The sequence below is a fragment of the Methylobacterium sp. E-005 genome (genome assembly GCF_022829725.1).
Taxonomy (GTDB): Bacteria; Pseudomonadota; Alphaproteobacteria; order Rhizobiales; family Beijerinckiaceae; genus Methylobacterium.
In genome coordinates this window covers 1-56,455 of sequence record NZ_JAKSYG010000053.1, presented here as the reverse complement: position 1 = coordinate 56,455, position 56,455 = coordinate 1, and the positions used below count along the sequence as shown (strand labels likewise).

The 56,455-nt window shown below is 68.6% G+C and carries 52 protein-coding genes and 3 pseudogenes (1 of these 55 cut by a window edge); 25 read left to right on the top strand and 30 right to left on the bottom strand.

All coding sequences use genetic code 11. The features are described from left to right. The 3 genes in view from MKK88_RS05250 to MKK88_RS05240 are tightly spaced (at most 34 nt apart) and all read left to right on the top strand, a layout consistent with a single transcriptional unit that may run on beyond the window. On the top strand, positions 1–661 hold the 3' portion of the coding sequence (locus tag MKK88_RS05250; RefSeq protein WP_243997564.1) for an aspartate aminotransferase family protein. It extends 626 nt beyond the left edge of the window; the window shows 661 of its 1,287 coding nt (coding positions 627–1,287); the start codon falls outside the window, past its left edge; its stop codon occupies positions 659–661. A gap of 34 nt (positions 662–695) precedes the next feature. Continuing rightward, entirely contained in the window at positions 696–1,535 is an 840-nt protein-coding gene (locus MKK88_RS05245; RefSeq protein ID WP_243997562.1) for a GntR family transcriptional regulator, read from the top strand. Between the two features lie 4 nt (positions 1,536–1,539). Further along, positions 1,540–2,472, top strand: coding sequence for a 2-hydroxyacid dehydrogenase (locus MKK88_RS05240; protein ID WP_243997560.1), 933 nt, complete (start codon positions 1,540–1,542; stop codon positions 2,470–2,472). A 467-nt stretch (positions 2,473–2,939) separates the two neighbouring features. Here the strand turns inward: MKK88_RS05240 and MKK88_RS05235 are convergent. After that, a pseudogene (locus MKK88_RS05235) lies at positions 2,940–3,182 on the bottom strand (SRPBCC domain-containing protein); the annotation flags it as partial. Between the two features lie 1,751 nt (positions 3,183–4,933). On the opposite strand from MKK88_RS05235, the gene MKK88_RS05230 reads away from it, so the two are divergent. Beyond that, positions 4,934–5,203 carry a hypothetical protein gene (locus MKK88_RS05230; RefSeq protein ID WP_243997558.1) on the top strand — a complete coding sequence of 90 codons (270 nt, stop codon included), beginning with the start codon at positions 4,934–4,936 and terminating at the stop codon, positions 5,201–5,203. A gap of 1,084 nt (positions 5,204–6,287) precedes the next feature. On the opposite strand, the gene MKK88_RS05225 is transcribed toward MKK88_RS05230, so the two are convergent. Continuing rightward, positions 6,288–8,333, bottom strand: a complete 2,046-nt coding sequence (locus MKK88_RS05225; RefSeq protein WP_243997556.1) for a YgiQ family radical SAM protein — start codon at positions 8,331–8,333, stop codon at positions 6,288–6,290. Between the two features lie 154 nt (positions 8,334–8,487). Further along, positions 8,488–9,831, bottom strand: coding sequence for a dicarboxylate/amino acid:cation symporter (locus MKK88_RS05220; RefSeq protein ID WP_243997554.1), 1,344 nt, complete (start codon positions 9,829–9,831; stop codon positions 8,488–8,490). A 295-nt stretch (positions 9,832–10,126) separates the two neighbouring features. Between MKK88_RS05220 and MKK88_RS05215 the strand changes: the two genes are divergently transcribed. Further along, positions 10,127–12,013 carry an ATP-binding protein gene (locus MKK88_RS05215; RefSeq protein WP_243997552.1) on the top strand — a complete coding sequence of 629 codons (1,887 nt, stop codon included), beginning with the start codon at positions 10,127–10,129 and terminating at the stop codon, positions 12,011–12,013. Then, positions 12,010–13,359, top strand: a complete 1,350-nt coding sequence (locus MKK88_RS05210; protein WP_243997550.1) for a sigma-54-dependent transcriptional regulator — start codon at positions 12,010–12,012, stop codon at positions 13,357–13,359. Before MKK88_RS05215 ends, MKK88_RS05210 begins: the two co-directional genes overlap by 4 nt. Before the next feature lie 727 nt (positions 13,360–14,086). On the opposite strand, the gene MKK88_RS05205 is transcribed toward MKK88_RS05210, so the two are convergent. The 12 genes from MKK88_RS05205 to MKK88_RS05150 form a co-directional block, all read right to left on the bottom strand. Further along, positions 14,087–15,454 (bottom strand): glycosyltransferase, encoded by a 1,368-nt coding sequence (locus MKK88_RS05205; RefSeq protein ID WP_243997549.1) that lies wholly within the window; start codon positions 15,452–15,454, stop codon positions 14,087–14,089. Between the two features lie 1,061 nt (positions 15,455–16,515). Beyond that, positions 16,516–16,758: a hypothetical protein gene (locus tag MKK88_RS05200; protein ID WP_243997547.1), complete on the bottom strand. Its 243-nt coding sequence runs from the start codon at positions 16,756–16,758 to the stop codon at positions 16,516–16,518. Further along, positions 16,755–16,997: a 3',5'-cyclic-nucleotide phosphodiesterase gene (locus MKK88_RS05195; RefSeq protein ID WP_409566622.1), complete on the bottom strand. Its 243-nt coding sequence runs from the start codon at positions 16,995–16,997 to the stop codon at positions 16,755–16,757. The genes MKK88_RS05200 and MKK88_RS05195 overlap by 4 nt, the downstream gene beginning before the upstream one ends. Before the next feature lie 319 nt (positions 16,998–17,316). After that, positions 17,317–17,922 (bottom strand): hypothetical protein, encoded by a 606-nt coding sequence (locus MKK88_RS05190; protein ID WP_243997545.1) that lies wholly within the window; start codon positions 17,920–17,922, stop codon positions 17,317–17,319. 272 nt (positions 17,923–18,194) lie between these two features. Beyond that, the gene (locus tag MKK88_RS05185) at positions 18,195–19,988 is read right to left on the bottom strand and encodes a LysM peptidoglycan-binding domain-containing protein (RefSeq protein ID WP_243997543.1); all 1,794 of its coding nucleotides are present in this window, start codon (positions 19,986–19,988) and stop codon (positions 18,195–18,197) included. A gap of 103 nt (positions 19,989–20,091) precedes the next feature. Beyond that, positions 20,092–20,571 carry a YidB family protein gene (locus MKK88_RS05180; protein WP_243997540.1) on the bottom strand — a complete coding sequence of 160 codons (480 nt, stop codon included), beginning with the start codon at positions 20,569–20,571 and terminating at the stop codon, positions 20,092–20,094. A gap of 169 nt (positions 20,572–20,740) precedes the next feature. Continuing rightward, the gene (locus tag MKK88_RS05175; protein ID WP_243997538.1) at positions 20,741–21,127 is read right to left on the bottom strand and encodes a CsbD family protein; all 387 of its coding nucleotides are present in this window, start codon (positions 21,125–21,127) and stop codon (positions 20,741–20,743) included. A gap of 67 nt (positions 21,128–21,194) precedes the next feature. After that, positions 21,195–21,395, bottom strand: a complete 201-nt coding sequence (locus MKK88_RS05170) for a CsbD family protein (protein ID WP_243997536.1) — start codon at positions 21,393–21,395, stop codon at positions 21,195–21,197. Between the two features lie 81 nt (positions 21,396–21,476). Beyond that, entirely contained in the window at positions 21,477–22,400 is a 924-nt protein-coding gene (locus tag MKK88_RS05165) for a PhnA-like protein (RefSeq protein ID WP_243997534.1), read from the bottom strand. A gap of 49 nt (positions 22,401–22,449) precedes the next feature. After that, entirely contained in the window at positions 22,450–22,956 is a 507-nt protein-coding gene (locus MKK88_RS05160) for a CsbD family protein (protein WP_243997532.1), read from the bottom strand. A 64-nt stretch (positions 22,957–23,020) separates the two neighbouring features. Further along, positions 23,021–23,194: a CsbD family protein gene (locus MKK88_RS05155; RefSeq protein WP_243997530.1), complete on the bottom strand. Its 174-nt coding sequence runs from the start codon at positions 23,192–23,194 to the stop codon at positions 23,021–23,023. Positions 23,195–23,287: 93 nt separating this feature from the next. After that, positions 23,288–24,751 (bottom strand): helix-turn-helix transcriptional regulator, encoded by a 1,464-nt coding sequence (locus MKK88_RS05150; protein ID WP_243997656.1) that lies wholly within the window; start codon positions 24,749–24,751, stop codon positions 23,288–23,290. Positions 24,752–25,087: 336 nt separating this feature from the next. On the opposite strand from MKK88_RS05150, the gene MKK88_RS05145 reads away from it, so the two are divergent. The 3 genes from MKK88_RS05145 to MKK88_RS05135 all read left to right on the top strand — a co-directional run bounded on the left by MKK88_RS05145 (position 25,088) and on the right by MKK88_RS05135 (position 27,937). Continuing rightward, positions 25,088–25,630 (top strand): sigma-70 family RNA polymerase sigma factor, encoded by a 543-nt coding sequence (locus tag MKK88_RS05145; protein ID WP_243997528.1) that lies wholly within the window; start codon positions 25,088–25,090, stop codon positions 25,628–25,630. A gap of 24 nt (positions 25,631–25,654) precedes the next feature. Next, positions 25,655–25,885 carry a hypothetical protein gene (locus tag MKK88_RS05140; protein WP_243997526.1) on the top strand — a complete coding sequence of 77 codons (231 nt, stop codon included), beginning with the start codon at positions 25,655–25,657 and terminating at the stop codon, positions 25,883–25,885. A 225-nt stretch (positions 25,886–26,110) separates the two neighbouring features. After that, a complete protein-coding gene (locus MKK88_RS05135; protein ID WP_243997524.1) occupies positions 26,111–27,937 on the top strand; it encodes a cation:proton antiporter in 1,827 nt (608 codons plus the stop codon). Positions 27,938–28,196: 259 nt separating this feature from the next. On the opposite strand, the gene MKK88_RS05130 is transcribed toward MKK88_RS05135, so the two are convergent. After that, on the bottom strand, positions 28,197–29,477 hold the full coding sequence (locus MKK88_RS05130) for a cytochrome P450 (protein ID WP_243997522.1): 1,281 nt from the start codon (positions 29,475–29,477) through the stop codon (positions 28,197–28,199). A gap of 21 nt (positions 29,478–29,498) precedes the next feature. Beyond that, entirely contained in the window at positions 29,499–29,939 is a 441-nt protein-coding gene (locus tag MKK88_RS05125) for an oxidoreductase C-terminal domain-containing protein (RefSeq protein WP_243997520.1), read from the bottom strand. A 579-nt stretch (positions 29,940–30,518) separates the two neighbouring features. On the opposite strand from MKK88_RS05125, the gene MKK88_RS05115 reads away from it, so the two are divergent. Both MKK88_RS05115 and MKK88_RS05110 read left to right on the top strand, forming a co-directional pair. Continuing rightward, a complete protein-coding gene (locus MKK88_RS05115; RefSeq protein WP_243997519.1) occupies positions 30,519–31,013 on the top strand; it encodes a hypothetical protein in 495 nt (164 codons plus the stop codon). A 131-nt stretch (positions 31,014–31,144) separates the two neighbouring features. Further along, the gene (locus MKK88_RS05110) at positions 31,145–32,224 is read left to right on the top strand and encodes a molybdopterin-dependent oxidoreductase (protein WP_243997518.1); all 1,080 of its coding nucleotides are present in this window, start codon (positions 31,145–31,147) and stop codon (positions 32,222–32,224) included. Between the two features lie 24 nt (positions 32,225–32,248). On the opposite strand, the gene MKK88_RS05105 is transcribed toward MKK88_RS05110, so the two are convergent. Beyond that, a complete protein-coding gene (locus tag MKK88_RS05105) occupies positions 32,249–32,458 on the bottom strand; it encodes a hypothetical protein (RefSeq protein ID WP_243997517.1) in 210 nt (69 codons plus the stop codon). 297 nt (positions 32,459–32,755) lie between these two features. Here MKK88_RS05105 and MKK88_RS05100 point away from each other — a divergent pair. Next, positions 32,756–34,204, top strand: a pseudogene (locus tag MKK88_RS05100) (carotenoid oxygenase family protein). 93 nt (positions 34,205–34,297) lie between these two features. Here MKK88_RS05100 and MKK88_RS05095 read toward each other — a convergent pair. Continuing rightward, the gene (locus tag MKK88_RS05095) at positions 34,298–34,936 is read right to left on the bottom strand and encodes a class I SAM-dependent methyltransferase (RefSeq protein ID WP_243997516.1); all 639 of its coding nucleotides are present in this window, start codon (positions 34,934–34,936) and stop codon (positions 34,298–34,300) included. 340 nt (positions 34,937–35,276) lie between these two features. Between MKK88_RS05095 and MKK88_RS05090 the strand changes: the two genes are divergently transcribed. Then, positions 35,277–36,602 carry an APC family permease gene (locus MKK88_RS05090; protein ID WP_243997515.1) on the top strand — a complete coding sequence of 442 codons (1,326 nt, stop codon included), beginning with the start codon at positions 35,277–35,279 and terminating at the stop codon, positions 36,600–36,602. A 32-nt stretch (positions 36,603–36,634) separates the two neighbouring features. Here the strand turns inward: MKK88_RS05090 and MKK88_RS05085 are convergent, their stop codons facing one another. The 3 genes from MKK88_RS05085 to MKK88_RS05075 all read right to left on the bottom strand — a co-directional run bounded on the left by MKK88_RS05085 (position 36,635) and on the right by MKK88_RS05075 (position 41,342). Next, positions 36,635–37,189, bottom strand: a complete 555-nt coding sequence (locus MKK88_RS05085; RefSeq protein ID WP_243997654.1) for an SAM-dependent methyltransferase — start codon at positions 37,187–37,189, stop codon at positions 36,635–36,637. A 593-nt stretch (positions 37,190–37,782) separates the two neighbouring features. Then, positions 37,783–39,831 carry an ATP-binding protein gene (locus MKK88_RS05080; protein WP_243997514.1) on the bottom strand — a complete coding sequence of 683 codons (2,049 nt, stop codon included), beginning with the start codon at positions 39,829–39,831 and terminating at the stop codon, positions 37,783–37,785. After that, positions 39,831–41,342, bottom strand: a complete 1,512-nt coding sequence (locus tag MKK88_RS05075) for an ATPase domain-containing protein (protein ID WP_243997652.1) — start codon at positions 41,340–41,342, stop codon at positions 39,831–39,833. Before MKK88_RS05075 ends, MKK88_RS05080 begins: the two co-directional genes overlap by 1 nt. A gap of 445 nt (positions 41,343–41,787) precedes the next feature. Here MKK88_RS05075 and MKK88_RS05070 point away from each other — a divergent pair, with 445 nt between their 5' ends. From MKK88_RS05070 to MKK88_RS05040, 7 genes are all read left to right on the top strand, one after another. Then, positions 41,788–41,997, top strand: a complete 210-nt coding sequence (locus tag MKK88_RS05070) for a cold-shock protein (RefSeq protein ID WP_243997513.1) — start codon at positions 41,788–41,790, stop codon at positions 41,995–41,997. Positions 41,998–42,103: 106 nt separating this feature from the next. Continuing rightward, positions 42,104–42,466 carry a DUF6481 family protein gene (locus MKK88_RS05065; protein ID WP_243997512.1) on the top strand — a complete coding sequence of 121 codons (363 nt, stop codon included), beginning with the start codon at positions 42,104–42,106 and terminating at the stop codon, positions 42,464–42,466. Positions 42,467–42,508: 42 nt separating this feature from the next. Further along, positions 42,509–42,706, top strand: a complete 198-nt coding sequence (locus MKK88_RS05060; protein ID WP_243997511.1) for a hypothetical protein — start codon at positions 42,509–42,511, stop codon at positions 42,704–42,706. A gap of 133 nt (positions 42,707–42,839) precedes the next feature. Then, positions 42,840–43,103, top strand: coding sequence for a hypothetical protein (locus tag MKK88_RS05055; protein ID WP_243997510.1), 264 nt, complete (start codon positions 42,840–42,842; stop codon positions 43,101–43,103). Positions 43,104–43,617: 514 nt separating this feature from the next. Continuing rightward, positions 43,618–43,770, top strand: coding sequence for a hypothetical protein (locus MKK88_RS05050; RefSeq protein ID WP_243997509.1), 153 nt, complete (start codon positions 43,618–43,620; stop codon positions 43,768–43,770). Positions 43,771–44,211: 441 nt separating this feature from the next. After that, positions 44,212–44,424: a hypothetical protein gene (locus MKK88_RS05045; RefSeq protein WP_243997508.1), complete on the top strand. Its 213-nt coding sequence runs from the start codon at positions 44,212–44,214 to the stop codon at positions 44,422–44,424. Between the two features lie 149 nt (positions 44,425–44,573). After that, complete coding sequence (locus MKK88_RS05040; RefSeq protein WP_243997507.1) at positions 44,574–44,942, top strand: hypothetical protein; 369 nt, start codon at positions 44,574–44,576, stop codon at positions 44,940–44,942. A 402-nt stretch (positions 44,943–45,344) separates the two neighbouring features. Here MKK88_RS05040 and MKK88_RS05035 read toward each other — a convergent pair whose 3' ends face one another. The 3 genes from MKK88_RS05035 to MKK88_RS05030 form a co-directional block, all read right to left on the bottom strand. Continuing rightward, on the bottom strand, positions 45,345–45,554 hold the full coding sequence (locus tag MKK88_RS05035; RefSeq protein ID WP_243997506.1) for a hypothetical protein: 210 nt from the start codon (positions 45,552–45,554) through the stop codon (positions 45,345–45,347). Between the two features lie 66 nt (positions 45,555–45,620). After that, on the bottom strand, positions 45,621–45,752 hold the full coding sequence (locus MKK88_RS33740) for a hypothetical protein (protein ID WP_279602082.1): 132 nt from the start codon (positions 45,750–45,752) through the stop codon (positions 45,621–45,623). A 42-nt stretch (positions 45,753–45,794) separates the two neighbouring features. Beyond that, positions 45,795–46,073, bottom strand: coding sequence for a hypothetical protein (locus tag MKK88_RS05030; RefSeq protein ID WP_243997505.1), 279 nt, complete (start codon positions 46,071–46,073; stop codon positions 45,795–45,797). Between the two features lie 66 nt (positions 46,074–46,139). On the opposite strand from MKK88_RS05030, the gene MKK88_RS34225 reads away from it, so the two are divergent. Beyond that, positions 46,140–46,379, top strand: coding sequence for a DUF3658 domain-containing protein (locus MKK88_RS34225; protein ID WP_409566621.1), 240 nt, complete (start codon positions 46,140–46,142; stop codon positions 46,377–46,379). A 524-nt stretch (positions 46,380–46,903) separates the two neighbouring features. Here the strand turns inward: MKK88_RS34225 and fghA are convergent. The 5 genes and pseudogenes from fghA to MKK88_RS05005 all read right to left on the bottom strand — a co-directional run bounded on the left by fghA (position 46,904) and on the right by MKK88_RS05005 (position 50,794). Continuing rightward, positions 46,904–47,737, bottom strand: coding sequence for an S-formylglutathione hydrolase (gene fghA, locus MKK88_RS05025; protein WP_243997504.1), 834 nt, complete (start codon positions 47,735–47,737; stop codon positions 46,904–46,906). Positions 47,738–47,950: 213 nt separating this feature from the next. Then, positions 47,951–49,087, bottom strand: a complete 1,137-nt coding sequence (locus MKK88_RS05020; protein ID WP_243997503.1) for an S-(hydroxymethyl)glutathione dehydrogenase/class III alcohol dehydrogenase — start codon at positions 49,085–49,087, stop codon at positions 47,951–47,953. 396 nt (positions 49,088–49,483) lie between these two features. Continuing rightward, positions 49,484–49,664: pseudogene (locus MKK88_RS05015) on the bottom strand (IS630 family transposase); the annotation flags it as partial. A 238-nt stretch (positions 49,665–49,902) separates the two neighbouring features. Continuing rightward, positions 49,903–50,118, bottom strand: a complete 216-nt coding sequence (locus tag MKK88_RS05010) for a hypothetical protein (protein WP_243997502.1) — start codon at positions 50,116–50,118, stop codon at positions 49,903–49,905. A 115-nt stretch (positions 50,119–50,233) separates the two neighbouring features. Then, positions 50,234–50,794: a L,D-transpeptidase gene (locus MKK88_RS05005; protein WP_243997501.1), complete on the bottom strand. Its 561-nt coding sequence runs from the start codon at positions 50,792–50,794 to the stop codon at positions 50,234–50,236. 170 nt (positions 50,795–50,964) lie between these two features. Here MKK88_RS05005 and MKK88_RS05000 point away from each other — a divergent pair, with 170 nt between their 5' ends. The 4 genes from MKK88_RS05000 to MKK88_RS04985 all read left to right on the top strand — a co-directional run. Beyond that, the gene (locus MKK88_RS05000; protein ID WP_243997500.1) at positions 50,965–51,417 is read left to right on the top strand and encodes a hypothetical protein; all 453 of its coding nucleotides are present in this window, start codon (positions 50,965–50,967) and stop codon (positions 51,415–51,417) included. Positions 51,418–51,545: 128 nt separating this feature from the next. Further along, a complete protein-coding gene (locus MKK88_RS04995; protein ID WP_409566620.1) occupies positions 51,546–52,847 on the top strand; it encodes an efflux RND transporter periplasmic adaptor subunit in 1,302 nt (433 codons plus the stop codon). A gap of 18 nt (positions 52,848–52,865) precedes the next feature. Beyond that, a complete protein-coding gene (locus tag MKK88_RS04990) occupies positions 52,866–56,024 on the top strand; it encodes an efflux RND transporter permease subunit (protein WP_243997498.1) in 3,159 nt (1,052 codons plus the stop codon). A gap of 220 nt (positions 56,025–56,244) precedes the next feature. Continuing rightward, positions 56,245–56,455: hypothetical protein (locus tag MKK88_RS04985; protein ID WP_243997497.1), on the top strand; the 211-nt coding region annotated here is incomplete at its 3' end.

Sequence of the window (56,455 nt, the reverse complement as noted above, 5' to 3'; positions counted from 1 at the left end):
CTTCTCGACGGACGGGACCCTGGCCGAGCCCGCGGGCTTCCTCCGCCCGGCCCGGGAGGCGGTGCGGGAGGCCGGCGCGCTCTACATCGCCGACGAGGTGCAGCCGGGCTTCGGCCGGACCGGCGCGGGGATGTGGGGCTTCGCTCGCCACGGCATCGTCCCCGACATGGCCGTGATGGGCAAGCCGATGGGCAACGGCCTGCCCATCGCCGGGGTCGCGATGCAGCCCGAGGTGGCGGACCGGTTCGGCCGGGACGTGCGCTACTTCAACACCTTCGGCGCCAACACGGTCTCGATCGCGGCGGCCGGCGCGGTGCTCGACATCCTGGCGGATCAGGACCTCGTGGCCAATGCCGCCGCCACCGGCGCCCTGATGCTGGAGGGGATGCGGGCGCTGATGGCGCGGATCCCGGCGATCGGCGACGTGCGGGGGGCGGGCCTGTTCCTCGGCCTCGACCTCGTCGCCTGCCGGGAGAGCCGCACCCCCGACGCGGCGCTGGCGAAGCGGGTCGTCAACGCCCTGCGGGAGGACGGCATCCTGATCAGCGCGTCCGGCCCCCACGACAACGTGCTGAAGATCCGCCCGCCGCTGACCTTCTCCGCCGAGCACGCCGCGCTGTTCCTTGAGGTCCTGGGCAAAACCCTGGACGATGCGGCCTGACAAGAAGACGACCAGACCTGGCAGGAGACGACCCATGCATCCGGCGGAAGTCCTGGACCCGAGTCCGGCGGCGGGATCGGCCCTGCGCGCCGATCTGCCGAAGGCGGCGCGGGTCTACGCGACCCTGCGCGAGGCCATCATCGCCCTGCAGCTGAAGCCCGGGGCGCGCCTCGTGGAGAAGGATCTCTGCGACGAGCTCGGCGTGTCGCGCACGCCCCTGCGGGACGCGATCCTGCGGCTCGCGCAGCAGCGGCTGGTGACCGTGGTCCCGAGCGACGCCACCTTCGTCAACAAGATCGTCCTGGACGAGGTGATCGAGGGTCAGCTCGTGCGCGAGAGCCTGGAGCTGCGGATGGTCGCCCTGGCGGCCGAGCGCTTCGAACCCGCCCACCGCTCCGCCTTCGAGCTCGTCCTCTTCCGCGAGGCCGACGCGGCGCGGCGCGGCGACAACGCCGAGTCCTTCGCCCTGGACAACGACTTCCACCGGCTCCTGTGCGCCTGCGCCGGCTTTCCCCGGGTCTGGGACACGATCCACCTCGCCACCGGCCAGCTCGACCGCGTCCGGCGCAACGCCTTCCCGCTGCAGAACTTCCACGTGGAGGTGCTCGACGAGCACAGGGCGATCTTCGCGGCTTTGTGCCGGCGGGATGCGGAGACTGCGGTCTCGCTCCTGCGCACGCATCTGGGCGGGACGCTGGACTCGTTGCGGATCCTGCTGACGCGGGAGCCCGATTTCGTCGCGTTCGACCCCGCATCGCCGGCTTTCGCGCTGTTGCGGCGGTCCGAGCAGGTCGGGGACGCCGCGCCACGCGATGCGTCCGAAGGAGCGCCGAGGCGGGGTGCGCGCCGCCGCGCCGCGCCGAGGGCTGGGTAGGGCCATGGCGATCCCCGTCGTTCTCAAGACCGTTCCGGAGCACGCCCGCGTCTGGCACCACGTGTTCGCCGAGGAGGCGCCGGAGCTGCGCCTGATCGACTGGGCGCACGGCACGCGGTTTCCCGGAATCGGCGACTTTGCCGGCTGGAAGCCGCCTGCGGACCTCGCGGTGCAGATGCCGGACCTGCGCCTCGTGTTCTCGGTCGGCGCCGGAATCGATCACCTGCCGCTCGAGGCCCTGCCCGAGCCCGTGCAGATCGTCCGCATGGTCGCCCCCGACGTGACGCGCTCGATGGTCGAGTACGTCACCCTCGGCGTGCTGGCCCTGCACCGGGACCTCATCCCCTACGCGGACGAGACCCGCCGGGGCCTCTGGAACCCGCGCGTGATCCGCACGGCCCGCTCCACCCATGTCGGAATCCTCGGCCTGGGCGTGCTCGGGAGCGCGGCGGCTGCGGCTTTGGCCGGGTTCGGCTTCCAGGTTCGCGGCTGGGCGCGAAGCCCCAGGACGCTGGACGGGGTCACGTGCTTCGCCGGCCGCGCGGCGCTCCCCGATTTCCTGTCCGGCTGCAACATCCTCGTGTGCCTGCTGCCCCTGACGCCGGACACGCGCGGGCTGCTCGACCGGGACCTGTTCCGGCATCTGCCGGCCGGGGCCGCGCTCCTGAATGCGGGGCGGGGCGCCCATGTCGTCGAGGACGACCTGATCGCGGCGTTGGACACGGGCCAGCTCCGGGCGGCCATGCTCGACGTCCTGTCGGAGGAGCCGCCGGCCGCGGATCATCCGCTCCTCGGCCACCCGCGAATCCTCGTGACCCCCCATAGCGCCAGCGCGAGCCAGCCGGATGATGCGGCGCGCCAGATGATCGCCGCGGTTCGGGCCCGTCGAGATGGACAGCCGCTTCTCAACCGGGTCGACCGCAGCCGGGGATTTTGAGCGCCGTCCGACAAGGGCCGGACCCAAACGGCCCGGCCAACCTGCGCAGAGGGCACGGGCGGTCGCCGGCCCTTCACGCTGGCGATCATGACACGGCCAGATTGCACCGCATGCGCCGACTTGCGCTGCGCATTGCGCGCGCGTCCATGCGGACGGCGACGCCACCCTCTTCCCCGGAGCTCTCCCTGGCCAACCTCGGCACAGACGCGGCCGGTCGGGCGGCGCAGAACGCGACCCGATCTGCGGTCTGCCGGAGACCATGGGGCTCGCTGGCGCGCCAGTTTGGCCATGGCAGGAACAGCATATCGCGTTCCACTACGAAGGCCCGGCCGGCCCCGGACCGTCGGTCGCAGACGATCGCGCTCCTGCGAGTCGGCCAGCCGGCACATGCCGAAGCGGCATTGCAGTACCGTCTCCTCGCCCGGCAGCAGATCGAGGGGCCCGTCGTAGATCCGGGTCTCAACGAGGCGACGCCCCGGTTCGAGGTCCCGGTAGCCCCCGCTGATCCGGTGCTGCGCGCCATCGGGCCCCCGCGTCTGCAACCGGAAGTGACCACCAACCCGGAGATCGGTCCCGGCCCGCTCGACCACGTTCGGCCCCGGCGCGAGCCAGCGCTGGACCAGGACCGGGCCGGTCCAGGCCCGATGGAGTTTGTCGTGGGCCGCCTGGACGGTGCGAACGAGGATGACGGCCGGCTCAGTCTCGGTCATCGTCGTCCCCGACATTGCGGAGATCCTCGAGGGCGTCGAAGCGCGCGTCCCAGAATCCGGTGCAGGCCCGCAACCGAGCGAACGCCCGCACACGGGGCTGAGGCTCGATCGAGCCGCGATGGACCCGGCCTCGATCGCCCGGTGGGGAGAAGGCCCGCCTGTTCGAGGACGCGGACGAGCTTGGAGGCGGTCGCCCGCAACAGCGCGTGCGCCGCCGCCAGTTCGGAGATCATGCGCCCACCGGAGGCGCGTTGAGGCACCATCGCCCGGCGGCCCGTCGTCGGTGACCCGGCAACTTCGGGTCGGGGCGGACAGCGGGGTGGCCGCGTGTCACGCGGCTGTCGCCACCGCGATGATAACGGAGCCGCCTACGGCGAACCTCCCAGACCCTATGCCGTCACTCAGCCCGCCCGGCATCGCCGTGGCGGGCCTTTGTCTTGCCTGTGCTTCAAGCCGGTAAGACGTGTAGCATCCCGCCGATCACGCCAAGCGCGCCGAATCCGACCAGCCCTGCAAGGATGTATAACCGCATCCAGCTTTTCCCGGCATACGGCGACAGGCTACCGTCTTCCGGATCTTCGAACCAATCTATCACGGAACCTCGTCGGGTCAGTGCACCGGGGAGCGCGTTCCCTATGGCTGCGTCACGACGATGAGATGACCTTGGCCGCAACGCCCGGCTCGGTCAGTGAACGTGTTGCTGGTCCTGACGCGCGTCCTTGGGCCTTATTCTTCTTCCGCCGGGTCAGGGGAGGCGGCACCTCGCTATCCTCGGCAGCCCGCTGACGCAGCGCGAAATCCTGTATCCGGCGGGCGCGCTCGCCGTCGCCCCCCATGGCGGTGCTAGGGGCGTAGAAGGCCGCTCGGACGATGTCCTTCTGGACGCCTTTGGGTGCTTCTCACGGACCGCAGCAGCGAAGTCCGTGCGCTTGATCCCTGGTCCGGCCAGCCCTCGCAACGTGACGACCAGTTGCTCGATCGCGGCCAGTGTCACCCCTCTGCCGAAGACCATGGTCCGGCTAGCAAGTGCAGAGCAGCGGTTCACAGGCCCTGCGCTGGAGGCGTGACAATCCTGCTCCCACGGCACGAGCGGTGCCGTTCGCAACTCGCCGCCGGACCCGTATGGGTGAAACAGCTTGGCAGAGCTTGGTGATCGATGATGGATCGTCCTCTCATCAGCCTCGCGGTATGGCTTTCACAGCCAGTCGGCTTTCGCAGTACCCGCTTTACGGTCGCTGCAGCCTGAAGGGCCGGCGCCCTCCTCAGCTTCGACGACCATTGGCGCTCGTCTTCAACCGGTTCCTGTCCATCGCCGCCATGCTCCTGGCAGGCGTCATCCTGGTGGCCGGGCACGGGATACCGCAGCGATCCAGATCCAGCGCGATGAACTCCTTCGCGCCGGAGCCGATACGGACGAACGCCTGATCGGGATCGAGGACCTCGATGCCGAGGGTTGGAGAGGCTCGGGAAGGACAAGGCGTCGGTGCCCCCTGCCGAGTCAGAGGTGCCGGGCGTCCGATGAGGACGCCAGCGACGGCCAGCCAACCTGCCTCATGGCGTCGCCATTAACGCTCGGTGGCGTGTCCGAGACCCCCTCCCGTGACCCATGATCACCGCCCGCCCGGCACCGACGCGACGGGCCTTCTTGTCGAGGTGTTCCGAGAGCCTTCCGACCTGCGCAAGCCTAGCCGTGATCGCAACGTCGTACGGCGTGGTTTAAAGGGTGGCGGATCGATCGATGGAGAACAGCAATGAATCAGGACAAAAAGAGCACTTTCCCCGGCTCTATTCTGGACCACCAGGACGCTGTGAAGGCTGAGGCTGAGAAGGTCAGCGCCAAGATCGAAGAGGCGTTCGGAAAGCTGGCCAAGAAGATGCGCGCGCGTGCCGACAAGGCAAAGTCGAAGATGGAAGGGGCACGCAAGCCGGAAAAACGTGCCATCCTCGTGCGACGCTTCGAACTTTACGCCGACGCAGCGACCCGCCTGGAGGAACGTCGTCTTCCGGGCGGTACCGAATAGGCCAAATCCGACACGTGGCGACGCCCGCTTCGGAGCGAGCGCGGGCGGAACGGCCATGACCGGTTGAAGGCCTGCAAAATGCGGTCCCTGACGGTCGAGGCGGGCCGGATCGCCGCCGTCCCTTCTGGGGCCGATCCATCATTTGCCCCGACGAAGCCGGGCCCTGGACCGATCGTCAAGGGTATCCGGACGTGCGGATATCACGGCCGAGCGGGCGGCGTCGGGGAAGCGAAGGACTGGCGCTCTGCGCTGACCTGCCTCTGCACATCGCGTGTACAGCTCGACGGTACCCGGCACGCGCGCATGAGCGGCTTGGCGCGCTCTCCGCCGGAGTGGACCTCGGTTTGGCGCGAGAGCGCGCGTCCCAACAAGGATCTGGAGCTGCGCGTCCCCGCATCCCGAGCGGTGATCCGCGAGCGGCGCGTTCGCCTATTCGCGCAGGCGATCGATCCGGCGGCCTCCCCCCGTTGCCCGGCCGGGCCCGGGGGCGCCCGGACGGTGCAGGTGCCGGGCTGAATGGGGAAGCGCGGACGGTGGCGACCGGCTGCATCGGCGGCCGTTTCGGTCGCGTTTGCCCCGCTGCCCAGGGACAGACCGACCCTTGGAGCGAGCCGATCTGGGCTTTCAATAGGGTTGTAGAGACCCTGCTGTTCGCCGATCAGCATGGGAATGGTGACGGCTTCGAGGGCTATCGGCGGCTCAAAAGACTCGGCGCCGATGTCGAACCCACCGAGGCTCCGTTCCGGGCTCGCATCCGCATCAGCCGCTTCCCACGCATGATCCCGTACCCGCGCGACCTCGGTGGCCCGTACCACAGTCGGGATGGGCGTCGGGCGCGGAGCGACGGCTTCGATCCTGTCGCCCTCCACGTTCCGCTGGACGGCAAGCTCTCAGGCAGCACCCCGGGGGCAGGACAGCGGCTTCGACCGGGCGAGGTCATGCGTGTCGGCACCGCCCGGCCATACGGGACGCAGGTGCGTTCTGCCGTGGGGATCGCCTGCTCCGGAGCGGACGTAGCACTCGGCAGGCAATCGATGTCCGGGCCAAGATCCCCCTGGGACCTCGGCCCACATGATGGGCGGGATCAGCGCCGCGTCAGCGGGACGCCCTTCGTGGTGAAGCTCTGCGCGCCGGCCGGGCGGCGCACGGAGCGCGTCTGGCTCCCCGGCTTGCGCACACCCGCACCGGTTCCCGGGGGCTGCGAGAACGGCACGAGCTGGTCCGGCCGTGGCCCGATGAGGTCCGCGCGGCCCATCTCCCGCAGCGCCTCGCGCAGCAGCGGCCAGTTCTCCGGGTCGTGGTAGCGCAGGAACGCCTTGTGCAGGCGCCGCTGGCGCAGCCCCTTGATGGCGTCGACCGGCTCGCTGCCGCCGCGCTTCACGCCCCGCAGGGTATTGATCTCGGTGTGGTACATCGCCGTGGCGGTCGCCATCGGCGAAGGCAGGAACGTCTGGACCTGATCGGCCCGGTAGTTGTTCTTCTTGAGCCACAGCGCGAGGTGCATCATGTCCGCGTCGGTCGTGCCGGGATGCGCCGCGATGAAGTACGGGATCAGGTAATACTTCTTGCCCGCCTCCTTGGCGGCGGCGTCGAACATCTCCTTGAAGCGGTCGTAGGTGCCGATCCCCGGCTTCATCATCTTGTCGAGGGGGCCGCGCTCGGTGTGCTCGGGCGCGATCTTCAGGCGGCCGCCGACGTGGTGGGTGACGAGCTCCTTGACGTATTCCGGGCTCCTCACCGCGAGGTCGTAGCGCACGCCGGAGGCGACCATCACCTTCTTGACGCCCTTGACCTCGCGGACCTTGCGGTAGAGCCGGATCAGGTCGTCGTGCGAGGTGTTCAGGTTCGGGCAGATATCCGGGAAGACGCAGGAGGGCAGCCGGCACGCCGCCTCGATCTTCGGGTCCTTGCAGGCCATCCGGTACATGTTGGCGGTCGGCCCGCCGACATCCGAGATCACGCCCGTGAAGCCCGGGGTCTTGTCGCGGATCCGCTCGATCTCGCGCAGGATCGAGCCCTCCGAGCGGTTCTGGATGACCCGGCCCTCATGCTCCGTGATCGAGCAGAAGGTGCAGCCGCCGAAGCAGCCGCGCATGATCGTCAACGAGAACTTGATCATGTCCCAGGCGGGGATCTTCGCGTCGCCGTAGGACGGGTGGGGCGCGCGGGCGTAGGGCAGGTCGTAGACCGCATCCATCTCGTCGCTGGTCAGCGGGATCGGCGGCGGGTTGAGCCACAGGTCGCGGTCGCCGTGGCGCTGGACGAGGGGGCGCGCGTTGCCGGGATTGGCCTCCCGGTGCAGCACGCGCGAGGCGCGGGCATAGGCCTCCTTGTCGTCCTTGACCTCGTCGTAGGCGGGGAGCCGGATCACGGTGTCGCCGGGCCGGCGGGTGGCGGCCTCGTCCGTCGAGTCGAGGTCGTCGGCGGGCAGCTCGGTGTAGTGATCGGGCACGCGGCGGAACAGGGCGACGCCCCGGATCGCGTCGAGCTGGTGCGGCGCCTCGCCGGCCGCGAGGCGGTTGGCCACCTCGACCACGGCGCGCTCGGCATTGCCGTAGACCAGCAAATCCGCCTTGGCGTCCGCCAGGATCGAGCGGCGCACCTTGTCGGACCAGTAATCGTAATGGGCGATCCGGCGCAGGGACGCCTCGATGCCGCCGAGCACGATCGGCACGTCCTTGAAGGCCTCGCGGCAGCGCTGCGTGTACACGATGGTGCAGCGGTCCGGGCGCCGGCCGCCCTCGCCGCCGGCCGTGTAGGCGTCGTCGTGGCGCAGACGCCGGTCCGCCGTGTAGCGGTTCACCATCGAATCGAGGTTGCCGCCGGTGACGCCGAAGAACAGCCGCGGCTTGCCGAGCGCCTTGAACGGCTCCGCCGACTGCCAGTCGGGCTGGGCGATGATGCCGACCCGGAAGCCCTGGGACTCGAGCAGCCGGCCGATGATGGCCATGCCGAAGCTCGGATGATCGACGTAGGCGTCGCCGGTCACCAGCACGATGTCGCAGGCGTCCCACCCGAGGGCGGCCATCTCGGCGCGGCTCATGGGCAGGAACGGGGCCGCGTGTCTGGAACTCGGCACTTTGCAGGCGAGAGGAGCCGAGGAAGGCTCGGCGGAAACTTGGATGTCCATGGGGCCAAGTATAGGCCGCTGAAACGGCGAGCTCAACGAAGGGCCAGGGGGGCCGGCGTCGCTCCACCCTCGGATCGGCGCGGGGGGCGGCGAAGGGCCCGTTCGCTGGCTCTGATCGCGGTCGGTCGCGCGGGGCGACCGACCGCGGCTTCGGTTACGCGGCCGGCTGCAGCGCGCTGACCGGCGCAATCGCGCGCACGCTCCGCCCGTCGAGGGCGGCGGCGAGCTTGGCCTCGTCGACCTCGTTCTCCCAACGCGCCACCACGATGCAGGCGACCGCGTTGCCGATGAAGTTGGTCAGCGCCCGGCACTCGGACATGAACCGGTCGACGCCGAGGATCAGCGCCATGCCGACCACCGGCACGGAGGGCACCACCGCCAGCGTCGCCGCCAGGGTGATGAAGCCCGAGCCGGTCACGCCCGCCGCGCCCTTCGAGGACAGCATGGCGACGAGGAGCAGCAGGGCCTGCTCGCCCAGGCTCAGCGGCGTGTCGGTCGCCTGGGCGATGAACAAGGCCGCCATGGTCATGTAGATGTTGGTGCCGTCGAGATTGAACGAGTAGCCCGTGGGCACCACGAGGCCGACCACCGGCTTCGAGCAGCCGGCCCGCTCCATCTTCTCCAGCAGCGAGGGCAGCGCCGATTCCGACGAGGAGGTGCCGAGCACGAGCAGCAGCTCCTCCTTGATGTAGCGGATGAGCTTGATGATCGAGAAGCCGTTGTAGCGGGCGACCGCCCCGAGCACGACCAGCACGAAGATTGCCGAGGTCAGGTAGAAGGCGCCGACCAGATAGGCGAGGTTGGCGAGCGAGCTGATGCCGTACTTGCCAATCGTGAACGCCATCGCGCCGAAGGCGCCGATGGGGGCGACCTTCATGATGATGTTGACGACGCCGAAGATCGCCTCGGACAGGACCTTGATGATGTCGAGCACCGGCTTGCCCCGGTCGCCCAGGAAGGCGAGGCCGAAGCCGAACAGCACCGAGAAGAACAGCACCTGCAGGATCTCGCCGCCCGCGAAGGCGCCCACCGCGGTGGTGGGGATAATGTTCATCAGGAAGTCGACGATGCTCTGCTCCTTCGCCTTGCCGGCGTAGGTGGCGATCGCCTTCGGATCGAGGGATTTCGGGTCGATGTGCAGGCCGTTGCCGGGCTGGAGCACGTTGGCGACGATCAGGCCGACGATCAGGGCCAGCGTCGAGAACGTCAGGAAGTAGATCAGCGCCTTGCCGCCGACCCGGCCGACTTTCTCGAGATTGGTCATCCCGGCGATGCCGGAGACCACCGTGAGGAAGATCACCGGGGCGATGATCATCTTGACGAGCTTGATGAACGCGTCGCCGAGCGGCTTCAGCTCGGCGCCGAGCTGCGGATAGAAGTGCCCGACCAGGATGCCGATCGCCACCGCGACCAGGACCTGGAAATACAGGGTCCGGTAGATCGGCTTCGGCTTGGCGGGCGGATGGAGCGCGGTGGGCGGGGATGGGACGGCAACCATGGGGCGTTCTCCCTGTCGTGGGGTCTGATCGGGGCGGCTGGCACCGGCGACGTTCGGCAGCGTCCGCGCTTGGTTTTGGCCTTCCGGCACACAGCTTTGCCTTGAGGACATGGCTGTGTTTCATTTCCGGAATGGCAACCGTCATGCCACCGGACGGGACCGGGGGGATTTTTATTAACGCTCTGATTTCCAAAGGCATTCTCACGCGCTTCATGGGCGGCCCGGTAGCCCGTCGTGCGGAAATCCGCACCCGTGGGGCGGGAGCGGTCCGGATTTCCGCCCGGGCGGAGGGGCGATGATCGAGGCTCCGGAACCCCAGCGGGGGCGGGCGGCCCGGATCCTGCCGGGCCGCGGCCTCGTCCTCCTCTCCTGTGTGTGCGCCGTCGTCGCCGTGGCGTGGCTCGCCGGGCGCGCCGCGGAGAGCTGGGCGCTTGCGGATCTGCGGCGCGGCGCCCGCTCGGCGATCGGTCTCCAGGTCGGCCTGCTGCTCGCCGAGATGCAGAAGCAGGCCTCCCTGCCCCTGGCGCTCGCCGCCGATCCGGAGGTCGCCGCCGCGGTCGCCACGGGGCCCGGGCGCGACCTCCTGGACCGGGTCGACCGGCGGCTGTCCGAAGTGGCGGCGGCCACCGGCGCGGCGGTGATCTACGTCATCGGCGCCGACGGGGTGACGGTGGCCGCCAGCAATGCCGGCGGGGCCCGGAGCTTCGTCGGGCGCGACTACGCGTTCCGGCCGTATTTCCGGCAGGCGCTTGCCGGGGGCGCGGGCTCGCAATTCGCCCTCGGCACCGTCAGCGGCCGGCCCGGCCTCTACCTCGCCCGGCGCATCGGCGCGGCGGCCGGCGTCGTGGTGGTCAAGGTCGAGTTCGACGCCGTCGAGGCGGCCTGGCGGGCGGCGCAGGAGGTCACCTTCGTCACCGATGCCCGCGGCATTGTCCTCGTCACGAGCGAGCCGGCGTGGCGGTTCGGGACGCTCGACGGCCTCGACGCGTCCGAGCGCGCCCGGATCGAGGCGGGCCAGGAGTTCGGCACCGCGGCGCTGAAGCGGCTGCCCCTGCACGCCACCGGCCAGGCCGACGTCATCCGCGTCGGGCGGGGGGCGCTCCCGGCCTGGACGGCGATCACCACGCAGGCCCCCGTGCCCGGAACCGGCTGGACCCTGCACGCACTCACCCCGGTCGGGACCGCGGTGGAGCGCGAGCGACTGCAGGCCTGGATCATCGCCGCCCTGACCACGGCGCTGGCAGGCTTCGGGGCCGTGGCCCTGGCCGACCGGGGGCGCCGGACGCGGGCGCGGCTGGCGGAGGCGGCCGCGCGCCGGGCCGAGCTGGAGAGCCGGGTCGCGGAGCGGACCCACGCCCTGCGGGAGGCCAATGCGCAGCTGCGCGCGGAGATCGAGGAGCGGCAGCGCGCCGAGTCCGAGCGCGAGCGCCTCGGCCGCGAACTCGCCCAGGCCGGCCGGCTGACGGCTCTGGGCCAGTTCGCCGCCAGCATGGCGCACGAGATCAACCAGCCGCTCGCGGCGATCCGTTCCTACGCGGACAACACGGCGGTCCTCGTCCGGCGCGGGCGGACCGAGGATGCGGCCGAGAACGCCGTCGCCATCGGCCGGTTGACCGACCGCATCGCCGGCCTGACCCGGCAGCTCAAGGGGTTCGCCCGGCGGGCCTCGCCGCGGCGGGAGCCGGTCCCGCTGGGTTGGGTGCTGGACAATGCCCTGGAACTGGTGCGCGCCCGGGCCGCCGCCCTGGGCGTGCCCCTGGAGGCCGACGCGGTCGATCCGGAGCTGCGCGTGCTGGGGGACGGCCCGCGCCTGGAGCAGGTGCTGGTCAACCTGCTCCAGAACGCCCTCGACGCGGTGGCGGGGCGTCCCGACGCCCGGGTCGGCTTGCGCGTCGGTCTCCGCGTCGACGCCGCGGGCGCCGAGCGTGTGGCGGCGGAGGTGGCCGATACCGGCCCCGGAATCCCGCCGGCGGAGCGCGGCCAGATCTTCGATGCGTTCTTCACGACCAAGAGCGACGGCCTTGGGCTCGGCCTCGCCATCGCCCGCGGGATCGTGGAGGATTGCGGCGGCAACCTGACCCTGGTCGACGAACCGGGAACCGGCACGGTCTTCCGGGTCGAGCTCATCCGAGCCGGGCGGACGGATCGGGCTGCGGAACAGGTCGTGGGGGCGGTGCAGTGAACGGAGACGGAGGCGGGGCGCCCGAGCGCATCGTGTTCATCGACGACGAGGCCGAGGTGCGCCGGGCCAACGGCCAGAGCCTGGAGCTCGATGGTTTGTCCGTCGAGGCCTTCCCGGCGGCCGAGCCGGCCCTCGCGGCGATCCTGGCCGCCCCGCCCGGCGTCGTCGTCAGCGACGTGCGTCTGCCCGGACTCGACGGGATCGGGCTGCTGGCCCGGCTGCATCGGGTTGATCCGGACCTGCCGGTGATCCTGATCACCGGCCACGGCGACATCCGCATGGCGGTGGCGGCCATGCAGGGCGGGGCCTACGACTTCCTGGCCAAGCCCTATCCGGCCGAGGCCCTCGTCGCCTCCGTGCGCCGGGCGCTGGAAAGGCGGCGGCTGGTGATGGAGAACCGGGCGCTCCGCGCCCGTCTCGACGCGGCGGTCGATGAGGACCCGACCTTTCTGGGCGATTCCCCCGAGATGGTCCGCCTGCGGGGCCTCGTGCGCGAGGTGGCGCGGGCCGATGTCGACGTGCTGGTGTTCGGCGAGACCGGGTCCGGCAAGGAGGTGGTGGCGGGCGCCCTGCACCGCTGGAGCCGCCGCGCCGGGCGCAACCTCGTGGCGATGAATTGCGGCGCCCTGCCCGAGACCGTCGTGGAGAGCGAGCTGTTCGGTCACGAGGCCGGTGCCTTCACCGGGGCGATCAAGCGTCGCGTGGGCCGCATCGAGCATGCCCAGGGCGGCACGCTGTTCCTCGACGAGATCGAGAGCATGCCGCTGCCGCTCCAAGTGAAACTTCTGCGAGTGCTCCAGGAGCGCAAAGTGGAGCCGCTGGGCACCAACGAGGTGCGGCCCGTCGATATGCGCGTCGTGGCGGCCACCAAGGTCGATCTCGGGCAAGCCGCGGCGCAGGGCACATTCCGGGACGATCTCTACCACCGCCTCAACGTCATCACGGTGGCGATCCCGCCCCTGCGCGACCGGGGCGATGATGTGATGCTGCTGTTCGAGCATTTCCTGCGCCGCGCCGCCGCGCGCTTCGGGAAGGCGGTGCCGGCGCTCACCCTGTCCATCCGCAACCACCTCCGGGGGCACGCATGGCCCGGCAACGTCCGCGAGCTCGGTCACTTCGCCGAGCGCTGCGCCCTCGGCCTCGTCGATGCGCCCCAGGTCGCGCAGGAGGCGTCCGCCGGAACGCTGGCCGAGCAGGTGGACCGCTATGAGCGTCGGCTGATCCGGGACGAGCTGCACGTTGCGGGCGGGGACGTGCGCGCGGTTGCCGAGGCGCTCGGCCTCCCGCGCAAGACCCTCTACGACAAGATGAGCCGCCACCGGCTTAACCCGGCCGATTACCGGTGATGTTCAGTCCGACGATTGCCCTATCTGACCGGCTCGGATCTGCTGTGTCTCTACCCAATTCGACCCGTCAGTTTCGGCCGGCCGCTGCCATCCGAGCCCAGGGATGCTGAGGTCCGATGGTCGAGCCGCCGCGCTCCGAAGCCGTCCTTCCGCTTCCGGCCCATTTCAGCCAAGCCCGGGCGTCCGCTTGTTCCAGTTTTGCGCCCGAAAGCAGCTCGGCAACAATCCACCCCGCGCAGTCATTCCGCTCGCGGCCTGCCGCAGTCGCTCGCATGCGCCCGTGCGGACCCCGAGAGTGGGCGTAGATCTCGCTGCTGCGATGGTAGTAATGCGCTCATGCCAGTCGTTCGGCGCCTTCTTTATCATTGCAGAAGAAAGCTCGCTATGCGGATGGAACGAATTCCATCATTGCCGCGGTTTGCCAGGTCTGGATAAATAGCTGTTCCCCCTTTGCGACATGGGATGGTTTGTTTCTTGGGGTCGCCAGCCGTTCTAAACGACGTCGCTGTTCCTCGGTACGACAGGATCGAGAGATCTTTGACGTCGGAACGCAGCTCAATTCCAAAGTCGAGGCAGTGGTCTCCGTCATCAGACCGATCCCGCGTCGAACTACTCTCCCTGTCGGGGGATGTAGATCTCATCGACAGAGCAGTATCAGGCCTCGCACGGTGACACGCGTCTGGGTCGGCGCCACCATCGACAGGGGCCAAGGCCTGTTTTCGCGCGCTCAATGCTCGGACATCGCATGTGGTCGCGATGGGTTGGTCGATGGTCGGGAAAGCCGATTTGGCGGCGCCGGCTCACGCCGGGCGGCCGCCTCAATGAGGTCGCAGGCATCGGCAATTCCGTCGCGTCCGGCACAGAGCTCCCGCACACGCGCGCAGGCTTTCGCCATGGCCGAATCGGCGAGGATTCGCGCCAGGATGTCGGCGCCGGCCTCCGACAAGTCTTCGTGGTTGAGACGACTGCCAAGGCCAAGCTTCGCAATGCGCTCCGCGTTATCGCCTTGGTCGAAGCCGTTAGGCACGACGATCTGTGGAATGCCGGCCGCGAAGGCGTCCGAACAGGTTCCGATGCCGCCATGATGGATGACGGCCTTTGACCGGCGGAACAGAGCGCCAAAGGGGGCGTAGCGGGCGATCAATTGATTTGGCACGCGGATCGCAGCGACCCGTTCGGGCCGACCACAGACGAGGACGGCACGCTGCCCGGCCTCGGCGCAGGCGTGGGCGGCCGCTTCAAAAAACTTGCGCCCGTGCTGCATAGACGACCCGCACGTGATGACGACCGGGGCGGGGCCATGATTGAGAAAATCATGCAGCTCCTGGCTGAGCTGATCGCTGTTTCCGTATCGCCCGGCGTGCGGAAAGGCGACTTGCGTTGCCTGCTTCGGCCAATCGGATTGCGGCTGAGCGAACCACGGCGGTGCCATAAGCAGCAGGTGGTCTGGCGAGGGCAACCAATCCGACAGGTTGCCGATTGCCGAGAGCCCATATGACCGGCGAAGATTGTTCAGCGCAGGCAGGCGGGCGGGATCGACAATCGTGTGTTCGATGATGCGCTGCAGGGCATGCTTGGCCATAGACGGCAACCAAGACGGCAAGTTCATGCCCGGGAGTTCCGGAGGCGCGTGGCGGCTGCGCATCAGGAACGGCGCCAGATATGTCGTGATCAACGGGAAGCGGTGCGCGTCGCGTGCCATCCGTGCACCGAAGCTGAGCGGTCCGGCCACCGCGAGGAACGGGCGTCCCCGTGCGCCGGCTTCGGCCCTTTCGCGGCTGATGACAGCCAGATCGGTTGGCGCCAGCTCGACGGCCAGGTCGAACATCAGTCGCAAACCCTCGGTCGGATGCCAGAGGTGCGGATTGGCATGCACTTCGTCCATGCGTTCGGCGCTGCAAAGCGCGTGAAAGCCGAGCCCCGATTTGATGACATGCGCTTCGAAATTTCGTGATGTCACCACACTGACATCGTGTCCGCGCGCGGCCAGTTCCGCGCCAAGAGCGATGAACGGCAAAACGTCGCCATGACTTCCAAACGTCGACAGGACGATACGTACCGAGGTGAGATCTTTCACAATCATGACGCGGGCCATCTGGGCAGAATTGTCTGCACTGCCGGCCCTCTAGACACGGGTACAGTTGGGTGGACACGCCCGTTAGACGTCCGGCATTGGCCGGTGAGAGGCTTCCTCGGGCGGCGAACTGAGAGGCAGGGGGAGGACAGCGGATCCGCTTCCGCGACACCGTGCCGAATGCGGCTCACAAACCGGTTGTGCGCAATCAGGTTCCCTCAGCGCGGCCGTTTTGTGCCCATGCCTTCCCTTGCTGCCCATGTCGGTCACGTCGATCGCGCCACGCGGAGGGCGTCGGCTGCAGGCGCGACCGATAGGGAAGCTCTGACAACGCCAAGCCTGACCCACCGTGTCCATCGGCCTGATTTGACCGAAATGATCCGAGCTATCTTGGCTTTTGGGCTGAGTATAAATTGCAAACATTTTCGGCAAGATTATGCAGATGGAACTGTATGTCGGACGCGCGATGCCATTTTTCTCGTGTTGACTGTCGCAGGATTGGGCCGCATCGCCGAATTGGCAGTTTTTGGTGCGATTCTTGAGATGCGGATTTGCCGAAGGGGAAGGACCAAACGCCTGACACCGGAGGAGGGCCGACAGGGTCGACGCCGCCCGGTGCTCGTCGTGCCCGGGATCAGTGTCGCATGGATGAGCGCCGCCCTGTGCGGCCCGGAGACTTGGCAGGGGCGGGAATCGTCACCTGACCAAGCCAGCCCGAGCCGAGCTGCATCGTGATCGCAGATCACCGGTTCCGCGATCCGCCCGTCTGGGCGAAAGCCGCAGCGGGCTAGGGCGTCTCGGCAGTGATCGTTCGCAGCAGGGGTGCGTGCCCCACGTGGTGTTGGCGCAGCGCTCTGAAACGACGGAGTCACAGCGGGAGTCCATCACTTCGCTGTCGCCTCCGCAGAAGCCGTCCACGGGCATGGCCCGGGAAAGACTATCCGCGCTGCCGTGCTGTTGTGGCGATGGTGTCGGGCCGGTCCGCCGCATCGCCACCCTCAACGAGCCCGCCATGGTCACGCTGGGCCTGATCATGGCGGGCCTCTCATGACGTGCAGAGATGCCCTTGCGCACGGTGGCGCCTACCGGCGCGGCGCCCTGGCCGGCTCGGCTCCGAGGCGACGCATGCAAGCGTGGTAGAGTTCCGCCCCGAGGCCATACGGCGTCAGACCTTTCGGATTCGGCGCCGTGAAGACATGATCCCGGGCCTCGCCGCGGCATTTGGCGTCCTCGGGGCCTTTGATCGGCTGGTTCTGGGCGAAAGCCGACGCGGGCACGCCCGCCAGCAGGACGGCCGCCGCGAGCCCCATCCGAAGCTCCCTCATTTGCCACCTCCGGCCTGATAGGCGTCGATGGCGCGCCGACAATTCTCCGAAAGCTCCTTCCGGTGTTCGGCGAAGCAGGCATCCATCTTGTCGCTGTCCGGATCGACATCCCCGCAGAATGTCGTGGCGTCGCCCGTGCAGAAACGCTTGAGATCCTCGTTGCCCCGCTTTGAAGCGGCGAGGGCGGGGGCGGTCGTCAGGAGCGCGATCGTCATCGCAAGGTTGAGAAGGCGGATCATCGTCCCTCGTCGTGGTCGCATCTTGTGGGATAGGGCAAAAATCGGAGCTCCGAGCGGTGCGCCCGTTCTAGGACCCGGTGAGCAGGCCGGCGGATTGAACCGCGACGACGACCAGGGTGCAGAGCGCGGCCGCAGCCACCGCGTACGACACGATTTTCATGAACGTCGTCATGGGACGGTTCCTGGTGTTCCGGGCCTCCCGTCGTCGGAGGCCGGTGGAAGAGACGGTGAGCCCCGGTCCAAGACCCGGGGACAGGGAGGTGCGTTCAACCGGCCTTGCGGTCCCGCCCTCGCGAACGGGGGCGGGCGCCGTGCGCGGTCAGCGCGACGATTGGGGCAGAAGGTTCCTGGCCTCCTGGACCGCGTCGCGACAGGACTGATCGCCCTTGGCGTTGAGGTCCGTCGCCCGCTGCAGCGCGCTCTTCGCCTGCGAGATCTTGTCCTCGGAGGAGAGGTTCGCGGACGTCGACGGGGCCTCGCCCTGTGCTGCCTTCGCGGCAGCGGTCGGCTTGTTCTCCGATTGCGCCCGGACATCCGCCGGCGAGGTCGCCACCTGACCGTTCGCCACGGCATTGGCCTGGGCGGTTCCGGTCGCGGCGGCCACGGGGCCAGCCACGCCGCCGACCGTCCCGGGCGAGCCACCGCCCTCACGGGTCACGCCGTCGCGCGGCTTGTCGTGACCGGACTCCGCAGCGGTCATTCCGGTCGTGTCGGCGGTCTGCCCGGCGGAGCCCGCGTTCGGCCCCTTCTGCTGGCCCGCGTCCGGCTGGGAGACGGGTGCCCCCATCCCGACCTGCGTGCCGAGGTCGCGCTTGAGCTTGGCGATATCGTCCGTGCAGGGGCCGCCTTCCTGGGCGGAGGCCACCGTCGTAGCACAGGCGAAGGCGGCGATGGCCGCCGCGCTACAGAACATCTTGAGGCGCAAAGACGTTATCCTTCCAGTTTGACCGCCTTAGAACAGCAATCCAGACCTTTCGTTCGACTATAGGGAGCAGTTATTTGCCGTCAGCGGCAACTTGCCACTGTGATGGATTAAAGTCAGCTTTTCTGCGACTCGAAACAGGCGCGGAATACCGGTCTGCGGGTGGCCGCGCGACGCCCCAGGGGCGGTGGCGCCTCAGGTGCCTTTTCCGCGAAGATGGCTCGCCGACACGATGCGAGCCGTAGCCTTCGGAGATTCCCCGGGGCCGGGCGGCCTCAATGGGGCTGCTCATCCCCGCTGATTGCTCCGTCGTGCTCCTGCGGCAGGACGAAGATCTGTCCGGGAAAGATGAGATCGGGGTCGCGGATCTGATCCTTGTTGGCGTCGAAGATCAGGGTGTAGCGCTCGCCCTCGCCATAGACGCGCCGGCTGATCCGCCACAGGCTGTCGCCGCGCTCGATGCGAGCCGTCTCGATCCCGGGGATCTGGACGTCCGATGAGCCTGTTCCGGCGCCGGGCGGCATGGTCGCGGCGAAGCTGCCCGTCGTCGCGGGCCGCACTGGGTCCACCCGGCGTTCTCCCGTCGAGATCGTGGCCGCTGAGGAATACCGGTCCGGGGCCTCAGGCCCGGCGGCTCCACGAGCCGGGCCCTGCCCGCGGGCGGAATATTCCACCCCCGCGTCGTTGCCGGGGTCGGGCGCCGTGAACGGGACCTCCGCCCGGTCGCCGACCCGGCCCGTCCTGGGGTCGATCAGGTCGAGACGGACCTTGTAATCCCCCGGCTTCAGGCCCCGGCCGACCGTGAAGGTCACCGTGCCGTCGCGGCCGACGGTGGCGGGGGCGATCAGCGTCTCGTTCAGGTAAAGCCTGAGGTCGGCTCCGGGTGCTGCCCTGGCGGTCACGAACAGTTTCCCACCGTCCTGGGCATCGATGCTCACCACTTTGGGAGAAGCCGCCGTCTCGCGGTCGCGTGCGGCCGCCCGGTTTGGCTCACGCGCGGGCTTCGCCGGATCGGATGAAGACCCGCCATCCTCCCGGCCCGACCGCATTCGCAGACCCGCAGCGTCGCCAAGCTCGGAGCCGCGTGAGTCCGCTGTGGGGTTCGTCGCGTTGCGGGCGGGGGCAGGGGTATCCGGTCGCTCCGCGACGACGGCATCCGCTCGGTTTGCCGGGCTTGCCGGCGCGTCGGCGGCGATGCGGTTTGAGCCCGCATCCGGTTGAGACAGGACCAGGGTCGGCTGGCCGGCCGCGGTGACAGCAACGAGCGGCTTGGTATCCCGCGTCTGCGCGATCACGACCGCGACGCGCGCCGTCGAGCGCAGTGTGTCGCCCCTCTCGTCCGTCGCACGCAGAGCGATCTCGCTGTTCCCGGCGGGGAGCGGCGGCGGCGTGAGCGTGACGTGTCCATCGGCACCGGCTTGCGCGCTCGCGACGGGTTTGCCGTTCACGAGCATCGTGATCTCGGCGTTCGGTGCGGCCCGTCCGGCGATGACGGTGTCGCCGTTCGGCTCGACGCGCACGACGTCGAAACTCGGCGCGGGCCCTGCCGGCGGTTGCGACGGGGGACGGTCGGCGGTCGTGCCGGGCTCGGGCCTACGGACGGACCCGGTCGGCGTCTCGCCCGCGGGAGGCGGCGTGCGAGCCGTTCCGGCATCCGGAGCCGACAGGGCGGCCAGCGGCTTCGTGTCGCCGTCCGGCGCGGGGTGCCCGGTGCCCGGCACCGCCCCACTCACCTGATAGATGAGGCCAACCAGTCCCGTGAGGAGCAGAAGGCACACCACCAAGCCGACGGCGAAGCCACGCCCGCCGCCCGTGCTTCCGAAGCGCTCTCCTCCGGTATCGACGCCGGTTGGGCGCAACTGAGCGCGTTGAGGCCAAGGCCTAGTGCCGCCCCCTTGTGTCGAGTGATCGGGCGCGTCGCTCGTGATCGGCTGCGGGTTGGCGACCGGGATCGGTCCCTTCGCCCTGTGCGCCCCTGGCCGCCGGACGAGGAGTGCGATGACGGCGCCGATCCCGGCGAGCGCAGCGACGAGGGCCGCCGCGAGGATGCGGCGCAGGACGGTCGTCATGGCGTGTCGGTCCCCCCGGAGCCGTTAAACGGGCCGGTCGATGCCGGCCCGCGTCGAATCCCCGGTCGCCGGGCAGGGCGACCGGGACCTCACAGCCTCGCTGTCAGGCGAGCCGGCGACCGTCGGTCGCGTAGCGGTCGATGGCGGAGGGCAACGTGCGCGACAGGCGCGCGAGGATGTCGGACCGGCTCAGGCCGGTCTGGTGCGTGAGGTGGTCCAGGGTCTGGGGCCCGATGACGCGCTCCAGGTCCGCCTCGCCGATCTCCCGGTTGGCGCCCTGGTTGACCCAGGAACTGGCGGTCTCGCCGTGCCCGCCCTTGGTGAAGTGCTCGACCAGTTCGGACAAGCCGCTCGCGATCAGCCCGCCGACCCCGGCCGAGCCGACGCCGCCCAGCACGCGCTGCAGGTTCGACGGCATCGTCGCACTGGCCTCCGGGGTGGCCCGGGAGGTCGGCGGAAGGGTCGCGTCGTAGCTGTCGCGGGTCGGGGCGCCGAGCCAATCGGCGATCTTGTCTCTGTTCTGGTAACCCGCCACGGCGAGCAAGCCGAGCAGGGCCGTCATCGAGGGATATCCGTCGCTCATGTCGTGTCCTTGTCCGTGAGAGGCCGTTCGCGGGCGTCGGGTTCGACGGTCAGTAGCCCCGGCGTGGCGGCGTGGCGGCGCGACCGTTCAGGCGACGGGTGACGTAGGCGACCACCCGCGGCAGGACGAACAGGGTGAGAAGCTTGCGGATCATCGGGATCTCCAGGGGTTAGTGACGGGGGGAGCGGGCGAGCCAGCCCAGGGCGAAGGCGGCGCCGACGAAGGCGAGCAGCGTCGTCGTACGGTTGGCATCGGCGTAGCGGATGGCGCGGCGGCCCTGGGTTTTCACCCGGCGGCGGGCTTCCTCGGCATAGTGTCGGCCGTCGTCGATGAGGTGGTCCGCCCGCTCCCGCGCCTCGTGGGCGAGATGGCGGCCATCCTCGGCGAGATCCTCCGCCCGGTCGCGGGCGCGGCCATAGGCGTACTGGGCGCCGCCGGCCACTTGGTTCACGGCGCCGCGGACCCGACGGGCCGGGTCGCCGGCGAGGCCACCGATCGCGGTCTGCGCGCGACCCTTGAGGTGACGGGACGCACCACGGATCTGGTCGCGGTTCATGGGATGTCTCCTGTGTCGGATGGACGAGGGGGGCGGCGCCGGATGCACCCGCGCCGCCTGGTCACGCTCAGCGACCGGTGATCTTGTCGGCGAGGGACTTTGCGCCGTCCTTGACGTCACCCACCGTCTTCTGGGCTTCGCCCTTCAGCTCCTGCGCCTTGCCCTCGGCCACGAGCTTGTCGTTGCCGGTGACGCTGCCCGCGGCCTGCTTGACGTTGCCGACGGCCTCGTTGGCCAGACCCTTGAGATTGTCGGTGGTGCTGCTCATCGTGAAAACTCCTGTTGCGCTGTGGAGGCCGGTTCCCCCGGCCGGTGGAGCCCCCGCCCTGCGGCGGAGGCTGGTCGCGGTTCAGACGCGCCGGGTCTCGTAGGCGCCGAGCAGCGTGGCCGGCTTCGGGGCGCCGAGGCGACCGCCGAGGAAGGCGGCCAGCGTCCCCAGGATCAGCGCGATGGCGGCGTAGAAGGCGCCCTGGGTCGCGGCGGACTTGGCGGTCACGGCCGCCGCCTCGGCCTTCTGCTTGGCGGTGGCCACGGCCTGGTCGTACTGCTTCTCGTAGTCCTGCACCTGCTGGCGGGCCTGATCGACCGGGATGTTCTGCGCCTTGGCCAGCGCGTCCGCCGCCCGGTTCTCCGCCTGCTGCTTCTGCGAGGCATCACCCGTGAACAGCGCCTTGATGGCCGCCACCGCGGCATCCTTGGCGGCCTGCGGATCCTGGCCCGCCGTCTGCTGGCGGACCTTGTCCTCGATGCCGTCGAGCGGGTTCGAAACCTTCGACAGCGACGGCGCAGCGGCCTGAGCGGCGGTCTGGATCGTGCCGCCGACGAGGTTGCCCGCGCCACCCAGCGCGCCCGAGACGGTGCTGAGCGTGCCGCCGACCAGGCCGCTGGCGGCCGAGGTCAGCAGGTAGAGCACGACCAGCGTCGTCACCGCCCAGGACACCAGCCCGTGCAGGGCGGCCGCGCCCGGCAGGGGCTTGCCGGAGAGGCGGCCGGCGATCAGGCCGCCGGCGAGCGAGGCGACGATGCCCGACGCCACGAACCAGATGCCGGCGCCCATCGAGACGGTGGAGGCCGACGGATTGTCGGCCGCGTTGGTGCCGACCGAGGCCAGGCCGACCCCGACGCCGACGAGGTTGACGATGACCTGGGTCACGAGGGCGGTCACGGCGCCGGCGAAGATCGCGCCCCACGAGACCTCGTTGAGCAGCACGGCGCGCGTATCGGCATGCGCCGCTCCGGTCGCGAGGGGGGCGGTGGTCGTCTGGATGGTCACGCTTTCACTCCGAGTCGTAGGTCGTTCGTAACTGTGGGTCGGTGGCCGCTCAGTCGCGGGTCGCGTTCACGAGCAGACCGAGGCCGAAGCCGACGGCGCCGGCGATCAGCAGCGAGGCGAGGGGGTACTCGGCGACCTGATGGCTCACCTCGCGGGTGCCCCGGCGCAGGTAGTGGCCGCCACGATCGTAGGCGTCCTCGGCGTAGTCGGACGCATCGTCCGCCGCCCGGCGCACGGAGCGCTGCGCCCGATCGAACTGCTCCCCGGCGGCACCCTGGGCCTGGCGGGCGCGGTGCTCGATGTCGTCGGAGCCGACGAAACCGCCGACCGTGTCGCGGATCCTGCCGCCGATGTCGCGGGCGGTATCGGCGACGTGCTCGGCTGCGTCGCGGACCGTGTCCTTGGCTTGACCGTAGAGGTTCTCGGCCTGGCCCGCCGTCTCGCGGGCGCGGCCCTCGACCGAGTCCCGCTTGGAGCCGGTGAGGTCGCCCACGGCGCCCTGCACCTTGCCGCCCAATTCCTTGGCGGCGCCTGTGATCCGATCCGTATCGACCATGTCGTCTTCCTCGTGTGGTGGGTGGAGGGATGGCGCCCGTTCTTGGGACGCCTCCGAGATGAGGTCAGTCCCGGTCCGAGCCCGTAGGCTTGGTTCCGGGGACCCCGGTGGCGCGTGCGGCACGCTTCTGCCGCCGGCCCTCGGCCTCGATCCGCGTGTCGCCGGTGAGCTTGCCGAGGGCTTCCTTGACCGAAGCCTTGAGGTGCTCGGTCGAAGTGGAATTCTTGTCTTCGGTCATGGGTGATCCGTCTTTCCCGAGAAAACCCTTCACCGAAGATCAGATGTTGGAGTGGATCTCAGATTCAATGAGACATTTATACTAGTAAACCGGTCATTTGGTTCCACCGGACTGCAGGGGAAAACCATTTTCCCGACCCCAGACCACGGCCTCGCTGCGCTTGTGAATACCGAGCTTGCGGTAGAGCGCGGCACCATGGTTGCGCACCGTGTTGCGCGATAGGCTGAGCTTGCGGGCGATGGCCTCGTCGTCGAGACCGGAGCAGATCAGGTTCAGGATCTGCCGCTCGCGGGCCGTCAGGTTGGAGGCGACGGCGCCCGGCCGTCCGGCATCGGGCCTGCGAAGGTTGGCGAGCTTCTCGATCAGGCCGCGGCTGAACCAGGAGGTGTCCGCCATGACCGTCTCGATGGCGTCGAACAGTTCGCGTTCCGTATGCTTGCGGTCGGTGATGTCCTGCAGCACGAGCAGCACGAACGGGTCGTTCTCGATCTCAATCCGCTCGGCCGAGACGAGGCAGTCGAGGTTCGCTCCGTCCTCGCGACGCAGGCAAACCTCGGCGCCGAGCACGAAGCCCTTGCGCTCCAGGGCAACCTCGAAATCGATGCGCTGGCGGTCGTTCGCCCAAAGGCCGGCCTCGGCCAGGCTGCGTCCGAGAACCTTGTCCTCTCCCGATCCGAAGACCCGCGTGAAGGCCTCGTTGATGCCGGTGACCTGGAACCCCTTGCCCCGGGTGAGCACGGTCGGGACCGGGGTCAGGCGGAAGGCCTGGGAGAAGCGCGCCTCGCTCTGGCGGAGCGCGGTCTCGGCCTTCCGGCGCAGTTCGAGATCCGCAAAGGTGAAGAGCATGCACGGCTCGTCGCCGAGCTCGATCGGCTGGCCCGCCACGATGACGAAGCGGCTGCCCCCGTCCGGCAGGCGGAGGCACGCTTCCATCTGCGGGATCGTGCCGCCCTCCTTCAGCCGGGAGGTCGCGAGGTCGCGGTTGCGCGCATCGGCCAGGACGTCGACCTCGTAGACGCTGCGCCCGACGACGGTGTCGCGGGTGAAGCCGGTCATCTCCAGGAAGCCGGTATTCACCTTGACGTGCCGGAGGTCCGAAAGGCGGGTGATCACCGCCGGGGCCGGGTTGGCGTTGAATGTCGCCTCGAACCGGTCCTCGGCCTCGAACTGGTCGGTGACGTCCTTGAGGATGAGGGCGAGGCAGCTCGGCTTGCCGTCGCGGTCCATCGCCACGAGGCTGCGCAGGGAATGCACGAAATCCTGCTCGGGCCGATCGGTGCGGCGGACTTCGACCACGACGTCATGGAAGCGCTCGCCCGCCACGACGCGCTCGATCGGGTAATGGTTCGGGGTGACGTGGTTGCGGTAGCGCAGGCAGAAGCGCTCCCGGTACGCGTCGACGGTCGGCCCGAGCTCATCCAGGCTGCCCGCGCCGTGCATCGCGAGGGCGGCCTCGTTGGCATAGGCGATCGTCTGGTCGGGTTCGACCAGGATCACGCCTTCGCTCAGGCCGGCGATGATCTGCCGGAGTTCGTGCCTGTCGGCGCCCGGGGTCACGGCTCGCATCGTCCCTTTCCATCGTCGCTACCGAGACGGCAGCCACGCATGAACCGATTGTGCGCAAGCTGGTTCCAAAATTTATGTTAGGATCCCAGTACGCACGTATCATTGACCCGCGGCGCTGCGGCCAAAGATTGATGCTCGCCGAGCCCGCCACGCCAGAAATGGTCCTCGCGCGCGCTCTCAAGACGATGGTGAGCCTGTCCCCGTGCCCCATGCCGCCGAACACTTGCGTTCGTCCGCCCCCCACGAAGCCGTGATCTCGCACGCGCGACACGGGGCCGGGCAAGATCTGCGTGATTTCTACCCAGAAGTTGCAAGCGTCGACGAGGCGTGCCCCTGGGCCTCGTCCTCCGCCGGCTCTCGCAGGTCCTGGACGCCGCCGAGTCGCGCGCCGAGCGCCGCTTCACGTCCGAACTCGTTGGGGTTGTGCCCGACCTGCGCCGGTTCGCGCTGTCGCTGACCCGGAATGCGACCGAGAGCGAGGACCTCGTGCAGTTCACCCTGCTCAAGGCCTGGGAGTTCCGGGTCAAATTCGAGCCCGGGACCCGGCTGAAGGCGTGGCTCTTCACGATCCTGCGCAACGGTTACCTCAACGCGCGGATCAAGCGTCGCCGGGAGGTCCCCGACCCGGCGGGCTCGTACGCTGCGGGGCTGTGCAGCCTGGCCGACCAGGAGCACCGCCTCGACGTTCGGGACATGCAGGTCGCACTGGGCCGGCTCGATCCCGCCCAACGCGAGGCGCTGCTCCTCGTCGCGGTCGAGGACTTGTCCTACGAGGCCGCGGCGGCGCGGATCGGCTGCCCGCCCGGCACGGTGAAGAGCCGTGTGAGCAGGGCACGCAACCGGCTCGCCGCCGAGCTCGGGGAGGCCTGAGCAACGTCTCCTCGACAGGCTTCGGTGCAAGCGGCGCTGGGCGATGTCCAGGTTGCAGCCCTCATCGCCGCCGCGGTCCGATCCGGCATCGACGCGCTCCTGGCGACCCTCCTGCTCGTGGCCTCGCCCGCCCTGGCGCAGGGGCTCGAGGCCGTGCCGGGCACGCCGGCCGCCCGTGCTTTCCCTGCCGAGACCGACGCCGTGACGATCCAGCAGCCGACGCGTCACCCCGTCGATAGGGACTCGGGAATCTGAGGCGCCGGTCAACCGAGGGCTTGGCAGCACCCGACCGGTCGACGGCCCCCGCGGGATGGGCGCAGGCGCCGAGGGGAACCGGGATCCCGCACCGAGATTGTCGCTAGCGCACTGCCAAGTCTCCGCCTGTCCAGGGGGAGACGCACGGCCCTCGACGGCCCTAGCAGCTGAAACTCGGTTCGGACGCCCGCAGGCATCTCCGGACATTCGTCCGGAGCCTCGCGCATGGAACACGGACTGACGGCGGCTGTGCTGTGCATCGTGGGCGGTGGGATCGCCGCCCAAGTTGTTGCCGCGCGTCTGCGCATTCCCGCTATCGTGCTTCTCCTCGGGGTCGGGTTCCTGGCCGGCCCTGTGCTCGGCCTGTTGCACCCGACCCGGGACTTCGGGGAAAATCTCCGGCCGCTGATCGGGCTCGCGGTGGCCATCGTGGTGTTCGAGGGCGGCCTCGCCCTCGACTTCCGCGAACTCCGGGCATCCGGCGAGGGCGTGTTACGGCTGACCGCCTTCGCCCTCCCTGTGAACTTCGTCCTCGGCACTGTCGCGGCCCACTGGGTCGGCAGGATGATGTGGGGCCCCGCGGCGGTGTTCGGTGCGATCCTCGTCGTCACGGGTCCCACGGTGATCCTGCCGCTGCTGCGTCACGCGCGCCTGAAGCGGCGCTCGGCGGCTTTCCTCCGATGGGAGGCCATCATCAACGACCCGGTCGGAGCTATCCTCACGGCGGTCGTGATCGAGATCCTGGTCGGCGTGCCTCACCAGGCCGGGGAGAGCCCGGTCATCGCCCTCGCCCTCCATCTCGCCGAGGGCATGATGGTCGCCGTCGCCCTCGGCGTGGGCTCGGCCTTCCTCGTGGCCTGGGCGTTCCGGCGCGACTTCGTCGCCGAGACCCTGAAAATTCCGGTGCTTCTTGCACTTGCGCTCATCGCCTACGTCGTCCCGAACCTGTTCATGCACGAGGCGGGGCTGATCGGCGCCACGGTCTTCGGCATCGCGCTCGCCAACCGGCATGTGCCAGGCATCGCGGAGTTGCGTCGGTTCAAGGAAGCTCTGGTCGTCCTGCTGGTCTCCTGCCTCTTCGTGGTGCTGACGGCCGACCTCGACCTCGGGGTCCTCGGCAAGCTGTCCCTGCCCATCATCGGCCTGACCGCCGCCATCGTGTTCTTGGTCCGTCCAGCCGCCACTTGGCTGGCGACACTGAACAGCGACCTCTCGCGGCGGGAGCGCGTCTTCGTTGGCTGGATCGGGCCACGCGGCATCGTCGCGGCGGCCGTCGCGGGGGTAGCCGGACCCCGCCTCACGGAGGCGGGATACGCCGGTGGCGATCTCATCCAACCGACCGTGTTCGCGGTCATCGTCGCGACGGTGATCCTGCACGGCTTTTCCCTCGGGCCGCTCTCCCGCCGGTTCGGCCTCTCCGTGGCGGCCGAGAGCCAGCGGCTCGCGGTCGTCGGCGCCTGCCCGTGGGCGACCGACATGGTCGTCGCACTCCACCGTGCGGGCGTGCCGGTCGTTCTCATCGACACCTATCCCGGCGCGCTGCACGCGGCGCAGGCGGCGGGTGTCCCGACGCTGCAGGCCGAACTCCTGTCCCGCCATGCCGAGGAAGGTCTCGCCGACTATCCGCCGGACCATCTGCTCGCGGCGACCCGCGACGAACTCTACAACGCCCTGGTTTGTACCAGGCTGGCCCCCGAGATCGGCCGCGAGCGCGTCTACCAACTGGCCCCCTCGGCCGACCACCTCCTGCACGAGGACACGGGTGTGAGCCGAGATGCCCGCGGAAAAGTCCTGGGTGAGGGCAAGACCGACTTCGACACCCTTGCAAGACACCATGACGCCGGCTGGCAGTTCGACGTCGTTCCTGCGGAAACCGCCCTGAAGTCGGACGCAACTCGCTTTTTGATCATCAAGCCAGATGGGACCGTCGAATTCATCTCCACCGATCACGAACAAGCTGCCGTTGAGGCGGGAGATCGCCTGCTAATCTACGTCCTGCCCAACAAATCGTATCACGAGATTGCCGAGATACACCCCCTGGCCCTTGCATGACGGCCAACCGTCGAAGGTCCCGGATCTCCCGCACCGCATCCGGGTCGCAGGCCAGCATACGCCGATGGAAGTTCGCGTTGGGGGCAGCGGCGGGCGGTCACCGATTTGACCGGTCTGTTCTTCGGTCGGCGTCGGGTTAGGGGACGCTTGTCGCGGACTGCAGGCAATGTCGCCGCAGAAGCGCTGCGCACGACCTCTGGATGACGGCGTCGGGCACGAAGCCGACGGCTGGGCGTAGCCGTTTAGACGCTGATGCAGGCTAGAGAATCCTCTCGACGGCCACGCGCAAAGACTCCGGTCCGCGCAGGGTCGCTGGGCGCCGGTAGGGCGGAGGATCCTCGATCAGGCGTGGACCCTGCAGGCGGCGAGCCAGTGCAGTCAGCGCTGCCTCAGCCTCGAACCGGCCCAAGGGAGCGCCGACACAGTAATGAAGGCCCCCGCCGAAGCCGAGGTGGCGCGTGCCAGAGCGGTCCGGATTAAACCGATCCGGGTCCGTAAACGCGGCGGGGTCGCGATTGCCGGCGGCGAGCATCAGGACGAGAGCCTCGCCCTCGGGGATCGTCGTGCCGGCGATGTCGATGGCGCTGAGGGTCTTGCGGCTGACGAGTTGCACCGGAGGATCGTAGCGCATCACCTCCTCGACCACGCGCGGGACACGGCCCGGATCGGCGCGCAGGCGTTCCAACTCGTCCGGGTGCCGCATCAGCGTGAGCCAAGCGTTGCTGATCAGGTTCACCGCGGTCTCGTGACCGGCGACGAGGATCAGGATCGCCGTCGAGATCAGATCGAGATCGCCCATCCTGTAGCCGTGCGGCGTGACGTGGTTGGCCAGCCCTGAGAGGAGGTCGTCGCGCGGCCGTCGACGCTTCTCAGCGATGAGGGTGGTCAGGTAATCCGAGATGGCATCGAAGATCCGGGCGTTCTCGATGCGCGTCTCCTCGCTGACGACAACGCCAGGCTCCACTGCCGTGGCGAGCTGGCTTGACCAGTCGTGGAAACTCGCTTCGTCCCCCTCTGGTACGCCGAACAACTCGCAGATCACCGCGACGGGCAGGGGGTAGGCGAGGTCGGCGACAACATCGATCTCGTGCGAGCCCAGCTTGCGGTCGAGCATTTCGCCGACCAGCCGCTCGGAGCGGGCGCGCATCGCCTGGACGCGCGCAGGGGTGAACTGCTGGACGGTGGCCGCGCGCAGGAGATCGTGCGCGGGCGGATCGCGGAAGAGGAATGGCTGGTGTCTGTCGGTGATCCGGTTTTTGACCGGATTGACGAGGTAGTCCGTGACCGGGTTGCCGGTGGACGGGCGCTTCGTTGGCGGTTGGGTTTCGACGCTGATGCGCGGGTCGTTCTGCAAGCGCAGGATCGCGTCATGGCTCGCCGCCACCCACACGCCCCGTGCTTCGTCGTTCAGGGCCTCTGTCCCCTGACCCACGTCGTTCTGGCGCGAGACCGGGGTCTGCCGCAATCGGGCGTACAGCGGGTACGGGTCGGCGCGGTTGGAGAAGTCCTTGATCTGGTTGAGGAGGGTTGCGTCGGCCATGGTGGATCCGGTGCCTGCGCGTCAAGAAAAGCCGGGGGCCAGGAGGGCGCGTGAGCCGGCCCAGTCGATGACGGCCTCCCCGGGCGGGAAGGGTGCCGCTGCTGCGATCCGCTCGGCATCGGCTGGCGGCCAGCGTCCACACTCAACCGATACGGCTGCGAGACACCGTCCCTCCCGGCCATAGAGGGCGCGGAAGCGATCTGTGGCCGGATCGCCCGGGGCGATCATCATCGCGTCCGCCCCCTCGCTCAGGCCGACCGACTCGATCATGACGCCCGCCTGCCCTGACCAGAAGGCCGACAGCGCCGCGTAGCTCCGCTCAGGTTTGTCCTCGGCAGGCAAGCGACCGGCGCGCACGCCCTGTGCGACCGCATAGTCCCAGTGCGCCACGGCAACCTGCAATCCGCATCGCCCCGGCACCGACCGCCACCGCGCGGCTGGGCCGGCCAGGGTCCATGGCATGCGCCGTCCTGGCCGTTGTCGTCGACGCGGATCGCCTGAACGGGACAGGCGACCCATGCGCGCCCGATCTCGGCGCGATCCCGCGCGGCGGGCGCAGGATCGCGGAACAGTGCCTCGTGCCCCTCGATACGGAAGTTCCGCGGCGCGGCGTGGCATCACTGCGCGTCGCCTTGGCCGACGTTGTGATCGACGCTCACGCGAAGACCGGGCTGCGGGGCCGGAGAGAACATGGTCTAGCAACCAAGCCCGAGAGGACCAGTTCCGCTCGGCGCCCAGTGCCGCCACCCAGTCCACGGGGCTCGAAGGCCAAGGCGCAACCCGAGGCAGGCTTTCGGAGCGTCCGCTTGCCGGCAGCTCGAGCCGCAGGGACGACAGCATGTGGCCGCAAGCGGCCCGTTCATGTCCCAAACCCGCTGCTGGAGAAGCGAACAGGCGCCCCGATCCAACCCGTTCGCCCGGGCCGCCGGCGACAAAGCCTTCGAGCGGACTGGAGCGCAAAAACCGCCGGAGGGCGTGGGCTTCGCCGATACCTGCGCGATTGTCCGCCTGCTCGGAACGGTCGGTCGGCCATGACCGACGATGACGACCGTGATCGCCCGGGGCACGTCCAGGCCCCCGCATGTCGAACTCTCCGACCGGGACGTCTCGCTGACGACGCGCCGCGTTCGGCCATTCGTCGCACCGGATCGCATCCTCCGAACTGCGACCGCAGTGAGCCGTTGGCGCCTGACCACGACAGATGAGGTCACGATGTCGAATCCCGCGAAGGGTCAGTCCGGTGACGGACAGCAGCACACGACGAGAAGCGCGCAGGAGCAGAAGGCGGCCGAAGTCCAAGTGGCCGGAAGCGCCAAGGCCGATGCCGGCCATCCTGTGGTGATGGAGGGTGGGAAGGCCGAGGCGCCGACGGAGGGCAAAGGCCACCCGAAATCAGCCGCATCCAACGCGCAGGCCGGTGCAACCAGCGACGCTGCCACGAGCAATGCGACGGCGGGCAAGGCCGAGAAGGAAGCCGCGGCGGCCGCAGGTGCCGACAAGGAGCAGCACGGGCGCGGCCATCGCAAGGCTGACTAGCAGGCCCGACTGGCCGTCCTGCCCACAGCGGTATCGGCCAGCGGCATGTTGGGGAAAAGGTCCCGTGGGTCGATCGGGCCTGCCTCGCCGAAGGAAGGCTCGCACCATGGGCCCAGGGAGCCGAAGCTCTGATGTCGAGTTTGCCCGAGCGCAAGGCGCGCCTGATCGTCCACGGCGACCGGCCCTACAATGCCGAGCCACCCCTGAATCGGCTGCGGGCCGCTTACCGGACCGCGGCCGACGATTTCTACGTCCGCTGCCACGGCGACATGCCGGCGATCGACCCGGACACGTGGCGCCTCACCCTCGACGGCGCTGTCGGCACGCCGATGGAGATCTCGCTGGATGCCCTGCGCGGCCGTTTCCGGACCGCCACGGTTACGGCGACGTTGCAGTGCGCCGGTAATCGGCGCGCCGACATGCGCGCCGTCGCGCCTGTTTCGGGAGACCCCTGGGACGGCGGCGCCATCGGCACGGCCGACTGGACGGGCCTTCGCCTCGGCGACCTCCTGCGCGCGGCCGGGGCCCGCATGGGGACGGACTGCCACGTCGCCTTCGAGAGCCACGACGTGGTCGATGGCCGCCCCTACGGAGTCTCCATCCCCCTCGCCAAGGCGCTGACATCGGAAACCTTGCTGGCCTTCGCCATGAACGGCGAACCGCTGCTTCCCGAGCACGGCTTCCCGCTGCGCGCGGTGGTGCCGGGCTTCGCGGGCGTGCGCAGTGCCAAATGGCTGCGGCGCATCACGGTGCAGGATCATCCCTCGGACAATCCGATCCAGGCGGGTGACTACAAGCTGTATCCGCCGGACGTCACCGCCGAGACCGCTGATCCGGCCCGAGGCCACACCATCGACGCGATGCCGCTGAATGCCGCGATCTGCGAGCCCGCACGCGGCGCCGTTCTGGGGGCTGGGGCGTGCCGGATTCGGGGCTACGCGGTCGCGGGCGACCGGGCCGTCATCCGCGTCGATGTCTCCGGCGATGGCGGTCGGAGCTGGACCCAGGCGGCGCTCGAGCACGCGCCCGACGCACCATTCGCCTGGACCTTCTGGACCGCCGAGCTCGACCTGCCGCCGGGGGAGCACGACCTCGTCGTCCGGGCCTGGGACTCGGCCGGCCAGACCCAGCCGGCGCTGCCGGACGACGTCTGGAACCACAAGGGCTATCTCTGCGCCTGCTGGCACCGGGTGCGCGTGCGCGTCAGTTGACGGCCCGGACGGACCCTCCTGTCCCTATCTCAGGGTCGGCGACTCACCGGGTTTCAGATGGGGGTCCCCCCCGTCGGGGCCGCCCAGGGCGACGTGATCGTTGAGGCGTCCGAGATGTTCGAAGACATGCGCGAAGGCATTGGTGACAGCCTGCTCAAAGGAGCCATCGCCCTTCCCCTGTGCGGCCTTGAGGGCACTGAGCAAGGCCCGGTGCTTTTCGGTATCCTCGGACATGTCAGCCTCCCGGCCGGCATGGATGCCGGCTCGGCAAGCCAATCGCCATGACAGACCCCGGTTCCTTCCCATCATCGATCCCGGACCCGCCGGGGGCACCGTGGACGCATCGGATCGGGGCGCGATGCCACGGACGGTCAGACCGGCCTGTCGTGGGCTCACGGCCGCACGCCGTGGCGCACACGGTCCGCCGAGGCGGCAGATCGTGGCCCCGGAGATCGCCATCCGCGGCTTGGACCAGGGCGGACCCGCCGCGATGACGACTTGGCCCGCGACCTGATCGGAGAACCGCTGCCGATGCCGAACCGAATTGAGGCGGCCTTCCGCGCCGCCGCCGAGGCCGGCGTCGGCTTCTGGGCGGCCTGCAACCGGCTGCGCCTGCCGGGAACGGCCAATCCCTTCGTGGTCGGCGTCCACGAACCGATGGGTGCGGAGCTGGCGCTGGAGAACTTGGCCGTCACCGGGTCGATCCCGCCGGGCCTCGACGGCCTCTACCTCAAGATGGGGGCCAACCCCGTGGGCGCCGCGACACGGGGCCACGACTGGTTCCTCGGCGACGGCATGGTGCACGGCCTCGCGATCGAGGCCGGCAAGGCGCTGTGGTACCGCAACCGCTGGATCGGGTCGCGTACGGCCGCAGCCGCGCTCAAGCGGCCTCCGGCGCCCGGACCGCGGCGCGGCGGCAACGACACCGTCAACACCAACGTCGTCGCGATCGGCGGCCGGATCTTCGCCGTCGTGGAGGCCGGCAGCTTCCCCGTCGAACTCGGGCGGACCCTGGAGGCGCAGCGCTACAACCCGTTCGATGGCACCCTGACGGGTTCGTTCAGCGGGCACCCGCATCGCGACCCGCGGACCGGCGAGACCCACGCGATCGCCTACGACGGCCGCGTCTGGGACAGCGTCCGCCACGTCGTCGTCGCGCCGACCGGGCAGGTCGTGCGGGACGTGCCGATCCCGGTCGCGCATGGCCCCTGCATCCATGACTGCGCGTTCACGGCGCGCTTCGTGATCGTGCTCGATCTGCCCGTCACGTTCTCGTTCCGGGCCCTGCTCGCCGGGTACCGCTTCCCGTTCCGATGGAATCCCCGCCACAGGGCCCGGGTGGGCCTCCTGCCCCGGCAGGGCGACGGGGCCGACATCCTCTGGTGCGACGTCGATCCCTGCTTCGTGTTCCACGTCGCCAACGCCTATGAGGACGCGGACGGGCGGGTGATCCTCGACGTGATCGCCTACGCGACGGTGTTCACCTCGATCGGGGGCGGGCTCGACGAGCCGGGCCGGCTCGAACGCTGGACGGTCGATCCCACGACGGGGCGTGTCGCGCGGCGCGTGCTCGATCCCGCGGCCCAGGAATTCCCCCGCATCGACTAGCGGCGTCTCGGACAGCGTCACCGCTACCTCTACACGGTGAGCGTCCCGGCCGACGGCAACACGCAGCTCGCCGGCGCGACGCAGCTCTACAAGCACGACGTCGAGACGGGCGAGCGCCGCGTGCACGACTTCGGTCCCGACCGCATCCCGGGGGAGTTCGTCTTCGTGCCGGCACATGCCGGAGCCGATGAGGACGAAGGCTGGCTCGTCGGGCTCGTCATCGACACCGCGCGGGACACGACGGACTTCATCGTCCTCGATGCGCGCGCGTTCGAAGCACCACCCGTCGCCTCGGTCCGCCTCGGGCACCGGATCCCGCCGGGCTTTCACGGCAACTGGTTCCCGGCGGACGAATCGACCGGAATGGGCTGATCCGGCGCCGATGCGGACTCATGAATGTCGGGTCGGCGTCGGGGCGATCGGCGCGCACGAACAGTCCCGCGGGATCGACCCGTGCAGGGGGGCTCAATCCGCAGCTTTCCATCCGATCACCGCCGTCATGGGGTCGCCGGGCCCGCCCTCAGGCTTGAGGACATGGCCTTCGATACGGGGGAAGCCGGCGCGTTGAAGGTACAGGCCGACGAGCTGGGCATGGCCCGCGCCGTCGAGGGCATTCCAGATGGCGACCGCCTTGGTCGGGAAGCACCGGTTGGAGAAGCTGATCACCACCGGGGCGCCGGGACGCAGCACGCGCGCCACCTCGGTCAGGACGGCCCCGGGCCGCTGCAGGTACTGCACCGAGACGCACATCAGGGCGGCGTCGACGCTCGCGGTCTCGAGGGGCAGGTTCGTCTCCGCGTTGAGGTCCTGCACGAAAGACTCGGTCAGGCGCGGGTTGGCGGCGAGTTCCGCCGCATTCAAGCCGTGGCCGATGACGCGCGCGTAGGCGGCTTCGTCCGGAAGGTGGCTGACCCAGCTCGACATCAGGTCGAGGACGATGCCGCCCTCGGGGACGACCGTCCTGTACAGATCGGCGACGGCGGCGATCGCGGCGTCGTCGATATGTGTGACGAAGCGCGGTTGCGCGTAGAAGAGCGTGTCTGGAGCGCCATCGTGCTTCGCGAACGCCTCGGGCGGAAAGTCCGGCACAATCTGCGTCGTCATGGCTGCCGCCTTCGTCTCGGATCCAGATCTGCGGCGCTCGAACGCCTGAGCACCGGGGCGAGCCTGGAGGCTGCCGGCTCCGCGCCGCGGTCGGCGCCCCCAACCCAAGAGGGCGCGCCGATTCATCGGAGCCTCGCGACGAGCCGCGGTTCGCGGGGTCACGCATCGGCGCGCAGGTGCTGTCGGACGATAGTCCAGTCTCCCGGTTTGCGAGCCATCGTGGCCTGCGACTTAATCGACGGCGCCGCGGCGGCCGCTCAGCTGGTTTTCCAAGGACGCAGCATTGGCTGGCGCACATGCAGCTTGTCATGAGCGCGACGGATCCCGGCAGGTGGCAATGATGGTTGATCGACCAAGGGCCACCCGGAGCTTGCCGGCCGTCTCGACGCTGACGGCGACGGCCATCGTGGTGGCCGACATGATCGGCGTCGGGGTTTTCACCAGCCTCGGCTTCCAGGCCCGGGACGTTCCGTCCGGCTTCGCCCTGGTGCTGCTGTGGGCCGTCGGCGGCGTCGTCGCGCTCTGTGGGGCGCTCTGCTACGCCGAACTCGCCACGATGTTTCCCCGCTCCGGCGGCGAGTACATGTTCCTCTCGCACATATACGGTCCGGCGGTCGGGTTCATGGCCGGCTGGCTCTCGGCCACCGTCGGGTTCGCCGCCCCGGTGGCGCTCGCCGCCATGGCGTTCGGGCAATACGCCGGGGCCGTTCTGCCCGGCGCACCCGCGCTTCTGCTCGGTCTCGCGGTGATCGGGATCGTCTCGGCCGTTCACCTGCGCGGCCTGCGCCACAGCAGCGTGTTTCAGGTCGGCTTCACGCTGCTGAAGCTCGCCTTGATCGTCGTGTTCATCGGGGTGGGCTTCATCCGGGGCGGTGGCCAGCCCATCAGCTTCGTCCCCGGCGCGCAGGACCTCACGCAAATCGTCAGCGCCGGCTTCGCGATCAGCCTGGTCTTCGTGATGTACGCCTACTCGGGCTGGAACGCCGCGACCTACATCGTCGGCGAGCTCCGCGATCCGCAGCGCAGCCTGCCGCGGGCCCTGCTGGCCGGGACGGGGTGCGTGGTGGTGCTCTACGTCGCGCTGAATGCGGTGTTCCTCTACACGACGCCGCTGACGGAACTCGCCGGTCAGGTCGAGGTCGGCCTGATCGCCGGGCGTCACGTCTTCGGCGAGGCGGGTGGCCGCCTCGTCGGTCTCCTGATCTGCGCCGGCCTCGTACCGACGATCAGCGCGATGATGTGGATCGGTCCCCGCGTGACGGTGGCGATGGGCGAGGACGTGGCGCCCCTACGGATGTTCGCGCGTCGCACGCGCACCGGCGTACCGAGCGTCGCAATCCTGCTTCAAGGCGGGGTCGCCAGCCTCCTGCTCCTGACGCAGAGCTTCGAGGCGGTGCTCGCGTTCGTCCAGTTCGGCCTGATCGCCTGCTCCTTCCTGACCGTGCTCGGCCTGATCAAGCTCCGGATCACCCGGCCCAACCTGCCGCGACCGTGCCGGACCTGGGGCTATCCGTTCACGCCGCTGATCTTCCTCGCGGTGACCCTGTTCATGATGGTCTATCTCGTGGCCGTGAGACCCTTCCAGTCCCTGGCGGGTCTGCTCTTAATGCTGGCCGGCCTCGTCCTCTACGCGGTCGCGGCGGTGCAGAGACGGCGCGGAGCCTGACGGCCCTGCGCCCGCTTTGGGATCAGCGCACTCTAGCCGGCGTCGGATTTGCGGGCGCGCAGCACGTCGAGCCGATACGCGGCGGTCCTCGACTGCTTCACGACCGTCGCGAAGGTCCGAGCACCCGCGATGAAGCCCTCAGCCGCCTCGTCGCCGGAGAGCGGGTAGTGGGTCACGCCGAGCCAATGGACCAACACGATATCGGCTTCGGGTAACAGGGCGCCTTCGACACGCGCGACCAAGCGCGCGAGATCGGCGCGGTCGAGATAGTACGCCACCTCCGAGATCACGATGAGGTCGAACCGACCGTCCGGCCAAGCGCCAGGGACGGCCGCCAGCAGGAAATGCGCATTCGGGCAATCGGCGCATCGCGCACGGGCCGCCTCCAGAACGGACGGCACCACGTCGAGGCCGATCAACGCGTCGCAGCGGGGACAGAGCTCGTGCGTGAACACGCCGATCGAGCAGCCGACCTCCAGGGCGGACGCGTAATGGGGGCGCGGCAGGGCCGCCAGCGTCGCGGCGTACTTGTCGCGCTCGTACGGACTCGTGGCGAAGCGCCACGGGTCCGCTTCGGTCGCGTACATGCCCTTGAAGTAGTCCGGATCGAGGGTTTCCGTTCGACGCCCGGATGGCGCGTCAATGGGCCTGTCGGACGTCGTCTCCAAGCCTACGGCTCCTCTGATCCCGACCAAGGCACTCGTGGCGGCGACAGCTCCCGACTGGATCAGATGACGGCGTGAGACGGGCTCGCGAACACGCACGATACACCTCGGGAGCAACTGGCCGTGAGATTGGGGAACCGCACGTGATCGGGACAGTTCCGGCACCTCTGGCGGTCTGGAGCGGATGTGCTTCGGCGCCGATGGCGTGCCCGCTCCAATGCCGTTACGACGGGGCTGCCCCCTGCTACCGCGCCTTGGAGACGCCCATGCGCGTCATCGCGCGCCACAGGATCTGACCCGCTGGGTCCCGTCTTGAGGGGCTGCAGCAGTCGGTTGGATGTCCTGATCGGGCACCCGGCCGGGCGTCCGGTTTTGCGCGCTCGGGCGATTTGGCGTGACGGAGTCTGGCGGAATGACCGCTTTGGAGAAAGCAAGCCGAAAAACCGGACGGACCTCGTCACCTCACATCCCACGCGGGCAAGCTCGGCCCGATGCTCGGGGCCGCCGAGGGCGCGTCAGGAGGCCTTTCCGCCGAGGACAAGACGCAGCGACCGTGCAAGCTCATCACGGCGGTATGGCTTGTTGAGGACGGGCGTATCGCCACTGCCGAGGACCTGCCCTTCGTCCAGATTTGCGACGTAGCCGGAGGTGAGGAGCACCTTGAGGCCGGGACGAAGCCGCCGTGCCTCGAGGGCGAGCTCCGATCCGTTCATGCCGCCGGGCATCATCACGTCGGAGAACAGGATGTCGATCCGCTCGACGCCCTGGAGCTGGATCAGCGCCTCGGCCGCGTTCCTGGCGACCACGACCCGGTAGTGGAGTTCCTCCAGGCTCTCGACCGCCATCCCCAGCACCTGCTCGTCGTCCTCGACCAGGAGCACCGTATCGCCCTCGATCGCGCGGCGCAGGGGTAGGTTGCCGACTCCGCCGGCCCCGACCTCCTCGCCGGCGGGATCGGTCGAGCGGGGAAACAAGAGCCGGAAGGTCGTGCCGGCGCCGATCTCGGTGTCGATGCCCACGAACCCTCCGGCGCTGCGCGTGAACCCGTAGACCTGGGACAGGCCGAGCCCCGTACCCTTGCCGACCTCCTTGGTGGTGAAGAACGGCTCGAACACCCGGGCCAGAGTCTCGGGGGGCATGCCGCTGCCCCGGTCGGTCACCGACACCTCGACGAAGGCCCCCGGCGGCACGCCGCGGTCAGCCACAGCCGCGGTATCGAGATGCACGTTCCGGCTTCGCACAACGATCCGTGATCCGCGTCCCTCCATCGCGTCGCGGGCATTCACGACGAGGTTGAGGACCGCCGCCTCGAACTGCGCCGGGTCGATGCGGATCGGATCGAGGGCGGGGTCGAGATCGAAGACGACCTCGACGGCCCCGCCGGCGGCACGCTCGGCCAGCGGCCTGAAGTCGATCAGCAGGCGGTTCGGGTTCAGGGTCTGGGGCCGCAGCATCTGCCGCCGGGAGAAGGCCAGGAGTTGCTGCGTCAGTTGCTCGCCGCGCCGGGCCGCGTTCATCGCGGCCTCCGCCAGACGCACGACCCGCTCGGTGTTCTCCGGCTTGCGCAGCATCATGTCGAGCCCCCCGACGATGACGGTGAGGAGGTTGTTGAAGTCATGGGCGACCCCCCCGGTCAGTTGACCGATCGCCTCCATCTTCTGCGCCTGTCGGAGTGCTTCCTCGGTGTTGCGCTGCTCGGTCCGGTCGAGAACGATGCCGGCCATGCGCGTCGGCTTCCCATCGTCGCGATACTCGGCCCTGCCCTTGGCGGCGATCCACCGGACCGTGCCGTCCGCGCGGCGGATGCGGCATTCGAGATCGAGCAACCCGGTCTGGAAGGCGCGCTCGAAGGCGGCCTCCACCAGGTCCCGGTCCTCGGCGACGGCATGGCTCAGGAAATCGGCCCGGCCCCAGGATGGCAGCGGCTCGTTGTAGCCGAAGATGGCATCATGCCTGTGCGACCGCCGCGCCGTGTCGTGGACGAGGTCGAGATCCCACGAGCCCATCCCGGCCGAATCCAGCGCGAAGGCCAGGGTCTCGCGAGCCGCCTCGACCGCGCGCGTACGTTCCTCGACGCGTCGTTCCAGCATCTCGTTCGCCGCTCGCAGGCGGTCCTGGGCGTCCTCGCGTTCCTGGATATGGGCGCGTGCTTGGTACTGCCGTCGACGGACCCGCAGCGCCGACGACACGGCACTGACCAAGGTTTCGGCGTTGATCGGCCGTTCGAGCAGCACGACATTGCCGAGACGCTCGATGACGGCAGCGGCCCGGACGGTCCGTCGTCCGGCCTGCTTCGTCGCCAGCATCACGAACGGGAAATCGGACCACGGCGGCTGCGCCGCGACCCACGCGTCGAGTTCGCGGGCGTCGACCTCCAGAAGGGCCTCTTCTGTCACGATCGAAGTCGCCGCCGATCTGCTGAGCGCGTCCGGCCATTCAGCGCTGTTCCGGCAGACCGAGACGGCGTGGCCGGATTTCGTCAGCAGATCCGACACGACGATGGCGTCGCGCCCCCGCGGGGCGAGGATGAGAACGCGGTCCTCCTCCATCTGAGAGGTGGCCATCAGAGCGCCTCGGCCGGCTTCGACCCGTCCGTCAGCAGCGGGCTGTCCCCGCCGTAAGTGGGCAGACCGGACAGGACCCCCATGAAATCGGTCAGGACTTCACCGACCTGGAGCCCGATCGGCGACAATCTGAGTTCTCTGATCGATCGCTCGTGCGCGTTGACCCGGCTCTTCAGGACCGACAGGGCGGTGCGCACCTCTCCGGCTGCTTCGAAGTACCGGAACAGCACAATCCCGTCGCTGAGATAGCTGAGGTCGATATCGGACCGGACGTCCCCGACGACGCCGTGTTGTCCGAGCACCAAGAGTGTCGTCGCGTCCTTCTGGTTCAAGTAATTCAGCAATTCATGCATCTGCAGAACGAGGTACTCCTCCCCCGGCATGGCGTGGATATACGCGTTCAGGCTGTCGAACACGACGAAGCGCGCGCCGCCCGTTTCCACGGATTTCCGAACCCGGCAGGCGAACTCCCCCGGCGAGAATTCGGCCGGTTCGATCTCGTCGATGATCAGGCTTCCGGTCGCGATGTGGGCGTCCAGATCCATGCCCAACGACCGGGCCCGCGTCAGCAGTGTCTGACGTCCCTCGTCGAACAGGAAGTAGGACGCTTTCTCCCCGCGATCCAAGGCCTCCAGCATACAGCGGACGGCCGTGGTGGTCTTGCCCACGCCGGACGGGCCCAGCAGCAGGGTGTTGGTGGCCGGGGCCAGACCGCCACCCAGCAGAGCATCGAGTTCCTTCGAGCCTGTCGAGGCGGGGGTCATCGGGAATCTGGCACCATGATCGTCGGCCACGAGGCTGGGAAAGACCTCCACGCCACCGGTGTCGAGACTGAAGTCGTGCAGACCGCCGTGGAACTTGACGCCCCGCATCTTCAGGACGTTCAGGCGCCGCCGCGCAGCCCCGAAGCCGCGCCGGGTCTGTTCCAGCATGATGACGCCATGGGCGATACTGTGCAGCTGGACGTCGGCGGTACCATTGTCGAGCAGGAGCACCGTGCATCCACGCGAGGAAAACATCTGCTTCAGCGCCAGGATCTGGCGACGGTACCGCAGGGGATTCTGGGCGAGCAGGCGAAGCTCGGACAGGCTGTCGAACACGACCCGGGCGGGGCAGAGTTCGTCGATGCGCTCGATCACCTCGCGGACCGTTTCCCCCAACTCGACTTCGGAGGGATGCAGGACGGACTGCTCGCTATCCGGGTCGAGCCCCAGTTCGTTGACGAGTTCGTGGAGCTCGATTCCGTCCAGGGACCAGCCGTGCGAGCTCGCGGCCGACTGCAACTCGTCGACGCTCTCCGACAAGGTCACATACAGGCACTTCTCTCCCCGCGCCGCGCCGTTCAGGAGAAACTGGAGCCCCACCGTGGTCTTGCCGGTCCCAGGGGTTCCTTCGAGCAGGTAGATCCGACCGCGCGTCAGGCCACCCCCTAGAATCTCGTCGAGACCAGCGATCCCGGTCGAGAGGACATCGCGAATACCGGGTGTGGTCTTTGTTGGTGAGTCAATCATGGCGTACCCAAGAGATGTCGGCATCCGGCGGCCGTACCGTTGGCTCAGGGCACCTGGAGAAATGAATTCCGACGTCAACGCGGGCACGTCGGATTCGTCGCAACCGGTTCGCACGGGCGCGGCCGCTGCAGTGGGTCTTGGGATCGGGCGGCCCGGGAAATCGATTCCGTACTTCGGCTGAGCTGTCCGAAAGCGCCCTCGAGACGGCATTGTGGGATAAATAATTCTGGCGCGGGACGTCATGAAGTACATGATTTTTGCGCGCTGTTGCTATTGTGGCGCCGATGGCGTACAAGTGATTTATCGACTTTTGGCCAGATATCCGGCCGTATCGCCTCAACAGGGCGAGCGATCTGCATCTCTCCCATTCTCGACGACCAGCGACTGAGCGCGTGCGATCCATGCGCCCGGCCCAATTATTTGCCTAACTTGATATGGATTACTGATGGCTATCGGCACCGTTAAATGGTTCAACGACACCAAAGGCTTCGGCTTCATCCAGCCGGATGACGGCGGCAAGGACGTGTTCGTACACATCTCCGCCGTCGAGCGCGCCGGCATGCAGGGCCTGAGCGAGGGCCAGAAGGTTTCCTACGAGATGGAGACCGACCGCCGGAGCGGCAAACAGTCAGCCGGCAGCCTTCAGGCCGCCTGAGCATCGCGCGTCCGTCCGTGACGCGCTTCGAAGCCGTTCCCGTTGGGGGGCGGCTTTTTCGATTTCATGCTCCGGAGATGAACTCCGGTGCGCCTCAGGAGAGTCCGTGAACCCCTTCAAAAGCGACCAACTCGTCGATCGTCTCGAAGCGACGGCCAAAGCGCGTCAGGCCACACTGGCTCGCTTCCAGGCGCGCCCCGCAGCCGATGATCCGGCCGTCCTCGCCCGTCAGGCGGCGCGGCACGCGGTCGTTGAGGCGCGGGAGGTGCGATCGACCGAGCGGGAAGCTGCCCGTCTCGCGGCGCAGGCCGCGCGCGAGGCTGAGGTTCTGGCTGCGGAGGCGGAAGCCGCCGCCGAGCGCGTCCGTGAGGCTGCGGCGAAGGCGGACCGACAGGCTGCCCTGGCCTCCGAGCAGAAGGCCGCGCGCGACGCACGGTTTGCGGCCCGCAAGGCGCGGGCTCGCCGGTAAGTCGACCCCGGCCAGCAAACGCCATCACCCGGAGGAAGCCCCATGTCGCACAAGTTCAAGATCGGCCAGCAGGTCCGGCAGCTGGGGGTCAGCTACGCCGGGGGGAAGAGCATCGTCGATGGCCTCTTCGAAATCGTCCGGCTGATGCCGGACGACCGTTCCGGCGAGCCGACCTATCGAATCCGGTCCGCGGGCGGCGAGCGTGCCGTGCGCGAGGGCGAGCTTACGCGCGCGTCCTGACTGTTTCCGGCCGACCGGTCCTTCTGACGGAAAGACGACTTCCTGCACCGTGCCATTCGCCAGGGGTTGCTGGCCGCGTGGAAATGCGACGGGCAGCGTGCAAACAAGGTCGTTGAAGCTCGCGATGACGAATATGCCTACGCATTCGCCCGAAGCGGCGATGATCGAGCCCAACCAGACGGCCTTCATCCTCAAGGTGACGCGACCCGATGAGGCGGAATTGTCCGGGCACTTGGTGATGTTCTACGTCGCGATCACCACATCCGAAGACGAAGCGCTGGCCATCGTGCGCCACGCGGTGAAGGCGGACGCGACCGTCGAGACGACGGGTGTTCGCCTGTCCCAGCAGACGGCCAGCGCCCTCGATCTGGAAGCCGGTCTCGCGCGGGCGCTCTGAGCCGATCGCTCTGTCCGACGCCGCAGCAAAGCTCCGAAAGGGGCCGCGGCCGAAGCAATTCTCACGGTCGAGCTGGACCTCTGGACAGGACATCGCGTTGTGAGAGGAGGCGGTGAACTGAGGAGGTCGGCTGTGGATAGAGATCACCTCGCGGAGACCGAGGGCGCCCTTACCGTCACGGATCGCCTCTGGCGCGCCGAAATGCGACGGGTTTTCGGACCGGACGCGGTTCTGCTCCACGGCTTCAGTGCCGAACGGCAGGGTGAGCCCGGCTCGCGGCTGCGCACGACCTTCGAGGCGCGACGCTGTGCAATCGCGGCATGGCGGCATGTGAGACGTCCGGCGGCGTAGACCGGGCGTACGAACAGGCCTCGCTGTTCACGTCCGTGAAGTTCCGGCGCCCCGCCGCAAGCTTCAAGAATTGGCAGTGGTGCTTCGATCCAGGAAGGCGCATAGCCTCGTAATCCCTCCGCGCAATCCCGTGCTTTGGGCGACGAAGCGGAGACCAACCAACATGGCACGCGAATTCACGACCGGCAAAGCCCAGGCGGTCACGCCCGAGGACTTCAACGAGCGCGTCAAGCGCCTCTTGGCCAACAAGCCTGAATCTGTCGCCCCTGAACCGAAGATCAGAGCCAAGACTGGCAGGCCACCGCAGAAGGCCTGAGGACGCGGGCCCCGGGGCGCCTGCCGCCCCGCGGGCGCCGGGCCCAGTCCCGGGCCGGCTCGATTGCGGAGCGCGCGTCCTGACAGCACGTCCTCGGCATCCCCGCAGGCGGGCTGCCCGTACGCCCCAAACCGCATCGACATTTTCCACGAGGGCAGGCCGATTACGAGCGACACACGCGTCCGCGGCGGCGCACGAGAAGCAGTTCCAAGGTCTGCCGCTCCCTCCGCCCCGGATCGATCATGCGGTACCTGCACGGTGTGCTGTCGCGTTCTGGAGATTCAGGCTCTCGACAAGCCCGCGGGCATGATCTGCCGCCACAACACCGGAACAGGTTGCGGCATCTACCCTGAGCGCCCGGAGGCCTGCGCCCGATGGCATTGCCTATGGCGCCGGATCGACTCACTTCCGGACGCGCTCAGGCCCGATCGATCCGGCGTGATGTTCTCGTTGGATAGCCGCTCCCCGACAGCCGATGCGCCGGATGCGGCCTGCATCGTCGGCCGCGCCGTGCAGGACGTCCGGGACTTCGATCGACCGGAAACCGTCGAAGGTTTTGCGATGTTCGTTCACGAGGGATCGTTCCCGGTTTGGAAAGTATCCGAGCGCGGGGCCCTCTTGGTGTATCCGGGACCACAGAGCGTGCTGCCGTGACGAAAGCCAGCCGAGATGTGTTTCGCGGTGATCCGCACAGAATGGCAACGTGGCACTGAACGCCGCCGACCTCTCGAATCTTAGAGATCCTCGGGATTGCTATCGCGGCCAACTGGGGGCGTTCGACCCTGCCCATTCAGGAGATTCCGATGCCCGTCATCCGGTGGTTGATCTCCAAAACAATTCACTTCTTCCTCGGCAGCGCGGATGCGCGCAGGTCCGGCGCGATCGCCAAGCAGAAGGAGAACGGAACCTTCGAGGGGGCGTCGGCTGAAAAAGCCCGGACCTTCGAAGATCGCTATGCCGCCGCTGTGCGGCTCCTCAGAACACGGGTCGATCAGGCGTTTCCCGATGCCTACTATGCGCGGCTGAGTTCGGGACGAAACAGCTCCTATGACTACGGACAGGACCGTGCCCTCGCCATCGACACCATGTCGATCGCCATCGCCATGGCATTGAGGAATGGCGCGACGATCCAGCAGGCTGCCAACGCCGGCGCAGCAAGCATCGGGATCTGACGACAGATCGCCTGCGGCAGGAGCCGGCGCAACGTCGTCGATGACGGTAGCGCTCGTGGGCGGAGAGGTTCAGCGAGATCGCCGGGGGCCGTCGAATTCCCGGGTCCGCATTGCGTGACTCCGGAACTATCCGTGCCACGGGGGACGTCATCGCCCCGTCGATTTTGCCATCGCGCGTGTCCGCTCGATCATCGCGGGCAGCGCTGTGCGGAAGGCGTGCTGCTCCGGTGAGCTGAGCGCTCAGCCCATCGAGGATCGTTGTCCGTCGTTCCGCATCATCCTCATGCAGGATCGCCCGAAGCAGGATGTCCTGTGCTGAAGCGAGATCGGCCCGGTTCGCCCTGCTGACGAGCGCCCGGCGTTATACCAAGCCCGCATCGCCATCAGTCATGTCCAGATCCATCAATGGCCTCGCGGCAGGGGCGTCCTGGGCATCAGGCCCTCGACGCGCAACTTCAACCGCGTCGCCCGGATCGCCTCCACGGTCCGCCGCGGGACATCCCGGGCGATGCCCTCCGCTTCGAGGTCCGTAAGGCGATCGATCAGCAGGCCCCGCTCCTGAAGGCCGGGATGCTGCGACATGTGGAGGACCACGGTGATCAGCTTCCGCATCACCGGGCATAGGCGCGGTCGGCCGGGCTCTACCATCGGGGCCGATTGTAGCGGTCGCGCATCTCCTCAGCCTCGCCCGCCGGTCTTCATGGCAGCCGCGACCGTGCCCTTGGTCGAGGGGGCCGCCGCGTTGGTCTTGGGCACGGGCTTTTTCGGCTTCTTGGTCTCACGATTTCCGCGCTTCTTGTCCGTCGCCATGGTCGCGCTCCTGGATTTGCTGTGAAGCCGGATAGAATCGTCTCACAATCCCGTCGGCGGCCGGTCCGCAAGCAACCGGATCGACGTCGCGATCGGATTTTCAATCGCGCAGATCACGGCCACGAGGCGGGGGCCCGCCCAGAGTTCGGCGCGATCCCCCGCGGCCAAATCCGCCGCCTGCCGCTTTGCGTCGACGTCGTCGCGGGCCGTGATGATACGGGATGCGATCACGCCGCCGCTTTGGGCGAACCGATGCACCTGATAGGCGCGGCGCGCGTGCCGTGAGCGGCGGATGACAGGAAACTTGATGAGGTCAGCCATGCGCGCCTGTCCGTCGCAGGCGGGGGCACGAACCCTCAGCCACCGGAGCCTGGATCAACCAATCCGGTGATATCGGCATACTGCGCCCTTCGGCCGGACAAAGATAGCCCGCTCGGACGGAGCCCGGCGCCGTTCCGCGCTGCTGCGTGGGCGGCATTGAGGAACCAGGATGCACCGCTGCGCATCGTGCGCGACGGCCGCTTGGTATCGGCGCCACTTACGCACTTCGACGCCGTGCTCATCTCCCAAGCCACACGAGACTGGGAAGTCGCTGCAAAAGTGATCGGGCGCACCCTGCAACACTGACCGACGCGGTTGACCCACCCGGTCAGGTGGTCCGCGACATCGTTCTGTTCGGTCGTCTCCCGGCTCTTGGAGAGGCAGGAGGTCGTGAGATCGAGGGAGCGGGACCGGGTCTGCGCGAGCACGAGGTCAGGAAGCCTGCTGCGCGGTTACCAGCCTGAGATGTCGAAGCTGGCGCCGCCCGGTGCCCGCCTACTGAGGCCTTCGAGGCGGATCTCAACGGCGGATTGCGCGAACGTCCTCTTCTGCGCCGCTGATCCCTCAGTGCCGACCGGCAGAAAACCACCCCTCTGAGACGTTCGCCGGGGTGCTGGGCGCCGGCCGACGATGGCCGGACGTCGAAGGTCCGCTTCGCAGAGAGCTTGCCGGACAAGCGGACGAGCCCCCCGATCGATCTCCGGCATGCTGCGGGTCGCCAGGGCTTTCAGAACGCGGTCGGATCGCGCCCACCCGCAGGCGCCCTGGACGGCACCTTGCACCCGATGTCGGGGGCATTGCTCCCCGACGGCGTTGCGGGTGTGGCACGATCACTTCAGGCGCGCGGCCGCCCAGGCAATATGGTCGGCCATGAAGGTCGAGATGAAGAAGTAGGAATGGTCGTAGCCCTCGCGCATGTTGAGGGTCAGGGCGATGCCGGCCTTCTTGCAGGCCTCTTCCAGCAGCCAGGGGCGAAGGCCGTCCTGAAGGAAGCTGTCGGCGGTGCCCTGATCCACCAGGAACTCGGGGAAGCGCTTGCCGTCCTCGATCAGCGCGGTGGCGTCGTGGGCGCGCCAGGCGACCGGGTCGGAACCGAGATACTTTTCGAAGGCCGGCTTCGACCAGCCGGCCGTGGAGGGCTGGGCGATCGGCGCGAATGCGGAGCAGGACTTGAAGCGCTCCGGGTAGGTGAGCGCGATGGTGAGCGCCCCGTGTCCGCCCATGGAATGCCCGAAGATGCCCTGACGGGTCATGTCGGCGGGGAATTCCTTCGCGATGAGCGCGGGCAGCTCTTCCGTGATGTAGCTCCACATCCGGTAATTCGTGTCATAGGGCGCCTGCGTGGCGTCCAGGTAGAAGCCGGCGCCGGAGCCGAACTGCCAATTGCCGTCCTCGTCGGGGATGCCGGGGCCGCGCGGGCTGGTATCGGGAGCCACGATGATCACGCCCTGCTCGGCGGCTGCGGCCCGGTACTCGCCCTTGTCCATGACGTTGGCGTGCGTGCAGGTGAGGCCCGACAGGTACCACAGCACCGGGACCGGGCCGTTCTCGGCCTGGGGCGGTACGAACACCGCGAACGTCATCGCGCATTGCGTGGTCTGCGCATCGTGCTTGTAGACACCCTGCGTGCCGCCATGGGCGCGGGCCTTCGAGATGGTTTCCATCAGCTTTGTTCTCCTACCCGGGAGGCGAAAGCCCCGCGCGGGGCTGGATGGTGTGGGACAGCTTTTGACGGAGCCCAGCGACGTTTGGATCGCTCGCCGCGTGCCAGTCTCCCGCGTGGGCTCAGGGCAGGATGCGGGCGTCCCTCGCGAGGGGAACAGCCGGAGGGGGCGCGGATCCTCAGACCCAGAGGAAAGGATCCGCGCCCATCCTGCTCAGTAGACGACGACGGACCGGATCGACTTGCCCTCGTGCATCAGGTCGAAGCCGTGATTGATGTCTTCGAGCGGCATCGTGTGGGTGATCAGATCATCGATGTTGATCTTGCCCTCCATGTACCAGTCGACGATCTTCGGCACGTCCGTGCGACCGCGCGCGCCGCCGAAGGCCGAGCCCTTCCAGACGCGACCGGTGACGAGTTGGAACGGACGGGTCGAGATCTCGCGGCCGGCCTCGGCCACGCCAATGACGATCGACTCGCCCCAGCCGCGATGGCAGCACTCGAGGGCTTGGCGCATCACATGGACGTTGCCGGTACAATCGAAGGAGAAGTCGGCGCCCCCGCCGGTGAGATCGACGATGGCCTGAACCACCTTGTCGGTTCCAACCTCGGTCGGATTGATGAAGTCGGTCATACCGAATTTGCGGGCCATGGCCTGCTTCTCCGGGTTGATGTCGACGCCGATGATTTTGTCAGCCCCGACCATGCGGGCAGCCTGGAGAACGTTGAGGCCGATGCCGCCGAGGCCGAAGACCACCACGTTGGCGCCCGGCCAGACCTTGGCGGTGTAGATCACCGCGCCGATGCCGGTGGTCACGCCGCAGCCGATGTAGCAGATCTTGTCGAACGGGGCGTCCTCGCGGATTTTGGCCAGCGCGATGGCGGGCAGCACCGTGAAGTTCGAGAAGGTCGAGCAGCCCATGTAGTGGAACACGGTGCTCGATCCGGCGGGGCTGCCGCCGGTGGAGACGCAGGAGAAGCGGCTCGTGCCGTCCGGCATCACGCCCTGGCCCTGGGTCGCCCGGATCGCGGTGCACAGGTTCGTGCGCTGGGAGAGGCAGGACTTACAGTTGCGGCATTCCGGTGTGTAGAGCGGGATGACGTGGTCGCCGGGCTTCAGCGTGGTGACGCCGGCGCCGACCTCGCGGACGATGCCTGCGCCCTCGTGGCCAAGGATTGCCGGGAACTTGCCCTCGGAATCGAGGCCCGAGAGGGTGTAGGCGTCGGTGTGGCAGATCCCGGTGGCCATCAACTCGACGAGAACCTCGCCAGCCTTGGGTCCCTCGATGTCGATAGTCTCGATTGTGAGGGGCTTCTTCGCCTCCCACGCGACCGCGGCGCGCGTCTTCATCACGGATTCCTATTGTCTGGATGATCACGGACGGCGCCGAACTGCCGACTCTTCGGCGCACCTCACTCAAGGGCTGCGCACCGAACGGTCCGAGAATCTGTCGCGTGTGTGATGCTTCTTGTGCCCGGATGCAACGTCTGCATCCACGTTTCCGTAGGTCCGGGACATGGGTCCCCTCCGCGCCGACCGGGGCCCGTGCGAACTCGCGACCCTGGATCGCACCCTCCCGAAAACCCGGATCACGGGTTTCAACGCTCTCACTACCGGCCGGGGAGAGCCGGTGCCGATTGCGCCTCCGCCTTCCCGGGAGTCCGGCGCCCATCTCGTTTGGATCCCCCCTTGGATCCTCCCTCGGATCGGTTCGCGCCAAACGTCGGATTTTGCAGACCGCTGGTCACGACGTGGCGCATCGGAGCGTGGCAGGTCGACGAGACTGTCGAAGCGGCGGGCGAGGAAGCACGCGCCACGTCGTGATGCTTCGACAGCTGACCCCGAGGCTGTGGGCGACGCCCCCGTTCGTGGAGCCGGGCTCGGCGCAGGCCAGCACGATCCGGGCCCGCTGGGCCAGCGCCTGACCGCCATCGGACTTGCCGAGGCCCAAGCGCAAGAACTTCAGGACGGCGCTCGTCCCCGAACCCTGGCCGCCGATGAACGCGGTGAAGCCCTTGTTGACGAGGATGACGCGCGTATCGGCACCGGTGATGCTGGAGCGGATCGCGATCCTGACGACGCGGTTGGTCGGCGGTTGCGGCGGCATGTGCATGATGCGCGCCTCGTCGGCCAGAGACGCCTGACGCAGGACTTCCACGGCGGGTTCACCGAGGCGGGCCGAACACCGGCCCGAGCCGCTTCGCGGCCGCGATGACGTCGGGGAGGAAGGCGCCATCGTGATGGTCGGCGACAGCCACCGCGCCAAGCCCGTGGCGGAGCGCCTCGGCGACGAAGGCGTCGTCCCAGTCGTAGACGAACGCGTCAACGTCGCGCTTGTCCGGCGCGGGCTCAATGCCCCGGGCGCAAAGAAACCCGCTCACGCATTCGGGGCCGGAACTCAATGATCAGGCTGGCCTGGACGCGTGCCGACAAACTTTGCGCCCCCAGGCCGACACACTCCCCGCGCCTGCCGACAAACGTCCTGCGCGCGCACAATCAATCGCGCACGACCACCTTGGTGCCGACGCGGACCCGATCGTAGAGATCGACCACGTCCTTGTTGGTCATGCGGATGCAGCCGGAGGAGACCGCCGCGCCCATCGTGTCCGGCTCGTTGGAGCCGTGGATCCGGTAGAGCGAGGAGCCGAGATAGAGGGCGCGGGCGCCCAACGGATTGTCCTGGCCGCCGGCCATGTAGCGCGGCAGGTCCGGGCGGCGGGCCAGCATCTGCTGCGGCGGGCGCCAAGCCGGCCATTCCTTCTTCATCGTCACGGTCTTGGTGCCGGACCAGGAGAAGCCCTGACGGCCGACGCCGACGCCGTAGCGGATCGCCTCGCTGTTACCGAGAATGTAATAGAGCCGGCGTTGGCGGGTGGAGATCACGATGGTGCCGGGCTTCTCGGTGCTGTTCCAGCCAATCGTCTCGCGTGGGATTGCCTGACTGCGGAAGACATTCAGGAAATCCGCGATCGGCCCGCTGTCCAGCGGGCCGGCGGACGCGGGCGTGCTCCCCAGCAGGGCACCCGCGAGCGCGAGCATCGCGATCTGTCTCGACATGGTTTCCATCCCTCCTTGATTGCGGCGCAGGCCTCGGCGGCGGCCGCTCGGTCATGCGCCGAACCCGGCCCCGACTTCGCGGCAAGGTTGAGGCCGGGCTGCCGGGGAGGGTTCTTCCGGGCGTGGTCGTTGCTTTCGTGCAACAGGGACCGGACGGCGCGACGCCATGGGTGATTGAACCCGGTGACGGCCATGCTTATCTCAAGTTCGTGATCCAATCCGCCGCCCTCCTGGCCCGCCGTGTCGCGGGCGCGCCGGAGCGCCTCGTCCGGGGCCTCGCCGTGCTGGCGCTGCTCGTCCTCGCGACGGTGGCGGTGATTGCCATGCCTGCGCCGACTGAGGCCGCGCGGGTGGAGGGGCCGGCCTGCGCCGTCGCGGGTGCCCGCATGGCGATCCTGTCGGGCACACCGGATGCGCAGCCCGAGGCCGAGCGTTCGGGTCTCGGACGCACCGACCTCTGTGCCGCCGACAGCGAGATTTTCACCGAGCTGGGTCTGCCACGACCGCCGGTTGAGGCGCCGCGGCCTGGACACACTGTCTCCGCATCGTTCGATTACAGGTCCGATGCCGTGCCGGCCTCCGTGCCGGACGGCTCGCTGCACCGGCCCCCGCGGCTGGTCTGACGCGCGCCCTCGGCCGGACGGCCGACGCGGGGTGTGCCTGTCCGGATCACCCCCGGCCGGTCGCGGATCGGCCCCGGGATTCGCCTCGACGATGCGCGGGCCCATGCTCCGCGCCGCCTTGCAGACGCATGCTTTCAGGAGCGTCGGTACTCGTGACCCGTAATCTTCCCGCCCGACTCCCGTTTCCGCGCCGCGCCGCGGCGATCCTGCCCGCGGCCCTGTTTCTCCTCGGCCTTGCGGCCTGCAACCCGAAGCAGGCCGCCGCACCGGCCCCGCCCGTGCCGGAGGTCGGCTACGTCAAGGTGGAGCCCCAGGCGATCCCGTACCTGCGTGACCTGCCGGGCCGCGTCGCGCCGATGCGCATCGCCGAGGTTCGCGCCCGGGTGTCCGGCCTCGTGGTCAAGCGGTTGTTCGAGCAGGGCAGCATGGTCAAGGAGGGGGACATCCTCTACAAGATCGACCCCGCCCCCTACGAGGTCGAACTTGCCAGCGCCGACGCGGCGCTGGCCCGCCAGGAGGCCGCCCAGGTGCTGGCCCGCCAGCAGGCCGACCGGCTTGAGCAGCTGCTCTCCCGCGCCACCGCCAGCCAAGCGCAGTACGATGCGGCCTTCGCGGCCAAGAAGCAGGCCGAGGCCGAGGTGGCAGGCGCCAAGGCGAGCCGCCAGAAGGCGCAGCTCAACCTCGACTGGACCGATGTGCGCGCGCCGATCACCGGCCGCATCGGCCGGGCGCTGCTGACCGAGGGCACGCTGATCGAGCCCGGCGCCATGGGGGCGCTCGCCACGATTCAGCAGCTCGACCCGATCTACGTCGACATCACGCAATCGGTGGGCGAACTCAACCGCCTGCGCCGGGACCTCGCCAGCGGCGAGCTGGCGCGGCTGGAGGACAACACCGCCAACGTCCACCTGATCATGGACGACAATTCCCTCTACCCGCTGGCCGGCCGCCTGCTGTTTTCGGACGTCACCGCCGACCCGAGCACCGGGCAGGTCACTTTGCGGGTGCAGTTCCCGAACCCGCACGACGAGCTTTTCCCCGGCATGTACGTCCGGGCGCGGATCAAGCAGGGCATCGATTCCGACGCGATCGCGGTGCCGCAGCAGGCGATCCAGCGTACCGATGACGGCCGCGCCGAGGTCTGGGTGGTCCGCGCCGACGAGACCGTGATGCGCCAGCCCGTCGAGGTCGGGCCGGTGGTCGGCCAGAACTGGCTGATCCGGTCCGGGCTCAAGGCCGGCGAGCGGGTCGTGGTCGACGGCTTCCAGAAGATCACCGTGGGCGCCAAGGTGAAGCCCCTCGATCAGACCCCGGTCCATGGCGAGACCGGCCCGAAGCACGATGCCGACGAGGCATCCGACGCGCCGGGCGACAAGAATGCGGGCGACACGGCGAACGCGGCGCAGCGCGCCGCCGCCCAGCGTCACTGATCGCGGGAGACCCCGACCATGGCACGCTTCTTCATCGACCGGCCGGTCTTCGCCTGGGTGGTGGCCCTGTTCATCTGCCTGGGCGGCGCACTCGCCATCCCGAACCTGCCGGTGGCGCAGTATCCGGTGATCGCCCCGCCCTCCATCGCGCTCTCGACGGCCTATCCGGGGGCCTCGGTGGAGAGCCTCTACGTCGGCACCACCCGGCTCATCGAGGATGAGCTGAACGGCGCCGCCAACATCATGAACTTCGAGTCGACCACCGACTCGTTCGGCTCGGTCAACATCACCGCCACCTTCCAGCCCGGCACCGACCCGTCGCTCGCCTCGGTGGAGGTGCAGAACCGGTTGAAGCGCGTGGAGGCGCGCCTTCCGGCTGAGGTGCGCCAGAACGGCATCCTCGTGGAGGAGGCCTCGGCCGCGACCCTCAACATCATCACCCTCGTCTCCAAGGACGGGTCGATGGACGAGGTGGGCCTCGGCGACTTCCTGATCCGCAACGTCATCAACGAGATTCGCCGCATCCCCGGCGTCGGCCGCGCGACCCTCTACTCCACCGAGCGGTCGCTCCGGGTCTGGGTCGATCCCGACAAGCTGCGCGGGCTGTCGCTCAACGCCTCGGAGGTCACCGAGGCGATCCGCAACCAGAACGTCCAGGTCGCCTCCGGGGCGGTCGGCGCGCAGCCGAGCCCGACCGGGACGGCGCTCACCATGCCGATCATCGTGAAGGGCCAGCTCGGCACGATCGAGGAGTTCGGCGCCATCGTGCTGCGGGCCAATCCCGACGGCTCGAACGTGCGCCTGCGCGACGTCGCCCGGATCGAGCTCGGCGGCGACGCCTACCAGTTCTCCACGCGCCTCAACGGCGGCCCGGCCGCCGGCATCTCGGTGACCCTCGCCCCCGACGGCAACGCGCTGGAGACCGCCAAGGCGATCCGCGCCAAGATGGTCGAGCTGTCCCAGTTCTTCCCGCCGGACCTGAAGTGGGACATCCCCTACGACATCACCCCGGCGGTGGAAGCCTCGATCGAGAAGGTGCTGCACACGCTGGTCGAGGCGGTGGTGCTGGTCTTCCTCGTGATGTTCCTGTTCCTGCAGAACATCCGCTACACCCTGATCCCCACCATCGTGGTGCCGATCGCCCTGATGGGCACCGTCACGGTGATGTGGCTCGCCGGCTTCTCGGTGAACGTGCTCACCATGTTCGGCATGGTGCTGGCCATCGGCATCCTGGTCGACGACGCCATCGTGGTGGTGGAGAACGTCGAGCGGATCATGAACGAGGAGGGGCTGCCCCCCAAGGAAGCCACCAAGAAGGCCATGGGGCAGATCACGGGCGCGATCATCGGCATCACCCTGGTGCTGATGGCGGTGTTCGTGCCGATGGCGTTCTTCCCCGGCTCGGTGGGCATCATCTACCGGCAGTTCTCGATCGCGATGGTTACCTCCATCGCGTTCTCCGCGCTGCTCGCCCTGTCGCTGACGCCCGCGCTCTGCGCGACCTTCCTCAAGCCGGTCGCCAAGGGCCACGGCCATGCCAAGGGCGGCGTGTTCGGGATGTTCAACCGGTTCGTCGACCGGGAGACCGCCCGCTACGGCCGTGGCACCGCGGCCTTCATCCGCAAGTCCGGCCGGGTGATGCTGGTCTACCTCGCCCTGGTGGCGGGGACCGCTTACGCCTTCGTCAACCTGCCGGAGGGCTTCCTGCCGGTGGAGGATCAGGGCTTCTTCACGGTCGACATCCAGACGCCGCCCGGCGCCTCCTACAACCGCACCCAGGAGGCGGTCCGCAAGGTCGAGGAGTACCTGCTGGCGCAGCCCGGCGTCGCCACCGTGACGATGCTCAACGGCTACTCGTTCTCAGGGCAGGCGCCTAGCACCAGCCAGGCCTTCGTGACCCTCAAGCCCTGGTCCGAGCGCGACGCCAAGAGTTCGGCCGCCGCGCTGGTGGCCAACACCAACGCGGCGCTGGCCAACTACCGGGATGCCACGGTGGACGCCCAGGAACCGCCGCCGGTGGACAACCTCGGCAACGCGGCGGGCTTCTCGTTCCGCCTGCAGGACCGGGCGAACCGCGGATACGCGGCGCTTCTGGGGGCCCAGGAGCAACTGCTGAAGCTCGCGCAGGGCAGCCCGATCCTCCAGAAGGTGAAGATCGAGGGCCTGCCCCCGACCCCGCAGGCCGAGCTGGTCATCGACCGCGAGAAGGCGGCGGCTTTGGGCGTGAAGTACGAGGACATCAACGCCACGATCCAGCTCAACCTCGGCTCGGTCTACCCGAACGATTTCCCCAACCGGGGCAAGATGCAGCGGGTCTACGTGCAGGCCGAGCAGCTCCAGCGCATGAACGCGTCCGACATCCTCAACTACGCGGTGAAGAACGCCACGGGGACGATGGTGCCGATGTCGTCCTTCGCCGAGTTGAAATGGGGCATGGGGCCGAGCCAGATCGTCGGCTACAACGGCTACCAGTCGGTGCGCTTCACCGGCGAGCCGAACCCCGGCTACACGTCGGGTGACGCGATCGCCGAGATGGAGCGGCTGATGCTCCAGCTGCCCAAGGGCTTCGGCTACGCCTGGACCGGCCAGTCCTACCAGGAGAAGCAGGCGGGGAGCCAAGCGACCCTGCTGCTGGCGCTCTCGGTGGTGATCGTGTTCCTGTGCCTCGCCGCGCTCTACGAGAGCTGGGCCATCCCGGTCTCGGTGATGCTGGTGATTCCGCTCGGCGTGATCGGCGCGCTGGCGGCCGTGTACCTGCGCGGCATGCCCAACGACGTGTACTTCAAGATCGGGCTGATCACGATCATCGGCCTCTCGGCCAAGAACGCGATCCTGATCGTGGAATTCGCCAAGGACCTCTGGAAGCCCGGCACCTCGGTGGTGCAAGCCGCGATCGAGGCGGCGACGCTCCGGTTCCGGCCGATCGTGATGACCTCGCTCGCCTTCATCTTCGGCGTGGTGCCGCTGGCCATCGCCACCGGCGCCGCCTCGAAGAGCCAGCAGGCGATCGGCACCGGCGTGATGGGCGGCATGATCACCGCGACCGTGCTGGCGGTGTTCTTCGTGCCGGTGTTTTTTGTCGTCGTGATGCGCCTGTTCCGGCGGACGGCGGTGGCGGAGGGGGAGCGGGCGGAAGCTGAGGTGCGCCACGAGCCGGCGCGGGTGGCGGCGGAGTAAGCTGCACCTCAGTGTACTGAGAGAAGCGCGGGTCTCCCTCCCCCCTCTGCGGGGGAGGGTGGCCCCCGAAGGGTTTCAGGTGATGCCAAACCGGATTCCGGCTGACGTCCGCCCTTCATGAAGGCCATCGCTCTGTACTGCACCCGCGCTCGCCACGCCCGACCACGCCGCCCGGCGCGTGGACCCCGCGCCGCCCCTCTCGCAGCCCCGCACCTCGGTGGTGCAAGCGGCCCCCGCGGCGCCTCCGCTCCCGTCCCGCCCGCTCGAGAAGCCCTCGCTCGCCTACATCCTCGCCCTGCTCCCGCCCGTCATCGCCCCCGGCCCCGCCTTCCACGGTCAACCCGCGACCGGCACCGGCGTGCTCGGCGGCATCGCCACCGACCCCGTGCTGGAGGTGTCCTTCTATCCGGGGTCTTTCCTATCGGTGCTGC

Coding starts and splice junctions, on each gene's coding strand:
- MKK88_RS05245 (WP_243997562.1), top strand. CDS start 696: ATGCATCCGGCGGAAGTCCTGGACCCGAGTCCGGCGGCGGGATCGGCC.
- MKK88_RS05240 (WP_243997560.1), top strand. CDS start 1,540: ATGGCGATCCCCGTCGTTCTCAAGACCGTTCCGGAGCACGCCCGCGTC.
- MKK88_RS05230 (WP_243997558.1), top strand. CDS start 4,934: ATGAATCAGGACAAAAAGAGCACTTTCCCCGGCTCTATTCTGGACCAC.
- MKK88_RS05225 (WP_243997556.1), bottom strand. CDS start 8,333: ATGGACATCCAAGTTTCCGCCGAGCCTTCCTCGGCTCCTCTCGCCTGC.
- MKK88_RS05220 (WP_243997554.1), bottom strand. CDS start 9,831: ATGGTTGCCGTCCCATCCCCGCCCACCGCGCTCCATCCGCCCGCCAAG.
- MKK88_RS05215 (WP_243997552.1), top strand. CDS start 10,127: ATGATCGAGGCTCCGGAACCCCAGCGGGGGCGGGCGGCCCGGATCCTG.
- MKK88_RS05205 (WP_243997549.1), bottom strand. CDS start 15,454: ATGGCCCGCGTCATGATTGTGAAAGATCTCACCTCGGTACGTATCGTC.
- MKK88_RS05200 (WP_243997547.1), bottom strand. CDS start 16,758: ATGAGGGAGCTTCGGATGGGGCTCGCGGCGGCCGTCCTGCTGGCGGGC.
- MKK88_RS05195 (WP_409566622.1), bottom strand. CDS start 16,997: ATGATCCGCCTTCTCAACCTTGCGATGACGATCGCGCTCCTGACGACC.
- MKK88_RS05185 (WP_243997543.1), bottom strand. CDS start 19,988: ATGACGACCGTCCTGCGCCGCATCCTCGCGGCGGCCCTCGTCGCTGCG.
- MKK88_RS05180 (WP_243997540.1), bottom strand. CDS start 20,571: ATGAGCGACGGATATCCCTCGATGACGGCCCTGCTCGGCTTGCTCGCC.
- MKK88_RS05175 (WP_243997538.1), bottom strand. CDS start 21,127: ATGAACCGCGACCAGATCCGTGGTGCGTCCCGTCACCTCAAGGGTCGC.
- MKK88_RS05170 (WP_243997536.1), bottom strand. CDS start 21,395: ATGAGCAGCACCACCGACAATCTCAAGGGTCTGGCCAACGAGGCCGTC.
- MKK88_RS05160 (WP_243997532.1), bottom strand. CDS start 22,956: ATGGTCGATACGGATCGGATCACAGGCGCCGCCAAGGAATTGGGCGGC.
- MKK88_RS05155 (WP_243997530.1), bottom strand. CDS start 23,194: ATGACCGAAGACAAGAATTCCACTTCGACCGAGCACCTCAAGGCTTCG.
- MKK88_RS05135 (WP_243997524.1), top strand. CDS start 26,111: ATGGAACACGGACTGACGGCGGCTGTGCTGTGCATCGTGGGCGGTGGG.
- MKK88_RS05130 (WP_243997522.1), bottom strand. CDS start 29,477: ATGGCCGACGCAACCCTCCTCAACCAGATCAAGGACTTCTCCAACCGC.
- MKK88_RS05125 (WP_243997520.1), bottom strand. CDS start 29,939: ATGCCATGGACCCTGGCCGGCCCAGCCGCGCGGTGGCGGTCGGTGCCG.
- MKK88_RS05115 (WP_243997519.1), top strand. CDS start 30,519: ATGACGACCGTGATCGCCCGGGGCACGTCCAGGCCCCCGCATGTCGAA.
- MKK88_RS05110 (WP_243997518.1), top strand. CDS start 31,145: ATGTCGAGTTTGCCCGAGCGCAAGGCGCGCCTGATCGTCCACGGCGAC.
- MKK88_RS05105 (WP_243997517.1), bottom strand. CDS start 32,458: ATGTCCGAGGATACCGAAAAGCACCGGGCCTTGCTCAGTGCCCTCAAG.
- MKK88_RS05095 (WP_243997516.1), bottom strand. CDS start 34,936: ATGACGACGCAGATTGTGCCGGACTTTCCGCCCGAGGCGTTCGCGAAG.
- MKK88_RS05090 (WP_243997515.1), top strand. CDS start 35,277: ATGGTTGATCGACCAAGGGCCACCCGGAGCTTGCCGGCCGTCTCGACG.
- MKK88_RS05085 (WP_243997654.1), bottom strand. CDS start 37,189: ATGTACGCGACCGAAGCGGACCCGTGGCGCTTCGCCACGAGTCCGTAC.
- MKK88_RS05080 (WP_243997514.1), bottom strand. CDS start 39,831: ATGGCCACCTCTCAGATGGAGGAGGACCGCGTTCTCATCCTCGCCCCG.
- MKK88_RS05075 (WP_243997652.1), bottom strand. CDS start 41,342: ATGATTGACTCACCAACAAAGACCACACCCGGTATTCGCGATGTCCTC.
- MKK88_RS05070 (WP_243997513.1), top strand. CDS start 41,788: ATGGCTATCGGCACCGTTAAATGGTTCAACGACACCAAAGGCTTCGGC.
- MKK88_RS05060 (WP_243997511.1), top strand. CDS start 42,509: ATGTCGCACAAGTTCAAGATCGGCCAGCAGGTCCGGCAGCTGGGGGTC.
- MKK88_RS05055 (WP_243997510.1), top strand. CDS start 42,840: ATGCCTACGCATTCGCCCGAAGCGGCGATGATCGAGCCCAACCAGACG.
- MKK88_RS05050 (WP_243997509.1), top strand. CDS start 43,618: ATGGCACGCGAATTCACGACCGGCAAAGCCCAGGCGGTCACGCCCGAG.
- MKK88_RS05045 (WP_243997508.1), top strand. CDS start 44,212: ATGTTCTCGTTGGATAGCCGCTCCCCGACAGCCGATGCGCCGGATGCG.
- MKK88_RS05040 (WP_243997507.1), top strand. CDS start 44,574: ATGCCCGTCATCCGGTGGTTGATCTCCAAAACAATTCACTTCTTCCTC.
- MKK88_RS05035 (WP_243997506.1), bottom strand. CDS start 45,554: ATGCGGAAGCTGATCACCGTGGTCCTCCACATGTCGCAGCATCCCGGC.
- MKK88_RS33740 (WP_279602082.1), bottom strand. CDS start 45,752: ATGGCGACGGACAAGAAGCGCGGAAATCGTGAGACCAAGAAGCCGAAA.
- MKK88_RS05030 (WP_243997505.1), bottom strand. CDS start 46,073: ATGGCTGACCTCATCAAGTTTCCTGTCATCCGCCGCTCACGGCACGCG.
- fghA (WP_243997504.1), bottom strand. CDS start 47,737: ATGGAAACCATCTCGAAGGCCCGCGCCCATGGCGGCACGCAGGGTGTC.
- MKK88_RS05020 (WP_243997503.1), bottom strand. CDS start 49,087: ATGAAGACGCGCGCCGCGGTCGCGTGGGAGGCGAAGAAGCCCCTCACA.
- MKK88_RS05005 (WP_243997501.1), bottom strand. CDS start 50,794: ATGTCGAGACAGATCGCGATGCTCGCGCTCGCGGGTGCCCTGCTGGGG.
- MKK88_RS04995 (WP_409566620.1), top strand. CDS start 51,546: ATGCTTTCAGGAGCGTCGGTACTCGTGACCCGTAATCTTCCCGCCCGA.
- MKK88_RS04990 (WP_243997498.1), top strand. CDS start 52,866: ATGGCACGCTTCTTCATCGACCGGCCGGTCTTCGCCTGGGTGGTGGCC.